The following is a 48,641-nucleotide window of genomic DNA, read 5'->3' as shown; positions in this document are numbered from 1 at the left end:
GTGCTGACTCGCGGCCGCCGACGGCGGCCGCTCGCAGGCACGCGCCACCGCAACTATCTCCGTATCTCCGGGGTGCGGTCACTGCTTGTCAGCACACTCGGTCGCTGCGTCGCGATTTATTCGGAGAGTCCGTCACCACGGTCGACATCGCTTGCCGGAGTCCGCGGGGCCTTTTTGTCGCGACCGCCTCCGTTCGGGTAATGGACGACGACATCCTGTCGACGCTCGGCTCGCCGCTGGTGCGGGTCGACGCGCCCGCGGGGACGACGGTCGCGGCGAAGGTCGAGTCCCGCAACCCGGGCGGCTCGGCGAAGGACCGCCCCGCGCTGTACATGATCGAGGCCGCCGAGGCGGCGGGCGAGATCGGGCCGGGCGACCGCATCGTCGAGCCCACGTCGGGCAACACCGGCATCGGGCTCGCGATGGCCGGCGCGGCGCGCGGCTACGACGTCACCCTCGTCATCCCCGAGGGGAAGTCGATCGAGCGCCGCCGGCTGATGAGGGCGTACGGCGCGACCGTCGAGCTCGTCGACGGCGACATCTCGGACGCGAAGGACCGCGCGGACGAGCTCGAAGGCGAGCCCAACACCGTCCAGCTCCGCCAGTTCGAGAACCCGGCGAACCCCCGCGCCCACTACGAGACGACGGGGCCGGAGATACTCGACCAGGTGGGCGACCGCACCGTCGACGCGCTGGTCGCCGGGGTCGGCACCGGCGGGACGATCACCGGGATCGGCCGCCGGCTGCGCGAGGCCTTCCCGGACGTGCGGATCGACGCCGTCGAGCCAGCTGACAACGCCGTGCTCTCCGGCGAGGAGCCGAGCGTCGACGGCTTCCAGGGGATGGGCCCGGGGTTCGTCTCGCCGAACCTCGACGTTGACCTGATCGACGAGGTCCACACGGTCGAGCTGGCCGACGCCGAGGCCGAGTGTCGGCGGCTCGCCCGCGAGGAGGGCATCCTGGTCGGCCAGTCGTCGGGCGCGTCGAACCTCGCGGCGAAGGACGTCGCGGCCGAGCTGCGCGAGAGCGGCGCGTTCGACGGCGAGGAGCCGCTCGTCGTCACGGTCTACTGGGACAGCGGCGAGCGGTACCTGACCGCGGGCACCTTCGACGACGAGTGACCGCGCCGCCGGCGGGCTCACCCGGGAGTTGATTAGCGTCCGGCGCGCAGATCCGTCGTGAACACGCGCGCTGAACCGACGGAGCGGTCCGACGGCGACCCGGCGGGCTCGCCCGACGCCCCGGACCGGCGCTTCGACGGGCCGTGGCTCGCCGCGCTGGCCGCCACCGTCGCGGTCTGGACGCTCCTGTACGCGCTCGACTGGGCGCTCTTGACCCCCGAGACGCCGGTCGGCGCGGCGGTCTCGTTCGCGCACGGGTACCTGCTCGCGCCGCTGGCGACCGCGACCATCCTGCTCGACGCGCTCTCGCTCGCTGAGCGGGGGGTCGCCGACCTCGGCGTCTTCAAGTGGGTGTACGCGCTCGCCGCGCTCCCCGCGCCCCCGGTCGCCGCGCTCTACTACGCGCACCGCGAGTGGCTGAAGCCGGACGACGAGACCCTCCTCGGAGGGCCCTGATGCCGGCGGACCGGCCACCCGAATCGACCAGCGCGGACGCGACCCCCGGCGCGGTCGCCGGCCTCGTGACGGCCCCCGAGGGCGGTGCCCCGCCCGTCGGTCGCGAGGCGGTCGAGATCCGGCCGGACGGCGTCGAGGGGGATCGCTATCGGCGCGGCGACGGCCACTTTCAGCTCGACGGCTGCGCGGTCACCCTCGTCGCCGCGGAGGCGCTCGCCGCGGTCCACGCGGAGACCGGCGTCGACGTGCGCGACGGCCGTCACCGCCGGAACGTGGTCGTCGAGGGGTTCGGCGCGGGGATGGACTCGCTCCTGGGCGCGACCGTCGCCGTCGGCGACGCCCTCCTGCGACCGACCCGACGGAGACCGCCGTGTGCGCACCTCGAGGAGCTCGCCGGCGAGGACGGCCTCGCGTCGGCGCTCCGGAACCGCGGCGGCCTCTGCTGTGACGTGGTCGAACCCGGCCGGGTCGCGGTCGGCGACGCGGTGACGGTCCGCGAGGCCGACCCGCGGACCGCCGGCGCGGTCATCGCGGAGCGCCTCGCGGAGCGGTCGTCGAGCGGTCACGAGTAGCGAACGCGCTCCGTCGAGCTCCGATCCGCCCCCCGACAGCGGGTGTGCGTGTCACTTACACCCGCGCTTCGGACTTTATACGCTCGAAGCCGGAGAGAGCGGCATGAACAGTACCCGCCGCGCGGCGCTGGCCGGAATCGCGGCGGTCGGCGGTGCGTCCCTCGCCGGCTGCCTCGGGGGCCGAGCGACGGACTCCGCCGGCCGAAGCACCGAGGAGTCGGGCGGCGGGTCTCCCCCGCCGACGGTCGACGACGGGTATCACATCGCGTACGAGGCCGACGGGCTCGTCTCCGAGTCGCTCGACGGCGGCGTCGGGAAAGACGGGATCCCCTCGGTCGACGAGCCCGCCTTCCGCCCCATCGAAGAGGCGGACTCGCCGAGCAACGAGCCGGTGTTCGGCGTCGTCCGCGGCGGCGAGGCGAAGGCGTACCCCCGTCGCATCCTCTCGCACCACGAGATCGTCAACGACGAGGTCGGCGGCGAGCCGGTCGCGGTCACGTACTGTCCGCTCACCGGGACGGCGCAGGGGTTCCATCGCGGCGACACGACGTTCGGGGTGTCGGGCCGACTCGTCAACTCGAACCTGATCATGTACGACCGCGCCACCGACAGCTGGTGGCCGCAGATGCTCGCCACCGGGATCGACGGGCCGATGACCGGCGAGACCCTCGACGAGTTCAGCGTCGCGTGGACGACCGCCGGCGAGTGGGCAGCGCGACATCCCGACTCGCTCCTCATGACCGAAGAGACCGGCTACGTCCGCCGCTACGACAGCGATCCCTACGGGAGCTACGCGCCGCTGAGCGGCTACTACTCCCGGGACGGAACCCGGTTTCCGCCGCTCGCGTCCCCGGAGGAGGGCCACGCCAAGTCGGTCGTCGTCGGGGCGCGGACCGCGGCTGGCGCAGTCGCGTTCGACGGGGCGACGCTGCGCTCGGAGCGCGTCCTGACCGGGACCGTCGGCGAGGGCGGCGCTGCCGTCGTCGCCGTCGCGGATCCGGCCCTCTCGACCGGCCACGTCTACCGGAACCCCGACGGCGTCGCGGTGGATCCGGACGGCGACGGCTACCGAGTCGGCGACGAGGGCGGGTTCGCGGCCGCGGATCTGCCGCTCGAACGCCTCCTCGCGTTCGACGCGATGTGGTTCGCCTGGTACGGCTTCTACCCGGACACCGCGTTCGTCGGCGAGCACACGGGGGCGGGCGATGGCCGCTGAGACCGCCGCCCCGGCGGAATCGGCGCGCGCGTGGCTCGTCGGGTTGGTTCGTCGGACGGCGTTCGCCGTCCGCGCCGCCCTCGGTCGGCGCGACGGCCGGGCGACCGCGGCCGCCGTCGCCGCAGCCTATCTCGTGGCGTACCACCTCGGGCTCGGCCACCTCGGGGTGCGCGCCGGCGCGGTCGCCTCGGCCCCCCGGTTCGACCTCGTCGTCGTCGAGGGTCCGGTCGCGCTGGCGACGCGTCGCGTCGCGCCGTTCCAGTACGAGCCCGTGGCGCTGCTCTCCGCGGGGCCGGTCGAGTACCTCTTCGCCCCGGTCAACGCCGTCGTCGGGCTCGCGCTCGCGGCGCTCGTCGGCGTCACGCTCGCCGTCTCCGTCGTCGCGTGGCGCGGGCCCGCCGCCTGCCGGATCGGTGCCGGCGCGGGCGCCGCCGCGGGGCTCCCGGGGGTCCTCTCGGGGGTCGCCTGCTGCGGCCCCGCCTTCCTCGCGGTGATCGGCGTTCAGGCGTCGGCGGGGCTGCTCGCCGCGTTCCGATGGTTCCTGCCCGCGTCCGTCGCCGGGCTCCTCCTCACGCTCCTGTGGGTCGGGAGTCGAGTGGACCCGGCGGCCGCGCGCTGACCGCCCCCGGACGGCGCGCGGCCCGCCGAAACCGAAAGGGTTGACGCCCGACCGCCCCGAGGGGTCGCCAGTGACCGTCGGATGAACTGGCGGTACCGCCACACGGTGTTGACGCTGTGTATGCTGGCGTTCTTCGTCACCTACTTCGCCCGGCTGGCGATCAGCCCGGTCGTCCCACTCATCATCGACGACTTCGGCGTCTCGAACACGGCCGTCGGGGTCGCGCTCTCGGGGATGTGGTTCGCCTACGGGCTCTCGCAGTTCCCGAGCGGGATCCTCGCCGACCGGTACGGCGAGCGTCGGGTGATCCTCGTCGCGGTCGGCGGGACGACGGCGATGAGCCTGCTGCTGGCGGCGGTTCCGATATTCCCCGCGTTCGTGGTGGCGGCGGTGCTCTTGGGGCTCGCGGCGGGACTCCACTACGCCGTGGCGACCACGCTGCTCTCGCGGACGTTCGACGACCTCGGCACCGCGGTGGGGATCCACTCGCTCGGCGGTCCGCTCGCCGGCCTGATCGCGCCCGTCGCCGCGACGTGGGTCGGCGTGCGCTACGGCTGGCGGCCCGGCGTCGCGCTGGCCGCGCTCGTCGGCGTCCCCATCTTCGTCCTCTTCGCGCGGCGCGTCCGCCCCACCGAGCCGCGTCGCCCGGAGCAGCCGATGGCCGAGCGGCTCCGGCTCGGCCCGCTGTTCGAGTTGATCGGCCGGCGCGAGATACTCGTCCCGCTCGCGGTGGCCACGCTCGGGACGTACGTCGCGCAGGGCGTCATCTCCTTTTTGCCGACGTTCCTCGTCGAGTTCCGCGGCTACTCGCCGGCGTTCGCCGGCGGCGTCTTCTCGGCGTTCTTCGTCGTCCGGGCGGGGGCGCAGGTCGGGCTCGGCCGCCTCTCCGACCGGTTGGGACGCGACGCGAGCATCGCCGCGTCCCTCCTCGGCGGGGCGCTCGGGCTGGGCTCGCTGGTCGCGCTCCCCGACCTCGTCCGGCTCCCCGTCGCGGTCGGCCTGCCGGCGCTCCCGACGACCGTCGGGCTCGGCGTCGCCGTGTTCCTCGCCGGCCTCGGCTCCTCGTTCTTCTCCGCCATCGACCCCCGGTTCATGGACGCGCTCGGGGACGCCGAGCGGGGGGCCGGCTTCGGACTGATCCGGACCGTCTACACCGTGATCGGCTCGGCCGGCTCCGTCGGCGTCGGACTCGTCGCCGACGTCCTCGGCTGGGGCGCGTCGTTCGCACTCATCGCCGGCCTCTCGGGCGTCTCGTTCCTCGTCATCTCGACGAACGCGCTCGTCGGCGAAGGGCGGTGAGGCGTCGCCGACGCCGTCACCCGCTTTCGTCGAACTACCCTGTCCCCCGCCCCGTCACCCGACGTATCGCCGCCTCGTCGTGCGCTCGCCGTCCGGATCGAACACGGTCACGACCTCTCCATCGTCGTCGAGGGCGGGGGCGTTACGGCCGAGGTAGTGGTCGGCGGCCGAGTCCGTGCCGCTCCCGACGTGGACGGTCAGCGTCTCGTCGGGGTCGAGCGTCGCGCTCGGGAGGTCGTCGCGCTGCCCGTCGAGGTCGATGACGTAGCCCGTCAGATCGATCGGGTCGTCGGCGATGTTCCGGAGCGTCACCGACTCGTCGAGCGCGTCGCCCGCGCCGTCGCCGACCCCGCTGCCCGGTCCCGCGTCGACGGCGTCGATGACGAGCCCGTCCGGCCTCGCCTCCGCGGCGAAGGCCGTGATGTCGGCCAGCGTGTACCCGTCGGTCGGCGTCGGCTGCGGGAGGCTCGGCTCCCAGCCGTCGGGCGCGGCGTTGGGGTAGGCGGTCTCGTCGGCCTCGATGAGTCCGATGAGCGTCTCCGCGACGATGCGACTGCCGACCGCGCCGAGCCGCTCGCCGTCCTGCTGGTAGTCGGCCTCGGCGAGCACGTAGTACCACAGCGGCGCGTCGGGGTCGGCGCCGCGGCCGTGCGCCCGGAGCGTCCGCATGATCGGCGACTCGTCGCCGAACGCCTCGTTCCGGATCGGGTCGCACCCCATCCGGGCGGCGACGTCCTGTCCGGAGGCCAGCCCGAGCGCCTTCCCGCGGCGGAGGTTCCGGACGGCGAGCGACCTGTCGCCGGACACCGGGAGCTCGAACAGCGCCGGCGCGAGGAGGGGCTCGATCTTCCGCGAGGGCTGGTAGTCGCCGTCGCCGGTGTCGAGCAGCCGGGACCAGTCGACGACGAGGTCGCTCGACACGGGTCCCCCGCCGCGGAGGTGGCGGTCCTCCTCCCCGGAGTCGGTCGGGAACAGCGGCACCTCCCCGACCTCGTCGTTGACGTCGAACGCGTGCGGGATCATGCTGTGGCCGAACCGGTACGCGGCCCCGCCGAACTCAACCGGGATCGCCGGCGGGCGCCCCGGCGGGAGGAAGAACTGCCGGCCGCGCTCCTCGATGTCGGCCAGGACGTAGCGGTCGCAGATCCGCGGGAGGAGGTCGTGTCGCACCACCCACTGGTAGTGCCACATGACGAGCCGCTGCGCGGCTTCGAGGACGGACTCGTCCTCCTCGACGAGCGACGAGCCGGGACCGAGCAGGTGGTCCACGATCCGATTGTGGAAGTTCGCGAACGCGAGCTGGAGCTGCGAGACGACGACGTTCTCGTCGTTCCGCGGGTCGCCGATCACCGCCGTGCCCTGCTCGTTCCGTTGGAGGTCCGTCCCCGGCGGGCCGAAGACGCCGCCGTCGCCGTCGCCCTCCGGCGGGGCCGCCTCGCCGGTGAGCAGCTTGCGCTCGTCCGCGTCGTGGTCGTAGAGGAACGGGGCCGTCTCGGCGTTCGTCCGGTACAGCGAGTCGAGGTCGAGCGCGGGCGTCCGGAAGTTCCGGAGCGCGGCCGGGTCGTTGCGCCGGTCGATGTCGGAGGTCGGGTCGAACGTGATGTCGTGGTCGACGTACTGGCCGAAGATGCCGTAGCCGGCCGGGGTCTCGGCGTCGCCGACCGGGTCGTCGGGCGTCTCCATCATCGGCGCCCCGACCTCCCCGTCGGTTCCCCCCAGCGTCCGGAGCAGGTCCTCGTCGCGGTCGTATGGGTCCAGCTCCGGGAACTGCGTGTAGAACCGGTGGCTCCGGACCGGGCCCGCGGCCGTACACGCCGCGTCGTTCATCCCGCGGTGTTCGCTGCCTCCGTGGAGCATGATGTCGCGCGCGTTCACCGTCAGGCGGAGCGTCGCCTCGCTCCCGTCCGGTCGCTTTCGCCGTCGGACCGGCTCCTCGGTCCCGCCCTGCGCGGGGTTCCGCACGGTGAAGGAGACCTCGTCGAGAGCGGTGCCGCCGTCCGCCTCGAGGACGAAGTCCCCGTCGGCTCCGGTCATCCAGTGGCCGATTCGGTCGCCGTCCCGCCGCTCGCCGATGACGATCCGCCCCGCCAGCGGCCGGGAGTCGTCGTCGACGACGCGACAGTTTATCTTGTCAGTAACACCCATGGGATCAGCTATCACACATAAGTATCAAAAGATTTCCTAAATGAACTTTCAACGCGTTCCCCGGATTATATTGCTGGCTTCGTACCCGCCGACCGGTCGACGCGGTCGCGGCGGACCGCCGCGCGCCGGTCGTTCCCGCACGACCCGAACCTTCGAGTTCGCCCGGGGCCAACGCCCGCCGTGTACGACTACCACGCCCACACGAACTACTCGGACGGGGCGTTCCTCCGGTGGATGGTCGAGGCCGCCGCGGACGCGGGGCTCGACGGGATCGGGTTCGCCGACCACTGTAACGTCTCGCCGGAGCCGAACGCGAGAGAGCACAAGCGCGCGTTCGGGTTCAACCTCGACCTGACCTACGAGCGCCGCCGCGACGCGATCGAGTCGGTCCGCGACGCCGTCGACGTCGACGTGTTCGACGCGGCGGAGGTGGACTACGACCCGGCGCACGAGGGCGCGATCGACGAGTTCCTCGAAGAGGCGGCGTTCGACTACGCCGTCGGCAGCGTCCACGACCTCGACGGCGCGAACGTCCACACCCGCTCGCACTTCGCCGACAAGCCGGCGTCCGAGCGCCGGGCGCTCGTCGACCGCTACTTCGAGAAGCTGGTCGCCCTGATCGAGTCGGAACTGTTCGCGATCGCCGCGCACCCGGACCTGATCGAGCGCAACCCGCACCTCCGCGGCTTCGCGACCGAGGACCACTACGCGGCGGTCGCCGAGGCGTTCCGCGACTCCCGGACTGTCCCGGAGATCAACGCCGGGCGGCTGCTCGACGACTACGGCGAGTTCCACCCGGCCCCCGCCTTCCTCGACCGCCTCGTCGACGCCGGCGTCGACGTGACGGTCGGGACCGACAGCCACGAACCGGACGCGATCGCACCCCGTGTGCGGGAGATAGAAGCGGAACTGGACCGGCGTGGACTCGACGCAGTCGCTCGCGACGAAATCGTCGAGAACGCGTGAGTCCGGCCCGAACAAGAGGAAGTCTTCTCACTTGAGTTCGGCCTATGCTTCGTCGAACTGCGGAAATCAGTGATTCCCGCGCTCGACGAATCGTTTCACTCCTCGTCGAACAACGTCTCGCCCTCGACCATGTGCTCCTCGACGGCGTCCATGTCGAGCGTGACGCCCAGGCCCGGCTCCTCGGGCACCTCGATGTAGCCGTCCTCGATGACGTCCTCCTCGACGAGGTCCTCCCACCAGCCCAGCTCGTAGGAGTGGTACTCGATGGCGAGCGAGTTCGGGATCGCCGCGCCGACGTGCGTCGCGGCCATCGTCGCGATCGGCGAGGCGACGTTGTGCATCGCGACCGGCACGTAGTACTGGTTCGCGACGTCGGCGATCTTGCGCGTCTCCCGCATCCCGCCGACCTTCGGCAGGTCGGGAGCGACGATGTCGACCGCCTGGTTCTCGATGAGCCGCCGGAGCTCCGTGACGCGGTAGCGGTTCTCGCCGACCGCGATCGGCGTGACCGTGTTCTTCGTGACCTCCTCCTGGACCTCGAGGTTCTCCGGCGGTACGGGGTCTTCGAGCCACCAGACGTCGTACTCCTCGATGGCGTCCGCGAGGCGCTTGGCGGAGCCGCCCGAGAACGTCCAGTGGCAGTCGAAGGAGACGTCCGCCTTGTCCTTCACGCGCTCCGTGACCGCCTCGACGATCTCCGTCTTGTGGCGGATCTCGCCGGGCCGGAGGTGGCGGTTCGCGCGGTCCTTCTCGAAGCCGCTCGGCACGTCGAGGTCGAACTTCAGCGCGTCGTAGCCGAGTTCGTCGACGACGCGCTCGGCCTCGTCCGCGCACGCCTCGGGGTCCGCCTCCTCCTCGGTGTGGCAGTCGCAGTAGACGCGCATCTCGTCGCGGTACTTCCCGCCGAGCAGCTGGTAGGCCGGCACGTCGAGGATCTTGCCGGCGAGGTCGTGGAGCGCGACCTCGATGCCGGAGATCGCGGTGACCGTGACGCCCTCGACGGAGCCCTCGCCCGACATCTTCTGGATGAGGTGCTCGTAGAGGCGGTCGATGTCGAGCGGGTTCTCGCCGATCACGAACGGCTTCATGCGCTCGATCAGCTCCGGAACGCCCGCGCCCCAGTACGCCTCGCCGGTCCCGACGACGCCCGCGTCGGTGTACACGCGGACGAGCGTCCACGGGAAGTTCCCGTCGACCATCGTCGTCTGAACGTCCGTGATCTCGACGTCGCGGTCGCCGCCGCGCGACCCCGTGGTCCCCATCGTCTCTGCGGAGAGCTCCCGCATCGTGTACTCCGCGTTCGGGTCGTGGAGCGACTCGTAGTTCCGGCTCATACCCTCCGATTTATTCGGAACAGGGTAAACGTTTACCATCGGGCGTGGAACGCCTGAACAGGTGGCTTTTCATCCCCGTGCGCGCAACGAGAGGGCATGGTCGAAATCACTGATTCTCTCGCGTGTCTGTACACCGGCCGGGTGGAGTCTCGCGGCGACGACTACGTGGTCACCGTTCCGGCATCGGAGATCGAACACGGCAGCGTCAGCGTCGGGGAGACGTATCGGATCGCCGTCCTCGACCGAGCCGAAGTGGCTGACGACGCCTCGGGCGCGGGATCCGACGGCGGCGCCTCGTCCGGACACGACACCGGGGGCACCGGGGGCGGATCGCCCTCCGACGACGGGCAGCGCCCCACCTCGCGCGGGGCCGCCGGCGCCGTCCAGCCCGACCCGCCCGTCTCCGAGGGCGAGGTCCGCGACGTGACCATCGAGACGCTGGGCGACAAGGGCGACGGGATCGCCAAGATCGAGCGCGGCTACGTCGTCATCGTCCCCGACGCCGAGCCCGGCGAGGAGCCGACCGTCGAGATCACGAGCGTCCGCGAGAACGTCTCGTTCGCGAACGTCGTCGAAGAGTAGCCCTTCCGCTGACGGTTCCGGTACCGCCCACTCACCGCCTCGCCTCACTCCGGCGGACTGCCCCGCGAGAACAGCGCCCGCAGGTTCGACGGGGAGAAGAACGAGGACGGCTCGTCCATGTGGACGCCGATCTCTCCCGAGAGCGCTCGGAGGCCGATCCGCTGGACCGGCTCCGGCAGCGAGTAACACCGGCGGATCGCCCTCCCGAGCCGGATCTCTGTGGCGAGCTCCTCGCGCCACCCCGACTCGTAGTCGGCGAGCGTCGCCGGGTCGCGCGGGTCGATCGCCGCCGCGGCGACGTCGGCCGCGCGCATCCCGTATAAGATTCCGCCCCCGGTGAACGGCTTCGTCTGCGCGGCGGCGTCGCCGATCAGGAACCCGCGGTCGCTCGTCGTCCGCGCCGGCGGGCCGACGGGGATCGCGCCCGAGCAGCGGCGGTCGGTCGTCGCGCCGTACGCGTCGGTGAGGCGGTCGAACCGCGCGGAGACGTCCGCGCTCGGCGGCGCGGCGAGCCCGTACTCGACGCCCGCCTCGCCGCGGGGGATCCGCCACGCGAAGAACGTCGGGGCGGTGAGGTGGACGTCGACGTAGTCGCCTCCGTCCGCCTCGTCGTCGAAGCCGAGGACACCGTGGAGCAGTTCGTCCGGCTCCGGGAGGTCGAGCGCGCGGCGCACCCGCGAGGTCGGCCCGTCGCAGCCGGCGACCATCCGCGACTCGAACCGTTCCGTGCCGCCGTCGCCCAGGCTGGCCTCGACGACGACGCGGTCGTCGCGCTCGTCGACCGAGACGACCGTGTGGTCCTCGCGGAGGTCCGCGCCCGCCGCCTCGGCGAGGTCGGCCAGCGTCCGGTCGAGGCCGACGCGGTCGATCACGTTCGAGACGGGCTCCCGCTTGTAGAAGGGGTAGGCGGTCGACTCCGGGCCACCGACGTGGAAGCGCGCGCCGAACACCCGGTTCTGCCGGAGCCGCTCCGCAGCCCCGTCGTCGACGTACTCCCAGAGGTCCGTGGAGACGTGGCCGGAGCAGGCCAGCGGCTCGCCGACGGTCCCCGACTCCAGGAGGAGGACCTCGCGTCCCGCCCCGGCGGCCCGGCGGGCGAACCGCGATCCGGCCGGCCCCGCTCCGACGACGACGAAGTCGTACACTGGCGAAAGTACCGGCCCCGGACGGCTAAACGGTTCCGGCTCCCGACGGAGCCGCGGTCACTCGCCGTCGCCGAGCCACCCGAGCGCGGCGTCGAGGTCCGTCCGCGGCGGCGAGCAGGTGAACCCCTCGCAGACGTAGGCGGTCGGCTCGCCGTCGGTCGCGTCGCGGTCCGCCCAGATCGGTGGAGTCTCGGCCATGCCGAGGCGGTCGAGCCACTCGTCGAGCCCGTCTTCTCCGGCCGGCCGAGGCGCCACGAGGGCCCCCGGCAGGTACCGCTGCCCGAGCGTCTCGCGCCACTCGCGCGGGACCTCGTCGGCGGCGACCGTCACCTCGATCCCGCCGGTCTCGACGAGGTCCGCGGCCCGCACGAGCGAGGCGTGTTCGAGGGGGCTCCCGCGGATCCGGTCGCCGTGGGTCGTCACGACGCGCTCGGCGATCTCCCGGAACTCCCCGTCGGTCCGGAAGCCGTCGAGGAGCGCCAGCGTCTCGGCCGCGACCCCGAGGCTCGACGGCGTCGAGCGGTCGGTGAACTCCTGCGGGCGGGCGATGAGCGGGCCGGAATCGTCCGTTCCCGCGCTCTCGCCGTCGAGGTCCCGCGTGAAGTAGATCGTGCCGTCGTCGTCGTCGTAGAACTCGGCGACGAGCGCGTCGGCCAGGTCCAGGGCGAACCCGAGCGGCTCCGGGTCGCCGGTCGCGGCGTAGGTGTCGAGCGCGCCGCGCGCGAGGAACGCGTAGTCGTCGAGGTAGCCCGGCCCCCGCACGTCGCCGTCGAGCCAGCGGCGCGCGAGTTCGCCCGCGTCGGCGTCGGCGTCGTAGAGCCGCTCGCGACAGAAGTCGAGCGCCTCGCGGGCGATCTCGGCGTACGGTTCCCCCAAGACGTCCCCCGCCCTCGCGAACGCGGAGATCGCTCGCCCGTTCCACGACGCCAGCACCTTCTCGTCGCGGGCGGGGCGCGGCCGCGACTCCCGGGCGTCGAACAGCGCCGTGCGCGCCTCGACGAGCGTCTCGCGGACCTCATCGCGCGACAGGTCGCGGTCCGCTGCCAGCTCCTCGACCGACGCGGCCACCGTCGGGACGGTCGTGCCGCGCTCGAAGTTGCCGCCGGGTCGGATCCCGTACCGCTCCTTCGCCAGCGACGCCGCCGGCTCGTCGAGGACCGCGTCGACCTCCTCGGGCGTCCAGACGTAGAACGCCCCCTCGACGTTTTCGCCGTCCTCTCCCTCGTCCGGCTCCGAGTCGTCTCGGCGGCTCGCGGGTTGGCGGCTCCGCGCGTCGAGCGTGCTGAAGAACCCGCCGCCGTCGTGGCGGAGCTCGCGGTCGAGGAACGCCAGCGACTCGCTCGCGACGCGGGCGTACCGCGGCTCGCCGGTGAGCCGGTAGCCGTCGAGGTAGGCCATCGGCAGTTCGGCGTTGTCGTACAGCATCTTCTCGAAGTGCGGAACGGTCCACTGCCGGTCGACCGCGTAGCGGTGGAACCCGCCGCCGACCTGGTCGTACATCCCGCCGTCGGCCATCCCGTCGAGGGTCCCCGTCGCGGCCGACAGGAGCGCGTCGCGGCCGCGGGCGGCGTACGCGCGCATCAGGAGGTCGATCCGGCCCGGCATCGGGAACTTCGCGCCGCCGCTCCCGAAGCCGCCGTACTCCTCGTCGTAGCCGCGCAGCGCCGCGGCGGCGGCCGTGTCGAGCAGGTCCGACCCGGGCGGCGACGCGTCGCCCTCGGCGGGCGTCGGCACCGACTCCAGCTCGTCGCGCGCGCTCTGGGTCCACTGGTCGGCGCGCCGCTTCATCTCCTCGCGCTGCTCGGGGTCGCTCCAGGAGTCGGCGATCCGTTCACAGAGGCCGCGGAACCCGGGCTGATTCCGCCGCGGCTCGGGCGGGAAGTAGGTCCCGACGTAGAACGGCTCCCCCTCGGGCGTACACCACGCCGAGAGCGGCCAGCCGCCGCCCCCCGTGACGAGCTGGCAGACGGTCATGAACGTGCTGTCGACGTCCGGACGCTCCTCGCGGTCGACCTTCACCGGGACGAACGAGTCGTTGATCACGCCCGCGACCGACTCGTCCTCGAAGCTCTCCTCGGCCATGACGTGACACCAGTGACACGAGGAGTAGCCGATGGAGACGAACACGGGCACGTCGTGCTCGCGAGCGCGCTCGAACGCCTCGTCGCCCCACGGCTGCCAGTTGACGGGGTTGTCGGCGTGCTGTCGGAGGTAGGGACTCGCCTCCCCGTCGAGGCGGTTCCGCTCGGTCGGCTGTGACATGGGCCTGATTCGGCCCGGCGAGGCAAAAGGCGTCCGGGGCGCGCCGAGCGCCGCCGCCAGCGACGAGAATATCCACGAACGCGCATATCTCGGGCCGCGGAGAGAGTAAGGTTTACACTACCGTGCGGTCACCCGTCGGGCATGACGGAGACCGTGCTGTTGGTGGGGGGCGGCGGCCGCGAACACGCGATCGCCCGGGCGGTGGCCGACGACTGCGCGCTGTACGCCTGCGCGAGCGTCCGGAACCCGGGGATCCGCCGGCTCGCGGACAGGTTCGAGTCGATCGACGAGACCGACGCCGCGGCCGTCGCCGAGTACGCGACCGCGGTCGGCGCCGACCTGGCCGTCATCGGCCCGGAGTCCGCGCTGGAGGCCGGGGTCGCGGACGCATTAGACGACGCCGGCGTCTACGCCTTCGGCCCGCGGGCGGCGGAGGCCCGTCTGGAGACGGACAAGGCGTACCAGCGTGAGTTCATGGAGCGGAACGCGATCCCCGGCTGCCCGGACTACGCGGTGTTCGACGACATGGACGCGGCCTGCGAGCACATCGAGGGCTACGACGGCGACCTCGCTGTCAAGCCCGCCGGGCTAACCGGCGGCAAGGGCGTGAAGGTGATCGGCGACCAGGTGACCCCGGAAGAGGCCGAGGCGTACCTCCGGGACTCCGACTACGACCGCGTCGTCTTGGAGGAGCGGCTCGTCGGCGAGGAGTTCACTATCCAGGCCTTCGTCGCGAACGGCGACGTCCGGACGACCCCCGCGGTCCAAGACCACAAGCGCGCCTACGAGGGCGACGAGGGACCGAACACGGGCGGGATGGGGTCGTACACCGACACCGGCTTCTCGCTCCCATTCATGACCGAGGGCGACTACGACGCCGCGGTCGACGTGCTGGAGGCCGTCGTCGACGCGCTCCCCGACTACAAGGGCGTCCTCTACGGGCAGTTCATGCTCACCGACGAGGGGCCGAAGGTGGTCGAGTTCAACGCGCGCTTCGGCGACCCGGAGGCGATGAACACGCTGCCCGTCCTCGACACGCCGTTCGTCGACGTGCTCGCCGCCGCGCGCGACGGCGAGCCGCTCCCCGAACTCTCCTTCTCGGGCGAGGCCACCGTCTGTAAGTACGCGGTTCCGGACGGCTACCCGACCGACCCCGACGCGGGCGCCGAGATCGCGGTCGACGAGGAAAGCGCGGGCGACGCGCTCCTCTACTACGCGAGCGTCGACGAGCGCGACGGCCGCCTGTACACGACCACGTCGCGGGCGTTCGCCGTCGTCGGCCGCGGCGACTCGATCGCGGCCGCGGAGGCGCAGGCCGAGGACGCGCTGGCCGCCGCGGGCGACCGCGTCCGCATCCGCCACGACATCGGCACGGCCGACCTCGTCCGGCGCCGGATCGACCACATGGACGAACTGCGGCACTGATCCGGTCCCGTCGCTCGATCGCCGGCCCGGAGCGACCCTTTTATTCTCCCCGTCCGAACGGCGTGACGTGACAGACGACGACGCGGCCGCGACCCGCGAGGAGCCGTCCCGAAGCGACCGCCTCGACCGGTTCCCGACCCCGGGCGCCCGCAACTCGCTGTGGTCGTGGCCGGACGCGAAGTCGCCGCTCGCGGTCGTCCGCAACTACGTCGCGATCGTCCTCGCGCGGATCTGCCCGAGCCTCCGGCTGAAGAACTGGCTGCTTCGGCGGATCGGCGTCACGGTCGGGGAGGGCGTCTCGTGGGGGCTGGAGTCGACGCCGGACGTGTTCTGGCCCGAGCGGATCCGCGTCGACGACGACGCGATAATCGGGTACGACGCCACGCTGCTGTGCCACGAGTTCCTCCATGAGGAGTACCGGCTCGGCGACGTGGTCGTCGAGGAGCAGGCGATGATCGGCGCGGGGGCGGTCGTCCTGCCCGGCGTCACGGTCGGCGAGGGCGCGCGCGTCGCCGCGAACTCGCTCGTCGCGGAAGACGTGCCGCCGGGCGCGACCGTCGCGGGAGTCCCGGCGGAGGTCGTCTCGCGGACCGACGCGGCGGCGAGCGACGACTGACCGCGGCGACTACGCGGCGTCCTCTCCGGCGTCGCCGTCCGCGTCGCCGCCGTCGCTCGCGGCCGCTCCCTCCTCCGCGTCGGTGATGTGCGCCTCGGTGCTCACCCGTTCGAGGTCGACGCCGACCTCCTCGGCGACGGCGTCGAGGACGGCGCGCTGCTCGGCCATCTCGTTTTCGAGCGCCTTCACGCGCTCGGAGGTGTCGACGACGGTCTCCTGCGTCTCGTCGACCTCGTCGCGCAGTTCGCTGATCTTCTTGTAGGTCCGCTCGGCGCGGTCCGCGAGCGTCTGGATCTTCTTGGCGGTGTCCCCGAATCCCATACCGACCGGTCGGTCCGGCGATACGTGTGCTTTTCCGTTCGATCCGAGTCCACTCGGCGGCTCCCGCCGATCGACGGTGGACTTTTGCCCGACTCGCCCCTGATACGGGTATGAGCGTCGACCGGATCCTCTTGACCAACGACGACGGCGTCGACGCGGCGGGGCTGCGCGCGCTCTACGACGCGCTCGCGACTGAGTACGCGGTGACCGTCGTCGCGCCGGCGGACGACCAGTCGTCGGTGGGGCGCCTGCTCTCCGACGACGTCGCCGTCGACGACCACGAGCTGGGGTACGTCGTCGACGGCACGCCGGTCGACTGCGTCGTCGCGGGGCTCGACGAGCTCGTCCCCGAGGCGGACGCGGTCGTCGCGGGCTGTAACGAGGGCGCGAACCTCGGCGCGTACACGCTCGGTCGGTCGGGGACCGTCTCCGCGGCGGTCGAGGCGTCGTTCTTCGACGTGCCCGCGGTGGCGACGTCGATGTACGTTCCCGGCGGCGACGACTGGTGGAAACGCGAGTTCGAGGGACAAGACTTCGCGCACGCGGCCCGCGCGACCCGGTTCCTCGTCGACGAGGCGGTCGAGGCGGGCGTGTTCGACCGCGCGGACTACCTCAACGTCAACGCGCCGATCGCGGACGCCGACCGCGCGCCGCTGCGCGTCACGACGCCGTCGACGTGGTACGGACTGCGGGCGGAGCGGAACGGCGACGGTCGGGTCGGGTTCTCCGACCCGATCTGGGGCCGGATGAACGAGGACGACGTCCCCGACCCCGTGGGGACCGACCGGCGCGCCGTCGTGGACGGCGAGGTGTCGGTCTCGCCGCTCTCCGTGCCGCACACGGCGGAGCCGGACGCCGGGGTCGACGACCTGATCGACGCCTACGAGGCGGCGGTCCGGTCGTGAAAAGCCGGTCGCGTCACTCGCCGTCGCCGGTGCTGACGGTCACCTTCGCCTCGCTCAGCACGCGGTCGCCCATCTCGTAGCCGGGCTCGTACACCTCGTGGATCGTTCCCTCCGCGCGGTCGCTGTCGACGCGGAGCATCACCTGGTGGCGTGCGGGGTCGACCTCCTCGCCCGGCTCCGGGTCGATCGCCGCGACGCCCTCCTCGGCGAGCACGTCGTCGAACTTCTCCAGCGTCGACTCGACGCCGGGCCGGAGGTCGCTCCCCTCGTCCTGGTCGAGCGCGCGCAGGAGGTCGTTTCGAACGGGGGTGAGCCGCTCGACGAGCGCCTCGGAGGCGCGCTCGCGGATGTCCTCCTGCTTCCGTTTCGCGCGCTCCTTGTAGTTGCTGAAGTCCGCCTTGACGCGGGCGAGCTTGCTCGTCAGCTCCTCGACCTCCTCGTCGCGCTCGCGGAGCGCCTCGCGGGTCTCGGCGAGGTCCGCCTCCAGCGCCGCCACCTCGCGGGCGAGCGCCTCGTCGTGCTCGGCGACGGCCGCGGCCAGCGCCTCGCTCTCGGCGCGGGCGCCGCCGTCGTCGCCGGCGGCCGACTCCCCGCTCGCTCCGTCGGCGGTCGCCTCCGCCGTGCCGTTCGCGCTCGCCGCGTCGCCCTCGTCGTCGGCGGACTCGACATCGACGGCGTCGTCGTCGCTCATACCCGATCGAAGTCGGTCGGCGGGGATAAGCGTTCAGAACCGCGACGGCCGGATTTAAGATCGCGGCGACCGACGGTGCCTCTCGCATGCCACCTCGACCCTCGACCTTCTCGATCGCCGCCCGCGACCCGGAGACGGGCGCGGTCGGCGTGGCGGTCCAGTCGAAGTTCGTCAGCGTCGGCTCCGTGGTCCCGTTCGTCAGCGCCGACGCGGGCGCGGTCGCCACGCAGAGCTTCGCGAACGTCGCGTACGGCCCCGACGGGCTCGACCTGCTGCGCGAGGGCCACGCGCCCGCCGACGCGATCGAGCGGCTCACGGCGGCGGACGACGAGGCCCCGTCGCGACAGGTGGGCGTCGTCGCCGTCGACCCCGACGAGCCGCCCGCGGCGTTCACCGGCGAGGAGTGTCACGACCACGCCGGCGACCGCCAGGGCGACCACTACACGGTCCAGGGGAACATCTTGGAGAACGCCGACACCCTCGACGCGATGGCCGCGGCGTTCGAGGAGACCGACGGCGGGCTCCCGGAGCGGCTGATCGCCGCGCTCCACGCGGGCAACGAGGCCGGCGGCGACAAGCGCGGCGAGCAGGCCGCGGCGCTGTACGTCGCCAAGCCCGAGGGCGGGTACGACGGGCGGAACGACCGCTGGGTCGACGTGCGCGTCGACGACCACGAGCGCCCGATCGACGAACTGGAGCGCGTGTTCAAGATCTACGACGTGACGCTCTTAGAGCGCGAAGCGCCCGCCGAGACCCGGGAGCTGACCGGCGACGCGGCCCGTGCCGTCGAGTCGGCGCTCGCCGACCTCGGCTTCTACGACGGCGAGCCGACCGCCGAGTTCGGCGACGACGCCCGCGACGCCTTGGAGTCGTTCCGCGGGATGAATAACTTCGAGAACCACTCGCTCCCGGTGCTGGAGGACGCGGTCGCGAGGGGCTGGGACGGGACGGACCCGGACGACGACCCCGAACCGCGGCTTGTCGACGCGATCTGGCGCGGCCTCTCGCGGCTCGACCGCGTCTGACGAGCCGGGGGGAGGGGGGACGCCGATTCGACGGGCGGTCGACGCCGCCGCACTCGCAACGTATAACCGTCGGCTGGCGACTACGAGTCGCATGGGACGATTCCGGAACACGGGACAGCCGGACTGGGACTGGTGGGGTCGCGTGTGGCCGACGCCGGGCGAGACGCTCCGCGAACTCGGCCTCGAAGCCGGGGACGCAGTCGCCGAGATCGGCAGCGGGAACGGCTACTTCGCGCTCCCCGCCGCCCGCGTCGCCGATCCCGGGACCGTCTACGCGGTCGACGTCGACGAAGCCCTCCTCGCGGAGCTTGACCGTCTCACGGACGCGCAGGGGATCGCGAACGTCGCGACCGTCGAGGGCGACGCGCGCGACCTCGCCGACCTCCTTCCGGAGCCGGTCGACGCCGCGCTCCTCTTGAACGCCTTTCACGGGATACCGGACCCGGAGTCGTTCGTGTCGGGCGCCTCCGAGGCGCTCGCGCCCGACGGTCGATTCGTCGTCGTCAACTGGCACGACCGACCGCGCGCGGAGACGCGGATCGACGGGGAGCCGCGGGGACCGCCCACCGACCTCCGGCTGACGCCCGCGTCGACCCGCGAGACCGTCGAGGGCGCCCCCGGCGGCCTGACGCTCGCGAAGGAGGTCGACCTCCCGCCGTTCCACTACGGGCTCGTCTTCGAGCGGTAGGCGGCGTCGACGCCGCGAGCCAGCCGGGCGTTCGCCGCGCGCTCGGCGCACCGGGCCGGTCGACTTTTGCCCGTCGGCGACCGAGCGGGCCCATGTCCATCGAACCCGAGGCGGTCGCGGACCTCATCGAGGAGCAGCTCCCCGACGCGGTCGCGGACGTGACCGCGCCCCGGATCCACAACGACGAGGACGAGGACGCCCACTTCGCGGCGGTCGTCGTCTCCCCGGCCTTCGAGGGCGAGTCGCTCGTCGACCAGCACGAGCGCGTGTACGACGCGGTCGGCGACCACATGACCCGCTCCGTCCACGCGCTGGAGATCAAGACGTACACGCCCGAAGCGTACGTGGAACACGGCGACGGCGCGCTCGCCGGCGACCTCCGCGAGGCCGGACTGCTGCCGATCGACGACGCCTGACGCGGGCGACTCGGCTATTGCGCTCTCGGTTCTCCCAGAGAACGACTGGCGCGAGTTCCGACGTCAGCCGTCGTCTCGGTCGTCCGCCGCGGTCGGCTCGCGGGCGTCCTCCTCGGTCTCCTCGCCGGCGACGCGGTCGGCGACCAGTTCGGCCAGCGGGTCCACCGTGACGGTCAGTCGGGCGACGAGGAAGACGACGGGGACGAGCGCGACGAACAGGAACGCGGCGTCGTACGCCCACGCGGCGTCGTTCAACAGGGGAATCGCCGCGCCGGCGAGCCCGCGGTACGCGACGAGGACCGCCCCGAAGACCACGAGCCAGTAGGCCATCCCGCCGGCGTTCTCGGCGATCCGGTCCGGTCGCGCGTCCCCCTCGGCGTCGGTCCCGTCGAGCGCCAGCCGCGTCAGCTGCGCGAATTTGGGCGCGGCGTACAGGAGGATACCGGCAACCGCGAGCGCGACGACGCCCGTCGCGACCGCGGCGAACGTCACCGGCGCGAACGGGACGAGCCGGTCGATCCCCGGGAGCAGCGTCACGACCGAGAGGACGCCGACGACGGCCAGCGCCCCGATCAGTAGCTTGCTCGCCGACCGAACCGTGTCGCGGTCGAGTGCGCTTCCGATCGCTGAGTCGTTCGAGCTCATAGGCGCTCGGCCGTTGCCGGCGGAGCGACATATAACGGGAACGCCGTTGCGCCGAGTTGACGCGGTTTCAGTCGAATTAAATTCGCGGGCGAGAGCGCCCGGAGCAGCTAAAACGCGGCGAGAGAGGCGATTTAGCGACGACCGCCGGACAGCCGAGCGAGCCGCCGGAGCACCCGCGGGAGTCGCACGCACCGGCAGTCACAGCATTGCTACCGAATCGCACGATTACACGCGGATGACGCCTTCCAGTACCTTTTACAGCGTCTCGCGGGAAGGCCGAGACATGGGAGACGACTACCGCACGGAAGAGGACAGCCTCGGCGAGATGCAGGTGCCGGCGGACGCCTACTGGGGCGCGCAGACCCAGCGCGCCGTCGAGAACTTCCCGATCTCGGGGATCCCGATGAGCCGGCGGTTCATCCGCGCGCTCGGCGTCGTGAAGAAGGCGGCCGCGCAGGCGAACCGCGACCTCGGCCTCGTCGAGGACGACACCGCGGAGGCGATCGTCGCGGCCGCGGACGAGGTCATCGCGGGCGAGCACGACGACCAGTTCCCGGTCGACGTGTTCCAGACCGGCTCCGGCACCTCCTCGAACATGAACGCCAACGAGGTCATCGCCAACCGCGCCGCCGAGATCGCGGGCGCGGAGATCGGCGACCGGGTCGTCCACCCCAACGACCACGTCAACTACGGGCAGTCGTCGAACGACGTGATCCCCACGGCGATGCACGTCGCCGCGCTGGAGGCCGTCGAGAAGGACCTCGTGCCCGCGCTGGAGACGCTCCACGCCGAACTCGAGGCCAAGGAGACGGAGTTCGACGGCGTCGTCAAGACGGGGCGGACGCACCTCCAAGACGCGACGCCGATCCGGCTCGGCCAGGAGTTCGGCGGCTACCGGACGCAGGTCTCGAAGGGCATCGAGCGCGCCGAGGCCGTCCAGCCGAGCCTCCGCGAGCTCGCCCTCGGCGGCACCGCGGTCGGGACCGGGCTCAACACCCACCCCGAGTTCCCGGAGCTGGCCGCGGAGTACATCTCCGACGAGACCGGGACGGAGTTCCGCGAGGCGGAGAACCACTTCGAGGCGCAGGCCGCCCACGACGCGATGGCGGAGGGGCACGGCGCGCTCAAGACGATCGCCGGCAGCCTCAACAAGATGGCCAACGACCTGCGGCTGCTCGCCTCGGGCCCGCGCAACGGGCTCGGCGAGGTCGAACAGCCCGAGAACCAACCCGGCTCGTCGATCATGCCCGGCAAGATCAACCCGGTCGTCGCGGAGTCGGTCAACCAGGTCCACAAGCAGGTCGTCGGCAACGACGCCGCCGTCTCCGCGGGCGCGGCCCGCGGCGAGATCGACCTGAACCTCTACAAGCCGGTGATCGCGCACAACTTCCTCGAGTCGGCGGCGCTGCTCTCGAACGTCGCCGAGACGTTCGGCGAGCGCTTCGTCGGGAAGCTGGAAGCGAACGAGGAGTTCGCGCGCGAGCGCGTCGAGCAGTCGATGGCGCTGGCGACCGCGCTGAACCCCGCGATCGGCTACGACAAGGCCAGCAAGGTCGCGAAGACCGCGCTGAACGAGGGGAAGAGCGTCCGCGAGGCCGCGGTCGAGGCCGGCTACCTCACCGAGGACGAGGCCGACGAGGTGCTCGACCCCGAGGCGATGACCCGCCGCGTCATCCTCGGCGACGAGGACTGAACCGGCCGCCCGTCGCCGTCAGTCCGCGACCTCGCAGCCCAGCCCTTCGAGTTTCCGGACGGCGGCGGCGAGGTCGTCCCGCTTGACGAGCACGTGGTCGGTCGCGTACGACGAGAGGGCGAACACCGAGACGTCGGCCTCGGCGAGCGCCGTCGCGACGGCCGCGAGGAACCCCACGAGCTCGAAGGGGAGCTCCATCTCGAAGGTGAGCCGCTTCCACCCCGGCTCGACCGCGTCGGCCTCGACCGCGTCTATCCGTCCCTGCTCGATCACGACCGTCGTCTCGTTCGCCTCCCGGACCGTCGCGAACGCGTCCGGGTGGTCGCCGTCGGTCCGGCAGACCGCGTACGTCTCGTCCGAGACGCCGACCGCTCCGCCCTCGAGGAACTCGGCGGGATCCATGCGGTCCGCAGAGGCCGGACGAGCAAAAAGGCGCGCCAGGCGGCATCATTGCCGCCGTTATCTCCCGATCTGCGGCTCTCATCGGTTGCGGCTCGGACGCCGCCTCGGTCGCGGTCCGCGCCGAATCGGAACCATTTAAGCCGGTGTCGGTACCGATCCCACACGGATGAAACTTCACGAATATCAAGCGAAGTCTCTCTTCGCGGACGCCGGGATCCCGGTACCGGACTCCCGGCTCGCGACGAGCGTCGACGAAGCGCTCGGCGCCGTCGACGAGATCGGCTACCCGGCCGCGATCAAGGCGCAGGTCCACGTGGGGGGCCGCGGCAAGGCCGGCGGGATCAAGATCGCGACAGACCGCGAGGAGGCCGAGCAGTACGCCGACGAGATCCTCGGGATGGACCTGAAGGGGTACACCGTCGATCAGGTCCTCGTCGAGGCGGGCGTGGACTTCGTCGACGAGCTGTACGTCGGCGTCACGATGGACCGCGGCGAGGGGAAGCCGGTCCTGATGGTGTCGACCGAGGGCGGCGTGAACATCGAGGAGGTCGCCGAGTCGAACCCCGACGCGATCGCGCGCGAACACGTCGACCCCGCGTTCGGCCTCCACCCGTACCAGGCCCGCAAGGTCGTCTACGAGGCCGGCGTCGACGCGGACGTGGCGCTCGACGTGGCGTCGATCCTCTCGACGCTGTACGACCTCTACGAGGAGAACGACGCCTCCGAGATCGAGGTCAACCCCGTGATGATCACGGGCGACCGCGACGTGGTCGCCGCGGACGCCGTGATGAACATCGACGAGGACGCGCTGTTCCGCCAGTCCGACCTGGCCGATATGGCCGAGGCCTCCTACGAGGACGACCTCGAACGCAAGGCCGGCGAGTACGGCTTCGACTACGTCCGGCTCTCCGGGAACGTCGGCATCATCGGTAACGGCGCCGGCCTCGTGATGACGACGCTCGACTTGGTCGACTACTACGGCGGCGCGCCCGCGAACTTCCTCGACATCGGCGGCGGGGCGAAGGCCGAGCGCGTCACGCAGGCGCTCGACATGGTGTTCTCCGACGATAACGTCGACGCCGTCGTCTTCAACATCTTCGGCGGGATCACCCGCGGCGACGAGGTCGCCAAGGGGATCAACGAGGCGCTCGAGCAGTTCGACGAGATCCCGAAGAAGGTGGTCGTCCGGCTCGCCGGCACGAACGCCGAGGAGGGGATGGAGATCCTGAACACCGACCTCGTCGAGGTCGAGAAGACGCTGGAGGACGCGGTCCAGCGCGCTGTCGCGAACGCCGAGGAGGTGACCCAATGAGCATTTTCGTCGATGACGACACCAGAGTGGTGGTCCAGGGGATCACCGGCGGGGAGGGGAAGTTCCACGCCGGCCAGATGATCGAGTACGGCACGAACGTCGTCGCCGGCGCGGTGCCCGGCAAGGGCGGGCAGGAGGTCCACGGCGTCCCCGTCTACGACACCGTCGACGAGGCCGTCGAGGCCGAGGACGCGGACGCCTCCGTCATCTTCGTCCCGCCGGCGTTCGCGGCTGACGCGATCTTCGAGTCGCTCGACACCGACCTCGACCTCGCGGTCGCGATCACGGAGGGCATTCCGACCCAGGACATGGCGAAGGTGAACAAGCGGCTGGACGAGACCGACACCCGCCTCATCGGCCCGAACTGCCCCGGGATCATCACGCCCGGCGAGGCGAAGCTCGGCATCCTCCCCGGCAACATCTTCTCCGAGGGGAACGTCGGGCTCGTCTCCCGCTCCGGCACGCTCACCTACCAGGTCGTCGACAACCTCACCGAGCGCGGGCTCGGCCAGTCGACCGCCATCGGCATCGGCGGCGACCCGATCATCGGCACGTCCTTCGTCGACGCCCTCGAGGCGTTCGAGGCCGACACCGACACCGACGCGGTCGTGATGTGCGGCGAGATCGGCGGCGAGGACGAGGAGCAGGCCGCGAAGTTCATCGGCGAGCACATGGACACGCCGGTCGCCGGCTTCATCGCCGGGCGCACGGCCCCGCCGGGCAAGCGCATGGGCCACGCGGGCGCCATCGTCTCGGGCTCCGGGACGGGCACGGCGCAGTCGAAGATCGACGCGCTCAACGATGCGGGCGTCCCCGTCGGCGACACCCCCGAGGAGGTCGCCGACCACGTCGAGGACTTCCTGTAGACGCCCGCCCCCGCGTCCGGGCGCGCCGTCGGCGGCTCTAGTTTTCAATCCCGGTAGTTAGAGCGAAAGGTAAAGTTACCGCTGGCGTAACCGTCGATCATGAACTCAGGTCCCGACGACCCGCCGCCTCGCTCCGGCGCGGAGGCTCCCGAGCGGCCGGGACCGGCCGACGACACCGCGACGCGAATCCTGTTCGTCGACGACGAACCGGGGGCGGCCGACCTCGCCGCGACCCACGTCGAGCGGCTGCTCGACGGCGTCGAACCGATCACGCGGCTCTCCCCCGACGAGGCGCTCGACGTCGTCCGCGAGGGGTCGATCGACTGTATCGTCAGCGACTTCGACATGCCGGGGCACAACGGGCTGGAGTTCCTCGAGTCGGTCCGCGAGGTCGACCCCGACGTCCCCTTCGTCCTATTCACCGGCAAGGGGAGCGAGGAGATCGCGAGCGAGGCCATCTCGGCCGGCGTCACCGACTACCTCCAGAAGGGGTCGGGACGCGACCGCTACGAGATGCTCGCCAACAGCGTCGCGAACGCGCTCGGCCGACGGCGGGCGGAGCGCGACCTCCGGGAGGTGAACGACCAGATCACCGGGATCCACCGGTTTGCGACCGGACTCGCGGACGTCGAGGACGTCCCGACCGTGTTCGACCGCGTCATCGACGTCGCCGAGGAGATCCTCGAGTTCGACCGCTGCGTCGTCGCCCGCCGGCGCGGCGACCGGCTCGTCCCGGTGGTCCGGTCGGAGAGCGTCTCGCCCGACGAGATCCGCACGTTCGACGTCGACGAGGGCGTGGTCGGCTACACCGCGCGGGAACAGCGGACCGTCGTGGTGGACAACCTCAGCGTCGACCCGGCCGACCCGGACGAGCTGGAGAGTCCGGCGGACTCGGCCGACTCGGGGCCGCAGGCGCCCGACCACGACCGGGTCGGCGGCCCGGAGCCCCTCGACACGGCGGAGGTCGCGGACCCGGTCTCGGACGACGTCCGGTCCGCGATCAGCGTACCGATCGGGCCGTACGGGGTGTTCCAGGCCGTCTCGGACGGCTACGCCGCCTTCGGCGACAGCGACGTCGAGTTCGCCGAGCTCATCGCGTCGCACGCCGCGAACGCGATCGACCGGATCCGGACGGAGACCGAACTCCGCACCGAGCGGGACCGCCTCGCGGCGCTGTACGACAACCTCCCGCTGCCGATGGCGTCGACGGTCATCGACGCGGACGGGACGAAGCGCCTGACGAACACCAACGACGCCTTCGTGGAGACGTTCGGCTTCGACGCCGCCGACTCGACGTACGAAGAGGTCTCAGACGCGGTCATTCCGCCGGACACCGACAAGTTCGAACACGAGAGCCTCGTCCGGGACGACGAGCCGATCAGGCTCGAAGTGCGCCGCCGGACCACCGACGGGCTGCGCAACTTCATCCTCCACGCGATCCCCGTCGTCCAGCCGGAGGAGTCGGTGGTGTACTCCATCTACGCCGACATCGACGAGCAGAAGCGGGTCCAACAGACCCTCAGGAAGCTCCACGCGACGACGCGGGAGATGTTCGGCGGCGAGACCCGCGAGGACGTCGCCGCGGTGGCCGCCCGCGCCGCGATAGACACCCTCGAGTTCCCGAACAGCGGCGTCCGACTGTACGACCCGTCGGCCAACCGTCTCCGCCCGACGGCGATCAGCCGGGAGGCGACGGAGGCGTTCGGAGAGCGGCCGGCGTTCGGTCCGGGCGACGGGTTCGTCTGGGACGCCTTCGACTCCGACGAGCCGATCGTCGTCGACGACCTCGAGGCGGTCGACACCACGGTCGGGTACGGCGACCTCCGGAGCCTCCTTGTCGTGCCGCTCGGCGACCACGGCGTGATGCCGCTCGGCTCGCAGGAGCCGGCGTTCTTCGACGAGACCGACCTCCAACTGGCCCGCGTCCTCGCGGCGAACGTCACCGTCGCGCTCGATCACGCCGAGCGGACCGAGCAGTTACGCGACCGCGACGCCGCGCTCCAGCGCGAGATCGAGCGGTTGGAGAAGTTCGCCGGCTTCGTCTCCCACGACCTCCAGAACCCGCTCAACGTCGCTGCCGGTCGCACGGACCTCGCGCGCGCCGTGACGGACGACGAGGCCGTGATCCAGGAGCTCCGGCAGGTCGAGGCCGCCCACGACCGGATGAAACAGCTGATCGACGACCTCCTCGCGCTCGCGCGCCAGGGGCAGACGGTCGACGAGATCGAGTCCGTCTCGCTCGACGCGGCCGCCGAGCGGGCGTGGCGCACCGTCGACACCGAGGACGCGACGCTCGATCTCTCCCGGGCCGACTTCACGGTCGAGGCCGACCCGGAACGGCTCCGGACGCTCCTCGAGAACCTGTTCACGAACAGCGTGGAACACGGTTCCACGAGCGGTCGGGCGGAGCCCGATAATAGCGTGGAACACGGAACCGCTGACGGTTCGGCGGATTCGGACGCGACGGGCGGCCTGACGGTCTCCGTCGGCCCGCTTCCGGACGGCTTCTACGTCGCGGACGACGGGGACGGCTTCGACATCGACCCCGAGGAGGCGGCGGAGTACGGGCGGTCGAGCAGCTCGGACGGGACCGGCTTCGGCCTCGCGATCGTCCGCGAGATCGCGGCCGCACACGGGTGGGAACTCGCAATCGACGACGCGGACGGCGCTCGGTTCGAGTTCCGCCAGCAGAACTAATATATAAAAGACGGGTTGGCGTGCGCCGCGCGCGCACAGGCGGGCCACGGTTATGCGCGATTCGCCCCTGTAAATGAGGTATGGACGAAGGCACCCGCGAGCTGCTCGAACCGCTCCCGCCGAGCGCCAAGCTGGTCTACTACGTGCTCGACGCGGAGGGTCGGTTCGACCAGACCGGCCTCGCCGAGGAGACCCGACTCTCGACCCGCACCGTCCGGTTCGCGGTCGAGAAGCTCACCGAGGTCGGCCTCGTCGAGGAGGGGCTCTGCCCCCGTGACGCCCGCCGCTCCGTCTACCAGGCCGTGCCGCCCGCCGAGCGCGACGGCGTCGACGAGCCGGAGGCGACCGCCGAGTCCGCCTCGGAGGCCGACCCGGCCACCGCTGCCGTCGCCGAGGACTGACTCCCGGCGGGTCGGCCCGCCGCCCTCCACGCCCCGATCCGTCGCGTTTTTGCCCGCGGGGTCGTTAACGTAATCACTCCGATGGCGACGTACCACATCGAAACGTACGGCTGTAGCTCGAACCGGGGCGAGAGCCGGGAGATCGAGCGCGCCCTCCGCGACGGGGGCCACCGACCGGCCGACGGCCCGGAAGACGCGGACGTCGCCATCCTCAACACCTGTACCGTCGTCGAGAAGACGGAGCGGAATATGCTCCGCCGCGCCGAGGAGCTGTCGGAGACGACCGCCGAGCTCGTCGTCACCGGCTGTATGGCGCTCGCGCAGGGCGAGATGTTCGCCGAGGCCGACGTCGACGCCGAGGTCCTCCACTGGGACGAGGTCCCGACCTACGTGCTCAACGGCGAGTGCCCGACGGTCACCCCGGACGCCGAGCCGGTCTTGGACGGCGTCGTCGGCATCCTCCCCATCGCGCGCGGCTGTATGAGCAACTGCTCGTACTGTATCACCAAGTTCGCGACCGGCCGGGTCGACTCCCCGTCGGTCGCGGAGAACGTCGAGAAGGCGCGGGCCCTGATCCACGCCGGCGCGAAGGAGATACGCGTCACCGGCCAGGACACGGGCGTCTACGGCTGGGACAACGGCGACCGGAAGCTCCCCGAGCTCCTCGACCGGATCTGCGACATCGACGGCGACTTCCGGGTCAGGCTGGGGATGGCGAACCCCGGCGGAATCCACGGCATCCACGAGGAGCTGGCCGACGTGTTCGCCGAGAACGAGGAGCTGTACGACTTCATCCACGCGCCGGTCCAGTCGGGCTCCGACGACGTGCTCGAAGACATGCGCCGGCAGCACCGCGTCGAGAAGTTCCGCGAGGTCGTCGACACCTTCGACGAGCGGCTCGACCACTGGACGCTGTCGACCGACTTCATCGTCGGCTTCCCCACCGAGGACGAGGCCGACCACGAGCGCTCGATGGACCTGCTCGCCGAGGTCCGCCCCGAGAAGATCAACGTCACCCGCTTCTCGAAGCGGCCCGGGACCGACGCCGCCGACATGAAGGGCCTCGGCGGGACGATCAAGAAGGAGCGCTCGAAGGCGATGTCCGAGCTGAAGATGGAGGTCGTCGCCGAGGCGTACGAGTCGATGGTCGGCGAGACGTTCGAGGTGCTCGTCGTCGAGGAGGGGACCGGCGACTCGGTCAAGTGCCGCGACGGCGCGTACCGGCAGATCATCGTCCAAGGGGCGTCCGACCGCGGCGTCGAGGTCGGCGACTTCCTCACCGTCGAGGTGACCGGCCACAACACGGTGTACGCGTTCGGCGACCCCGTGACGGAGTCGGAGCCGGCCGACGGCGACTCGGTCGAGCGCGACGACCGGCCGGAGTCCGCGCCGTCGACGGCCTAGCGCTCCGAGACCGACTCGCCTTCTCCGCCGGGCTTCGACCCGGAACCCTCCGACCCGCGCTCCCAGAGTCGATCGCCGTCCGGGTCGAAATCGTCCGGCTCGAAGTCCCCCGGATCGGCGTCGTCCGCCGCGTCTGAACCGGGTCTGTCGGGGAGTTGGATCCGGACCGCCGTTCCCCGCGGCTCGTTCGCCGCGAACTCCACCGTTCCGCCCGCCCGAGTCGTGGCCCAGTATATCAGCCACAGCCCGATCCCCTCGGTGTGTTCGAGCGGCGTCTCCTCCGTGTTCCGGAGCGTCCGCCGCTCGATCCGTGGGATGCCTCGCCCGTCGTCCGCCACGACGAGGTGGACGCTGTCCTCGCACCACACGCGCACCGTCACGGTCACGTCGTCGTTGTGTTCGACGGCGTTCCGCAGCGCCTCCTCGATCGCGACCGGAACGGACGGGTGCGTCCGGACCACGCAGCGCTCTGGGAGCTCCGTGCGGATCGTCGCGTCGGGCGCGTCCGCGGTCAGCTGCGCCACCTCCTCCTCGACGACGGCGACGAGGTCCACCGAGCACCGCGCGTCGGTCCGCCAGATCGACGCGAGCCGTCGCGTCCGGTCGCTCGTCTCGAGGAGCGACTCCAAGTGCTCTCGGATCGTCGCCACCTGCGCTCGGGTCTCGGGGCTCCCGTCCGCGTCCCGGATCTCGGTGAGGTAGCCGAGCGCCACGGAGAGCTCGTTCCGGATGTTGTGGCGCAACACCCGGTCGTTGATCGAGAGGAGCGTCGCGAGCTCCTGCGCCTCGGTGAGCTGTTCGTCGGCCTTCACCGCGTAGAGACCCCCGCGCGACCCGACCGCCGCGCCGAGGCTGGCGGCGAGCGAGAGCAGGAAAGAGAGCTTGAACGCGTGGTGGCCGATCAACCAGATGACCCAGACGACGCCGGCGAGCGCGGCGAACCCGAGCGCGGTCCCCGCGCCGATCCGCACCGCGCGCCACTGGCCCGAGCGGGAGATCCCCCAGCGCGGGAGGTCGCGGACGGTGTAGAAGGCGACGCTGGAGAGGCCGAGTATCAGCAGCGTTTCGAGAACGATCCCCACGCTTTGCCCCTGGTGCGCCAGATGACGGGCGCCGAGGCCGAAACAACACCCCCCGAGCGCGGCGAACCCGTATCGAGGGGCGATGCGGGGGGCCATTGCCGCTACTACTCCCTTCCGACGGATATCGGTTTCTAGTCCCGACGAGGCCCGGCCGCGCTACTCCTCGTAGATCATCTCGACCTCGTCGGCGAACCGGTCTAGGATGTTCCGCCGCTTCTTCTTCATCGTCGGCGTGAGCAGGTCGTTCGCCTCGGTGAACTCCTCTTCGACGAGCCGGAACTGCTTGATCTGCTCGTACGACTCGAACTCGTCGTTCACCCGGTCGACCTCCTGCTGGATGCGGTCGCGGACGCGGTCATCGCGGCAGACCGCGGCGCGGTCCTCGGGGAGGTCGACGCCGCCGGCCTCTGCCCACGCGGTCAGCTGCTCGAAGTTCGGGACGATGAGCGCCGAGACGAACTTCCGACCGTCGCCGAGGACGACGCACTGCTCCACGAACTCGTTCGCGGCGAACCGGTCTTCGATCGGTCCGGGGGCGACGTTCTTGCCGGTCGAGAGCACGAGCAGCTGCTTGGCCCGCTCGCGGAACGCGACGTACCCGTCCGGACGGAGCTGGACGATGTCGCCGGTGCGGAACCACGGCTCCGCGGCCGCGGCCTCCGGGTCGGTCTCGCCCTCGCCGACCCGCTCGTCCGGCGGGGTGCCGGCGGTCACGGCGTCCTCCGGAAGGTCGTCGGCGTCGACGAAGGCGTCAGCGGTCGCGTCCGGGCGGTTCCAGTACCCCTCCGTCACCTGCGGGCCGCGGACGAGCAGCTCGCCCACGTCGCCCGCCAGGTCGGCGACTTCCTCGCCGACGACGCCGTCGTCGATCGCGATCTCGGTGTCGACGACCGGCGGTCCGATGGTCCCCACCTGCGGCCGCTCGGGCGGGTTGACGCAGATCACCGGCGACGTCTCCGTCAGCCCGTACCCCTCCAGGATCGGGAGGTCCATCGCGTGGTACAGCGCGCACAGCTCCGCCGACAGCGACCCGCCGCCCGAGATGAAGAAGTCGATGTTCCCGCCGATCGCCTCCCTGACCGACGAGAAGACGAGCCGGTCGGCGACCGCGCGCTTGGCGTCGAGCAGCGCGCCGGGGTCGTCGGCCTCGTGGTGGTCGCGGCCGACGTCGACCGCCCACTCGAAGATCCGTTCCTTCACCGGCGACTCGCTCGCCTGCTCGCGGATCGCGTCGTACAGCTTCTCGTAGACCCGCGGGACGCTCGTCGTCGTCGTCGGCCGGACGAGCCCGAAGTCCTCGCGGAGCGTGTCGGGACTCTCCGCGTACGCGACGGTCGCCCCCGCCGCGAACATCATGTAGTGGCCCGCCATCCGCTCGAAGACGTGCGCGAGCGGGAGGAAGGATAGCGTCGTCGACTCGGCGGAGATCCCGGGGGCGTCCGAGTCGCGGTCGGGCCGGTCGGCGAACCGGCGGTAACACTGCGAGACGTTGTCTCGGAAGTTGCCGTGCGTGAGGCGGACGCCCTTCGGCTTCCCGGTGGTCCCGGAGGTGTAGATGAGGCTGGCGAGGTCGTCGACGCCGACCGCGTCGATCCACCCCTCGTAGGCGGCCTCGTCGAACGCGTCCTCCCCGAGCGCGTGGACCTCGCCGAGTCCGTACACGTCGTCCGCGTCGCCGTCGAGGTCGTCCGCGTCGACGTCGTCGACGGTGACGATCGCGTCGAGCTCGTGGCCGAGGTCGTCGCGCACCGCCAGCACGTCCGCGAGCATCTCGCGGTTCTCGGCGACGACCACGGTCGCCTCGGGGTCCGCCAACAGGTACCGCAGCTGGCTCGGCGAGGAGGAGGCGTACACGGTGGTCACGACCGCCCCCGCGGACAGCGCCGCGAAGTCGGTCTGCGCCCACTCCATGCGGGTCTGCGAGTACATCGCCACCCGGGTGTCGTCGTCGACGCCCAGCTCGCGGAACCCCGCCGCGAGGTTGCGGACGATCCCGCGCATCTCGGCGTACGTCAGGTCGGCGTACCCGCCCGCGGGGGCCGGCTCGATCACGCCCTCGGCGACGAGCGAGCGGTCGTAGATCCCCCCCTTGTACCGCTGCGCGGTCCGCGGCGCGTGCCGCTCCGCGGTCCGCTCGAACATCTGCGGAAGCGTCTCCCGGGCGATCGCGTCGTCCGTGAACGCTCGTTCCGCCGCTTGCCAACTCATACACCCCCCGTCCCGCCCTACGTTCATAAACAATCCGGTAGTTTTGAGTTTCCCGGCGGGCGGCGGGATCGGCCTCCGATCGCATCCGCGCGCTAGTGGCCGGGGCCCGGCCATCGGACCCTCTATCGGGTCAGTGGTCGCCGGCGATCCGCGCGCCGATTCGGTCCCTGTCCGCGCGGATCCCGTCGGCGACCTCGGCGATCTGCGCCAACACCGGGTAACGCGGACCGTCGGTGGGACCGTAGAGGTAGTGGTAGAAGGGTCGCTCTCTGTCCGTGTCGACCGCCGTCTCTGGCGTCAGCGGGGGGTCGTCGAGGGAGACCTGCCGCTCGGCGGCGAGTTCGTCGCACTGGCGTTCGAGCTCCGTCAGTCGGTTCCACACGTCGATCGCCGCGTCCGCCTCGCTCTCGGACCGGATCCCGTCCATGTGCCCGACCAGCCGACGGCGGCGGCGGTCGATCGTCGACAGCGCGGCCTCGCGGTCGTCGAGCTCGGCGATTTCCTCGTCGATGGCGTCGACGAGTCGGTTTCGGGCGTCGACGGCGTGGCGGCTCCGGTCGACGAGCGCCGACTGGGCCCCGCTCGACAGGCCGCCGTCGGACGCCAGCGCCGTCGCGGTGTCCGGACCCAGCTCGGCGGCCAGGCTCTGGGCGGTCGTCTCGTCGTACTCGGCGCGGTAGTGGGGCAGGGACATGACAGTGTCCTCGTACGCGGCCAGCACCCGCCTGAGGGTGACGTTGTCGCCGGCCGGGCCGCCGCCCGGCCGCCGCCCGCCGCCGCCGATCCAGCGCAGGGCGGCGGCCGGCACGCCGGACGGGGTCGCGTCCGTCGCGACCGAGACCGTGTCGATCCGGCCGACCCGTTCGGCGAACGTCTCGAACGCGTCCCGCTCGTCGAGGACGCGCCGGCGCTCGTCGCGGCAGGCGGCCTCGGCCTCGCGGACGTACGCGAAGGTAAGCAGCGCGAGGACGCCGACGAGCGCGACCGCCGTGACGACGCCCGGCTGCGTCGCGATCGCCCCGAGGTCGCACCAGACGCTCGTACAGCCCACCCCCGTCAGCCCCTGGTCGGGGATCTGGAACACCGCCGTCGAACTCGGGTGTACGCTCATACGAACCGTTAACACACTACACGCACAAAGCGCTTTGGGCCGTTCGGCGTCGCTCGCGCGGGTCTCGCCGCTTCAACGGCGATAGCGGGATCAGTTCCGGACGCCGTCGTCGGTGATCACGGTGTCGATCATCCCGATGGGCGTGGCGTCGTAGCTGGGGTTCTCGATCTCGACGTCCTCGACCGGCTCGCGCATCACCTCGACGGCGTCGCGGAACTCGTTTTCGAACCGGAACTCCTCGATGGTCTTCGCGCCCGAGCCGACCGCGGTGACGGGGACGCCCAGCTCGCGGGCGGTCACCACGAGCGGGAACGTGCCGATCCGGTTGTAGTACGTCCCGCCGGTGATACACGTGATCCCGAGCAGGACGCGGTCGCAGTCGCGGAGCGCGTACCCCATCGCGCTGTCGACGACCATGTGGACGTCGACCCGAGAGATCCCGGCGAGCACGCGGGCGGTCTTGCGGCCGAGGGTCCGCGGGCGCGCCTCGGTGACGTAGACGGTCAGGTGCGCCCCGTCGCGCGCGGCGTTCTCGACGGCCTCTAACACCGTCGTCGAGTAGTCGTGGACGAGCAGCGTGTCCCCGTCCTCGATGTGCTCGGCCGCGTTCGCCGCCGCCTCGCCCTTCGCCGTCTCGATGTCTTCCGTGACGCGGGCGATCACGTCCTCCAAGAGCTGCTTCGCGCCCTCGACGCTCGTCGCCTCGCCGACGATGGAGCGCTCGACCTCGCGCATCGCGTTGTGGAGCGCGGCGTGGGACGGGTTCGACCGGCGGAGCACGCCCGCGTTGTGTTCGAGGTCGCGCTCGAACTCGTCGACGGTCACGTACTCCCGGTCCAACAGGTCCGCGAGCGACCGCGTCGCCTTCACGGCCACCGCCGACGTGCTGTGGGTCCGCATCGCCCGGATCTCGGCGACGGTCTCGTCGATCATGCCCGAAAGGTCGACCGCGCCGGTAAAAGGGGTTCCGGGGACGCGTCGCCCGCGAGGCGTCCCGGGACGCGCCGACGGACTACTCGAACCCGATCCGGTCGACCGCCCGGGGCAGACAGCCGGCGTCCGGTTCGAGGTACGAGTAGTGGTCCGCGACCAGGTCGGTGACGCCGACGTCGGTGTAGTCGTCCGGCGCGGTCGCCGACTCGGCCGCTCCGCCGTGCCCGACCGCTCGGGTCCGGTCGGAGGCGCGGTACACCCAGCCGAGGACGCGGTCGTTCCGGCTGTGGAAGTTGTAGACCGGGGCGTCGAGCGCCGCGATCGCGGCCCCGTACCTCCCGCCGGTCCCGACGCTGTCGTGCGGGATCGCGCCGCCGAACAGCGACGCCGAGGCGAGGACCTCCGTCCGGCCCCTGTCCGCGAGTTCGCGGAGCGCCGCCCCGGTCACGCGAGCGCCGAGCGAGTGCGCGAAGAGGTGGACCGACCGCCCGTCCTCCTCCGCCCACGCCGTCAGCCAGTCGGCGAGCGGAGCGGCGTTGTCGTCGGCGGTGCGCTTCGCCGGTCCCCAGTCGGCGTTCGACGACCACGAGTAGCCGACGACGGGGAGCGCGCTCGCGGCGTCGGGCGCTTCCGAGGCCGCCTCTAACCCCAGCCGGGCGGCGTACGCCTGATCGCGGGCCGACGCGGCGTCCGCGCCGAGCCCGTGGACGTACAGGGCCACCGCGTCGGCCCCGCCGAACTCCCACGAGCCCGAGCGCGCAGTCGGATCGGCGTCGTCGAGCCGGCCCCGAGTCGACACCATCGGCTGCGCCTCGGGGGCCTCGTACCCGCCGAAGTCGCCGGAGAGCGCGTTCGCGACGTAGAGCCCGCCGCCCCCGAGGAGGCCGACGCCGCCCGCGACGCCGTACAGGAGCCGGCGACGCGTGACGAGAGCGCCCGCGTCGTCCGCGGATTCAGGTTCGCCGGGGTCGTCCGAAGTGGAGTCCGATGAGATACCGACACGTCGGTCCGAACGATCAAATAGCTGACGCGGCGGCGACGGCTGTTTATCGGTCGGTCCCGTACGAGGGGTATGAGCTACCCGGTCACGTACTACTGCCCGCACTGCGGGACGCTCGTCGCGCTCGAACGCGAGGGGTACCTCGCGGACAAGTCGGTGACGCCGTACCCGCTGGAGGGGTGGACGTACGCCGACCCGACCGAGCCGTTCGACGCCGACGGGAGCGACGAGGCTGAAGCCGAGAGCGAGAACGGGGCGGCCAGAGACGACGGAGCCGGCGACGCCGCCGACGTCGACGGCGTCCGGTTCGTCTGCGGCGAGAGCGGGGGCGTCGAGTGGGATCCGCACGACGGCGTGCGTGGAACCGACGTCGGCGGCGACGAGCCGTACCGGGAGCCGGACGCCGACGGGGTCGGTTGCGGCGAGGCGTTCTACCTCTCGTTCGTCCGCTACGACCAGGGCCGGGAGGTCGACCCGAGCGCGGAGACGGAACTCGTCGAGATCGACCCCGACCCGCGGCCGAGCGGCCCGCGCGGCCCGACCGGTCCCGGCGAGGCCGGCGGTCCGAGCGACTCCGACGGCGGCTTCTGGTGACTACTTGACTGGTCGTTTACACCCGGGTCATAGCGTGTCTCGGTCGAACAGCTGTAAGCCCCACCCGCACAGTACCGCCCAGCACCTCACGCCTCCCCAGCCTCGCGGTTCGCGCTCTCCGAGCGCTCACCGCGTCCCTCGCGCGTGCTCCTCGCGGCCGCCTGCGGCGGCCACTCAGAGGCACGCGCCACCGCCTCGTCCGTTTATGTTCATCTCTCTGCGAATCGCCCGCGAGTTCCCGAGTCTAACAGCCAAACCCCTTAAACGGGGAGCGAGTACCCTCGATCATGGAAAGCATCAATCGGACCGCGATCGAGCTGGTCGACGAGGCCCTCGACTTCGCCGGCGAGCTCGACGTCGTCGGCTACGAGCTGGACAACGGCGCCACCGTCGTCGACTTCGGGATCGACGCGGCCGGCGGGGTCGAGGCGGGACTGCTGCTCGCGGAGATCCAGACGGCGGGGCTCGCGAACCTCCGGACGCGGATGGGCGACCTGGCCGGCGCCCCGCGCCAGTACGTCGAGCTGTCGACGGACCACCCGGCGGTCGCGCTGCTCTGCTCGCAGAAGGCCGGCTGGGAAGTGACGACCGAGAGCGGCTTCGAGGGGCTCGGCTCCGGCCCCGCCCGCGCGCTCGTCGGCCGCGAGACGGAGTTCGAGCGCGTCGGCTACTACGACTCCGCTGAGTTCGCCACGCTCGCGATCGAGTCGACGACGCTCCCCGATGAGGAGGTCGCCGAGCAGGTCGCTGAGATGGCCGAGGTCGACGCCGAGGGCGTCTTCCTCCCGACGTTCGCCACCGGCTCGACCGCCGGCTCGGTCACGACCGCGGCCCGCGCCGCCGAGCTCGCCGTCTTCCGCCTGTTGGAGATCGGCTACGAGCCGACGGACGTGCTCCACGCCTCCGGCTCCGCGCCGCTCGCGCCGCCGACCCGCGACGAGACCGAGGCGATGGGCCGGACCAACGACGCGCTCGCGTACGGCGGCGAGGTCCACCTCCAGGTCGCGCGCGACGACGACCGGTTCGGCGAGATCGTCTCCACCGCGAGCGAGGAGTACGGCACCCCCTTCGTCGACGTGTTCGAGGACGCCGACTGGGACTTCTACGACGTCCCCGAGAGCGTGTTCGCCCCGGCGCAGGTCACCGTCGACGTCGTCGACGGCCCCGTCTACACCGTCGGCGAGACGGACGAGGAGCTGCTCGCGGAGTCGTTCGGCTACCGCTGACCCCGCGAGCCACCCCGCCCCACCGATGCGCCTCAAACCCGTCCCCGACCCGCCGGCCGACCTCGACGCGCTCCGCGAGTTCCAGCGAGCGATCCCGCTCGTCCCCGGCGACACCGACGACTGCTGCGCCCGCCTCCGCCGGCGACGCGACCTCTCCGACCGGCAGACCGCGAACGACTGGCTCGCGTTCCTGCGCGCGCTCGACCTCGTCGAAGAGACTTCCCGCGGGTTCTCCCGCGCCGACGCCGAGCCGACGCCGGACCGCGTCCGCGAGGGGCTCTGCGAGGAGGTGTTGCTCGTCCCCGAGGCGCTCGCGACGCTCGACGCCGCCTCGCCCGACGACCCCGTGACCGCCGCCGACCTCTTCGCGGCGACCCGCGATCGGGTCCCGCGACACGACCGGGCCCGCGACCCCGACTGGGAGGCGAGGTGGCGCGACCGCGCGGCCCGGCTGCTCGGCTGGCTCGCGCTCGTCGACCTCGCCGCGCCCGTCGGCGACGGTTCGGATTCCCCCGAGGCGGAGACGGGCTACGTCGCCGGCGACGCGCGCTGACGTCGGTCGGCCGACCGCTCCGTCGGCCGGATCGCTCCCGCAACAAGCCTTTTACTCGCAGCCGGAGAGGGAGTCGCATGGGACGCTTCGACGAGCGCACGGTCCGCTACGAGCCGACGAGCGTCAAGGACCTGCTCGTCGAGATGAAGGACACGGCGGAGCTGCTGATCGACCTGTCGTACTCCGCGGTCCTCCACGGGAGCCCGACGGTCGCGCACGAGGTCGTCGAACTGGAGCACCGGATGGACGTGCTCCAGATGCGCGCCCGGATGAGCCTCATGCTCGCCGCGCGGAACCCGAACGAGGCGGAGACGCTCGCGCCCGTGCTCGGCGTCATCGCCGCCGCCGACAAGATCGCCGACGCCGCGGGCGACATCGCGAAGATCGTCACCGAGGAGATCGGGCTCCCCGAGGCGATGCGGGGCGCGCTCTCGGCGGGCGTGGAGACGCTCGTCCGCGGGACGGTGAGCGACGGCTCCGCGTACGCCGGCCGGAGGTTGGACGACGTCGACCTCGAGTCCGAGACCGGCGTCCGGGTCATCGCCGTCCGCCGCGACGAGGACTGGATCCTCAACCCCGGCGCGACCACCCGGCTGGAGGCCGGCGACGTGACGCTGTTGCGCGGCCCCGAGGCCGGCGTCGCGGCGGTCTACCCCGAGCTGAGCGGGGAGCCGTACGAGCCGGAGCCCGAGGCCGAGCCCGCGATCGACGACTTGGAGCGCGCGGTCGACTCGATCGTGTTGATGAAGAATCTCTCCGAGCTCGCCGTCGACCTGGCGTACGGGTCGGTCCTCTTCGACAACGAGGAGCTCGCGGAGGAGGTGAGCAACCTGGAGATCGAGGTGGACGCGCTCCAGTCGCGGTTCGAGGCGTGGACGCTCCGCGCCGCCGCGGCGGCGGACGACCCGGTGGCGCTGCGCGGGCTCATCCACCTCGGCGTCGCGACCGAGGAGATCTCCGACGCCGCGCTGACGATCACCGAGGGGGTCCTCCGCGACCTCGACGTCCACCCGGTCGTCGAGATGGCCGTTCAGGAGTCCGACGAGATCATCACCCGCACCGTCGTCGGCGGGGGGAGTCGGTTGGAGGAGACGGACGTCGTCGACGGCGTGCCCGCGACCGACATCTCGACGAGCGTGCTGGCGATCCGCCGGCCGGACGAGGGGTGGCTGGTCGGCCCCGACATCGACACCACGCTGCGGGGCGGCGACGTGATCATCTCGAAGGGAACCCGCACCTCGGCCGAGGAGTTCGATGCCCTCGCGGCGTGACGCGGACGACCCCGAAGGCGGACCCGACGCGGACGAACCGAGGGAAGACCCGGCGGGCGAGGACCCACCGAGCGGAGACGCCGACCCCGCCGCCCTCGCCCGCGCGTACTACGACGCGATCGACGCCGGCGAGTACGACCGGCTCGCGTCGCTGCTCCACCCGGAGTTCGTCCAGCGACGCGCCGACAGGACCTTCGAGGGGCGCGAGCGGTTCGTCGCGTTCATGCGCGACGAGCGGCCGAACACCGACACGACGCACGCGGTCGACGGCGTCTACCCGTCGGGTCCCGGCGTGGCGGTCCGCGGGCGCCTCCTCGACGCCGACGGCAGGGAGCTGTTCGCCTTCGTCGACGTGTTCGAAGTCGACGCAGGGCGGTTGAGCGCGCTGGAGACGTACGGGGCCGAGTCGTAGTCGGCCGCGATTCGGCGGGCTCGCGTGCTCACCACGCGGCGCGCAACACGCCGAGGACTCCCTCCGCGGTCGCGTCGAGGCCGGCCGGCGCGCGCTCCATCGGCGGGTCGTCCGCGACGAACTCGGCGATCGCCGGCAGGTCGTCCTCGTCGGTCTCGGGGAGGTCCCGCAGCCGGGTGGGAACGTCGAGCGCGTCGCGGACCGCGGCGACCGCCGCGACGACGTCCTCCGCGATCGCGGCGTCGCCGCGGCCGTCGGTCCGGACCCCGAGCCCCGCGGCCAGCGCCCGTCGGCTCGCGTCGACCTCGTCGAAGAGGTACGCCAGGGCGTGCGGCGCGACGACGGCGTGGATCGCGCCCTGCTGGACGTCGTAGCGCCGGGCGAACCCGTGGCCGAACGCGTGGATCACGCTTATCTTCCGGTCGAGTTGGACGAGCAGCGACCCCGCGACCGCGCGGTCGGTCGCGCGCTCGCCGCCCGGCTCGTCGCCGGCCACGCGGGGGAGCGCGTCGGCGAGAAGGCGGAGCCCGTGGACCGCGGCCGCGTCGCTCACCGGGTCGGCGTCCCGGGCGTAGGTGGTCTCGATCCCCTTGTCGAAGCCGTTCATCGCCGACCCGGCCAGCACCGAGGTCGGCGTCGTCTCGAACAGCGCCGGGTCGGCGACGTCCGCGATCGGCCACGCGCCGCTCCCGCTGACGGTCACCGGCTGCCCGGTCGGAGACTCGTCGGCCGCGAACACCTCCAGCGACCCGCCGGTCGAGACGTCCGCGCCGGCGAAGGTCGTCGGGACGACGACGAACGGGAGGGCCGGGCCGCGCTCGGGCGCGAGGTCGCCGAGCGCGTCGTCGCCCGCCTCCGCGTCGGCGCGCAGCTCGTCGAGGTCCCGGCCGTCGGCCGCGAGGAGCGTCGCCTGCCTGGCGACGTCGAGACTCGCACCCCCGCCGACGGCGACGAGGACGTCCGCCCCCGCCTCCGCCCGCGCGTCGAGGAGGTCGTAGGCGGTCTCGACCCGCTTGTCCGGGGTCGTCCCGTCGAAGACGCCGGCGAAGCGGTCCCCGAGCCCGTCGCGGATCGGGTCCATCAGCGCGTCGTTCGCGCCCGTGTTCGACCCGCAGACGATCAGGGCGTCGTCGCGGTCGCGCTCGCCGAGCCAGTCGCCGAGGCCGGCGATTCGACCCCGTCCGTACCGGACCTCGCAGCCGCGGTGAACGTGTTCGAAGGAGTCCGCGATCGGTAGCATCGACGGTCGGTACGCACGTTGCGGGCTTGTAGCTGTGGGAGGTGTACACACACGTCTGTCCCGCCCGCGCGTCGCGTCTGTCCGCCCCGGCTTCGGTTCGCCGACTCTCACGCCCGCGCGCGTGCGTCGGCTTTATAACCCGACAGCGACTAGCGAGGGTAAGTTCCTATGTCAGAGCAGAGCGAATACGGAGCCGGCCAAATTCAGGTCCTCGAGGGCCTGCAGGCCGTCCGTAAGCGACCGGCGATGTACATCGGGTCCACGGACGGTCGAGGGCTCCACCATCTCGTCTACGAGGTCGTCGACAACTCCATCGACGAGGCCCTCGCGGGCTACTGCGAGGAGATCGAAGTACGGATCCACGACGACGGCTCCGTCTCCGTCAGCGACGACGGGCGCGGCATCCCCGTCGACACCCACGAGGAGTACGACCGCCCCGCGCTCGAGGTCATCCTGACGGTCCTCCACGCCGGCGGCAAGTTCGACTCCAAGTCCTACCAGGTCTCGGGCGGGCTCCACGGCGTCGGCGTCAGCGTCGTCAACGCCCTCTCCGAGCGGCTCGAGGTCGAGGTCAAACGCGACGGCGGCGTCTTCCGGCACCGGTTCGCGCGGGGCGAGCCCGCCGAGGACGGCTTCGACCGCGTCCGCGACATGGACGCCGGCGAGTCGACCGGGACGGAGATCCGGTTCTGGCCCGACGAGGAGATCTTCGAGACGACCGACTTCCAGACCTCCACGCTCGCGAACCGACTCCGCGAACTGGCCTTCCTCAACTCCGGCGTCGAGATCCGGCTCGTCGACGACCGCGACGACACCGTCGAGACGTTCCGCTACGACGGCGGCATCCGCGAGTTCGTCGAGTACCTCAACGAGACGCGCTCGCCGATCCACGAGGAGGTCATCTACTTCGAGGGCGAGTCCGAGGGCGTCCACGTCGAGGTCGCGATGCAGGCGACCGAGGAGCTTCAGGGTTCCGTCCACGCGTTCGCGAACAACATCAACACCCGCGAGGGCGGCACCCACCTGACCGGCTTCAAGACCGCCCTCACGCGGACCGTCAACGACTACGCCAACGAGCAGGGGCTCGTCAACGACCTCGACGCCAACCTCAAGGGCGAGGATGTCCGCGAGGGCCTCACGGCGGTCGTCTCGGTGAAGCACCCGGACCCGCAGTTCGAGGGGCAGACGAAGACGAAGCTCGGCAACAGCGAGGTCCGCGGCGTCGTCGAGTCCGCGACCCACGAGAAGCTCGGCACCTTCTTCGAGGAGAACCCCGACACCGCCGAGAAGGTCGTCCACAAGGCCGCCGAGGCGGCGCGCGCCCGGAAGGCCGCCAAGAAGGCCGAGGAGCTCACCCGGCGCAAGTCCGCGCTGGAGTCGACAGCGCTCCCCGGCAAGCTGGCGGACTGTCAGACCCGCGACCCGACCGAGGCGGAGCTGTTCGTGGTCGAGGGCGACTCCGCGGGCGGCTCTGCCAAGCAGGGCCGAAACCGCGAGAACCAGGCGATCCTCCCGCTCAAAGGGAAGATCCTCAACGTCGAGAAACACCGGCTCGACCGCATCCTGGAGAACGACGAGATCCGCGCGCTGATCACCGCGATCGGCGCGGGCATCGGCGAGGAGTTCGACATCGACGACGTCCGGTACAACAAGATCATCCTGATGACTGACGCCGACGTCGACGGCGCACACATCCGGACGCTACTCCTGACGCTGCTGTACCGCCACATGAAGCCCCTGCTCGAGGCGGGCTACGTGTACGCGGCCCAGCCCCCGCTGTACCGCGTCCGCTACCGCGGCGAGACGTACGACGCCATGACCGAGGCCGAACGCGACCGCATCGTGGAAGAGGAGTGCGACGGCAACCCCACGCAGGTCCAGCGCTTCAAGGGGCTCGGCGAGATGAACCCGGACCAGCTGTGGGACACCACGATGGACCCGGAGAATCGCCGTCTCAAACGGATCAACGTCGACGACGCGGCCGCCGCGGACCGCATGTTCAACGTGCTGATGGGTGACGCGGTCGAGCCGCGCAAGCAGTTCATCAAGGAGCACGCGACCGAAGCGGAGTGGGTGGACATATGAGCTCCGAAAGTCCGGACGCCGACCCCGGCGACGTCCGCGCCGCACAGGTGACGAACGCCCGCATCGAGGACGAGATGGAGCAGTCGTACATCGACTACGCGATGTCCGTCATCGCGGGTCGCGCGCTCCCCGACGTGCGGGACGGCCTCAAGCCCGTCCACCGCCGGATCCTCTTCGCGATGAACGAGGCGGGCGTGACGAGCAACTCCGCGCACCGCAAGTCCTCCTCCGTCGTCGGCGAGACGATGGGGGACTACCACCCGCACGGCGACAGCGCCATCTACGACACGCTCGCCCGGATGGCCCAGGACTTCTCGATGCGCTACCCGCTCGTCGACGGCCAGGGGAACTTCGGCTCCGTCGACGGCGACCCGCCGGCCGCCATGCGGTACACGGAGGCCCGGATGGCCCCCATCGCCGAGGAGCTCATGGCGGACATCGAGCGCGACACCGTCGACTTCCAGGCGAACTACGACGACCGCCTCGAGGAGCCCGAGGTGCTGCCCGCGGCGTTCCCGAACCTGCTCGTCAACGGTTCCTCGGGCATCGCGGTCGGGATGTCGACGAACATCCCGCCGCACAACCTCGGCGAGGTGGTCGACGCCACCGTCGAGCTGATCGAGACCCCCGACGCGACCGTCGAGGACCTGATGGAACACGTCAAGGGCCCCGACTTCCCGACCGGCGCGAACATCGTCGGGCGGAACGCGGTCCACAAGGCGTACAAGACGGGCCGCGGTCGGATCCGCGTCCGCGCGGAGTTCGAGGTCCACGAGGAGGAGGGCCGGATCGTCATCAGCGAGCTCCCCTTCCAGCAGAACAAGTCGCGGCTCGTCGAGCGCATCGCCGAGGACGTCAACGAGGGCGCGATCGAGGGGATCCGCGACCTCCGCGACGAGTCCGACCGGGACGGGATCCGGATCGTCGTCGAGCTCAAGCGCGACGCGATGGCCGAGGTCGTCAAGAACCAGCTGCTCGAGAGCCACCTCGAGCGCACGTTCGGCGTCATCAACCTCGCCTTGGTCGACGGCTCGCCGCAGGTGCTGGACCTCAAGCAGACGCTCGAACACTACGTCGACCATCGCCGCGAGGTCGTGCGTCGGCGCTCCGAACACGAGCTCGCCGAGCGCGAGGAGCGCGCGCACATCCTCGAAGGCCGCCTGAAGGCGCTCGACAACGTCGACAGCGTCGTCGAGACGATCCAGGACTCCGACGACCGCGACGCCGCGAAGGCCGCGCTGGAGTCGACGTTCGACTTCACCGAGGCGCAGGCGGCACACATCGTCCGGATGCAGCTCGGCTCGCTCACCTCGATGGAGACCGCCGAGATCGAAGACGAGTACGAGGACGTGAAAGCCCGGATCGAGCGGCTGGAGACGATCCTCGCCGACCCGGGCGAGCTCGACCAGGTGATCGTCGACGAGCTGCGGGAGATCAAAGACGAGTACGACGACGAGCGGCGGACGAGCTTCATCGAGGACGCGGGCGACGTGACCCACGAGGACCTCATCCCCGAGGAGGAGTGCGTCGTCGTGATGAGCGAGGACGACTACATCAAGCGGATGTCGCTCGACACGTTCCGCGCGCAGAACCGCGGCGGCAAGGGGATCATCGGCACGGGGCTCAAGCAGGGCGACCGCGTCTCCTCGGTGTTCGCGGCCAACTCCCACGACTACCTCCTCGTGTTCACGAACCAGGGCCAGATCTACGAGCTGAAGACCTACGAGATCCCGGAGATGTCCCGCACGGCGCGCGGGAAGTCCGCGGTCAACCTCCTCGACCTCGACGACGGCGAGGAGATCGAGTCGGTCGTCAACACCGAGGACTTGGACGACGACGAGTACCTCACGATGGTCACCCGCGACGGCTACATCAAGCGGACCGCCGTCGACGAGTTCGGCAACATCCGGTCGACGGGGATCCGGGCGATCCGGCTGGAGGACGGCGACGAGCTCGTCGACGTCGAGGTGACCGACGGCGACACGGACATCGTCATCGGCAGCCGGAACGGGATGGCGATCCGGTTCGCGGAGTCCGAGGCGCGCGCCATGGGCCGCACGGCCCGCGGCGTCATCGGTATCGACCTCCGCGAGGGCGACGCCGTCGCCGGCGTCGCCGCCATCGACGACGAGTACCACAACTGGGTGCTCACCGTCACTGAGAACGGCTACGGGAAGCGCTCCGACCTCGACGAGTACCGCCCGCAGTCGCGGAACGGCAAGGGGCTCGTCGACATCAAGACCGGCGACCGGAACGGGCAGGTCGTCGCCATCGAGGCGGTCACGAACGGCGACCACTTGGTCGCGATGAGCGCCGACGGTCAGATCATGCGGACCCGCGTCGAGGAGATCTCGACGGTGAGCCGCAACACGAAGGGAGTGATCGTGATGAACCTCGAACCCGACGACGAGGTCGCCTCCGTCGACATCGTCCCCGAGTCGGTCCACGCCGCCGCGGACGAGGGCGCGGAGACGGGCGACGAGTAAGGACCGCGCCGACCCGCGGCGGGTCCTTCAGGAAAGTTACTTACTGTCGCCGCGAAAATTCCCGGCCGAGATGGACGAGTACGAGGGGATAGACGAGGTCGTACACGAGCCGAGCGAGGCGTTCGCCGAGTCGACGAACGTCGCCGCGTTCATGCGCGAGTACGGGATCGACGGCTACGACGAACTGATCGAACGCACCACGTCGGACGTCCCGGGCGAGCCCGAGTCGGGGGTCGACTGGTTCTGGGACGAGATCGTCGACTACCTGGACGTCGAGTTCTACAGCGACTACGACGCCGTCCGCGACGACGCCGACGGGCCGCAGTTCTCGGACTGGTATCCCGGCGGCGAGGTCAACGTCGCGCACAACGTCGTCGACCGCCACGCGGCCGTCGACTCGCCGAACCGCAACCGCGTCGCGCTGATCTGGGAGGGCGAGCCCGGCGACGTCCGGGAGATCACCTTCCACGAGCTCCGCCGACAGAGCGATCGCGTCGCGAACTACCTGACGGCGGCGGGGATCGAGACGGGAGACACCGTCGGGCTGTACATGCCGATGGTGCCCGAGGTCGTCTCGATCCTCTACGGCTGCCTGAAGGTCGGCGCGATCGCCGTGCCGATCTTCTCCGGGTTCGGCCGGGAGGCGACCGCGACGCGGATCGAGGACGCGGAGCCGACCGTGCTGTTCACCGGCGACGGCTTCTACCGGCGGGGCGACGAGGTCCGGCTGAAGGCGACCGCGGACGAGGCGATCGCGGACGCCGGCCACGTCGAGGAGGTCGTCGTCTACGACCGGCTGGGAGCGACCCCGGCCGGCGATTCCGCGGATCCCGTTCCGTGGACCGACGGGCGCGACCGGACGTGGGAGGCGGCGGTCGGCTCCCAGCCCGCCGCGTACGAGACGAAACACCTCCCGAGCGACCAGGAGTCGATGCTCCTCTACTCCTCGGGGACGACCGGCACGCCGAAGGGGATCGTCCACACCCACGCCGGCGTCCTCACGCAGTGCGCGAAGGAGATCCACTTCGGCTTCGACCAGCGGCCCGCGGACCGGTTCTTCTGGGTCTCGGACATCGGCTGGATGATGGGTCCGTGGACGCTGATCGGCAACCACGCGTTCGGCGGCACGGTGGTGATGTACGAGGGCGCGCCCGACCACCCCGAGCCCGACCGCTTCTGGGAGCTGATCGATCGACACGGCGTCACGCAGTTCGGCATCTCGCCGACCGCGATCCGCGCGCTCCGCAAGCACGGGGACGAGTGGGTCGAGGGCCACGACCTCTCCTCGCTCCGGATCTTGGGCTCCACCGGCGAGCCGTGGGACCCGGAGTCGTGGCGCTGGTTCCACGACGCGGTCGGCGGCGGCGACTGCCCCGTCGTCAACATCTCCGGCGGGACGGAGATCTGCGGCTGCTTCCTGATGCCGATGCCGAACCAGCCGCTGAAGCCCTGTACGCTCGGCGGGCCCGGGCTCGGGATGGACATCGACATCGTCGACGAGTCCGGCGAGTCGGTGAAGGAGTCGGGCGAGCGCGGCTACCTCGTCGCGCGCGACTCCTGCCCGTCGATGACAAAGTCGCTGTGGTCGGGCGACGAGCGCTACCTCGAGGAGTACTGGTCGACGTGGCCCGACCTGTGGGACCACGGCGACTTCGCACAGAAGGACGCGGACGGGTTCTGGTTCCTCCACGGGCGCGCCGACGACGCCCTGAACGTCGCGGGCCGGAAGGTGGGGCCGGCTGAGATCGAGGGCGTGCTCATCGATCACGACGCCGTCAACCAGGCCGCGGCCGTCGGCGTCCCCGACGACACCACCGGCACGGCGGTCGTCGCGTACGTCGTCCTCGAACCGGACGTGGACCCGAGCGACGACCTCCGCGAGGAGCTCCGGGCGCTGGTCGGCGACGAACACGGCAAGCCGTTCCGGCCGCGCGAACTGCTGTTCGTCGACGCCTTCCCGAAGACGCAGTCGGGGAAGATCATCCGGCGCGCGATCGAGTCGGTGTACAACGACGAGGACCCCGGCGACCTCTCCTCGATGGAGAACCCCGAGGCGCTGGAGTCGCTCCGCGATCCGGCCTGAGTCGGGGGCGCCGCTCAGGCCGCCGCGTCCGCCACCGCCTCGGCGAGCGCGTCGTAGTCCGGCTCCTGTCCGGCGTTGTCCGCGAGCCAGCGGTACGTGACGGTGCCGTCCGTGTCGATCACGAAGACCGCGCGCTGCGCCACCGTCCCGACGCCGTAGTGCTCGAAGTCCTCGACGACGTCGTACGCCTCGATCGCGCGGTGGTCGGGGTCGGCGACGAGCGCGAACGGGAGGTCGTACTGGGCGCGGTACGCGGTGAGCGCGTGCGGGAGGTCCGTGCTCACGCCGAACAGCGTACAGTCGTCGCGGTCGAACCCGTCGCGGAGCGCCTCCATCTCGTCGGTACAGGTGTTCGAGAAGGCGGCGGGGAAGAAGGCGAGCACGACCGGCTCGTCGCCGAGATGCTCCGAGAGCTCGAACGGCGCGATGTCGCCGTCCACGATCGATCCGCCGAAGTCGGGTGCGTCGTCACCGATACCGGGCATAGTGGAGCCTTGGCTGCCGGGCGTATCACCGTTTCGGGGACGGACCCACCCTCCGAGGCAAAAAGACTATAGTCGGCACAGGGTTACAGCGGAGTAGAGATGGTAAGTTCGATACCACTGATCGGCGGTATTCCGGCGGGGCCGGAACTCCTCATCATCCTGCTCGTCCTGGTCCTGCTGTTCGGGGCGAACAAGATCCCGAAGCTCGCCCGGTCGACCGGGCAGGCGATGGGCGAGTTCAGGAAGGGCCGCGAACAGGTCGAAGAGGAACTGAAAGACATGCAAGACGGCGAGAAGGCGGACTCGACGCTCGACGACGAGGACGACGACCTCGACGAGCTCGAGACCGAGACCGACAAGGAAACCAGCGCGTAATCCGGCCCCGACGCCGACCGATCACCGCTGTACCGTTTTTTCGCTCGTTCTGGGCGCGTGGCCTAGCGGATAGGGCGAGAGGTTCCTAACCTCTCGATCGCGGGTTCAAATCCCGCCGCGCCCGCTATCTGCGAACGAAGTGAGCAGTAGCGGCGCAAGCGGGGTTTGAACCCTATCGGTCGCGCGCAGCGAGCGGAGCGAGCACGTCCGATTCCGGTTCGAATCCCGTCGCGCCCTCGCAAACTGGTTTAACATCTCTTCCCGGCCGCTCGA

At 71.2% G+C, this 48,641-nt stretch carries 44 protein-coding genes and 1 tRNA gene; 30 read left to right on the top strand and 15 right to left on the bottom strand.

The window, feature by feature from the left end; translation table 11 throughout:
• Positions 1–200: 200 nt before the first annotated feature.
• The 6 genes from Q0116_RS00495 to Q0116_RS00470 all read left to right on the top strand — a co-directional run bounded on the left by Q0116_RS00495 (position 201) and on the right by Q0116_RS00470 (position 5,283).
• Complete coding sequence (locus tag Q0116_RS00495) at positions 201–1,121, top strand: PLP-dependent cysteine synthase family protein (protein WP_297884497.1); 921 nt, start codon at positions 201–203, stop codon at positions 1,119–1,121.
• A gap of 57 nt (positions 1,122–1,178) precedes the next feature.
• Complete coding sequence (locus Q0116_RS00490; protein WP_297884495.1) at positions 1,179–1,577, top strand: hypothetical protein; 399 nt, start codon at positions 1,179–1,181, stop codon at positions 1,575–1,577.
• Positions 1,577–2,149, top strand: coding sequence for an MOSC domain-containing protein (locus tag Q0116_RS00485; RefSeq protein WP_297884493.1), 573 nt, complete (start codon positions 1,577–1,579; stop codon positions 2,147–2,149). Before Q0116_RS00490 ends, Q0116_RS00485 begins: the two co-directional genes overlap by 1 nt.
• 103 nt (positions 2,150–2,252) lie before the next feature.
• Positions 2,253–3,365, top strand: a complete 1,113-nt coding sequence (locus Q0116_RS00480) for a DUF3179 domain-containing protein (protein ID WP_297884491.1) — start codon at positions 2,253–2,255, stop codon at positions 3,363–3,365.
• Positions 3,355–3,984: a hypothetical protein gene (locus Q0116_RS00475; RefSeq protein WP_297884490.1), complete on the top strand. Its 630-nt coding sequence runs from the start codon at positions 3,355–3,357 to the stop codon at positions 3,982–3,984. Before Q0116_RS00480 ends, Q0116_RS00475 begins: the two co-directional genes overlap by 11 nt.
• Before the next feature lie 81 nt (positions 3,985–4,065).
• Positions 4,066–5,283, top strand: coding sequence for an MFS transporter (locus Q0116_RS00470; RefSeq protein WP_297884488.1), 1,218 nt, complete (start codon positions 4,066–4,068; stop codon positions 5,281–5,283).
• 54 nt (positions 5,284–5,337) lie between these two features.
• Here Q0116_RS00470 and Q0116_RS00465 read toward each other — a convergent pair whose 3' ends face one another.
• Positions 5,338–7,428, bottom strand: a complete 2,091-nt coding sequence (locus Q0116_RS00465) for a peroxidase family protein (protein WP_297884486.1) — start codon at positions 7,426–7,428, stop codon at positions 5,338–5,340.
• Positions 7,429–7,608: 180 nt separating this feature from the next.
• On the opposite strand from Q0116_RS00465, the gene Q0116_RS00460 reads away from it, so the two are divergent.
• Positions 7,609–8,394, top strand: coding sequence for a PHP domain-containing protein (locus Q0116_RS00460; protein WP_297884484.1), 786 nt, complete (start codon positions 7,609–7,611; stop codon positions 8,392–8,394).
• Between the two features lie 95 nt (positions 8,395–8,489).
• Here Q0116_RS00460 and Q0116_RS00455 read toward each other — a convergent pair whose 3' ends face one another.
• The gene (locus tag Q0116_RS00455; protein ID WP_297884482.1) at positions 8,490–9,728 is read right to left on the bottom strand and encodes a mandelate racemase/muconate lactonizing enzyme family protein; all 1,239 of its coding nucleotides are present in this window, start codon (positions 9,726–9,728) and stop codon (positions 8,490–8,492) included.
• Between the two features lie 96 nt (positions 9,729–9,824).
• Here Q0116_RS00455 and Q0116_RS00450 point away from each other — a divergent pair, with 96 nt between their 5' ends.
• Entirely contained in the window at positions 9,825–10,310 is a 486-nt protein-coding gene (locus tag Q0116_RS00450) for a TRAM domain-containing protein (RefSeq protein ID WP_297884480.1), read from the top strand.
• A 44-nt stretch (positions 10,311–10,354) separates the two neighbouring features.
• Here Q0116_RS00450 and Q0116_RS00445 read toward each other — a convergent pair whose 3' ends face one another.
• Together Q0116_RS00445 and Q0116_RS00440 are read right to left on the bottom strand one after the other, a co-directional pair.
• Positions 10,355–11,455 (bottom strand): geranylgeranyl reductase family protein, encoded by a 1,101-nt coding sequence (locus Q0116_RS00445; protein WP_297884478.1) that lies wholly within the window; start codon positions 11,453–11,455, stop codon positions 10,355–10,357.
• A gap of 57 nt (positions 11,456–11,512) precedes the next feature.
• A complete protein-coding gene (locus tag Q0116_RS00440; protein WP_297884476.1) occupies positions 11,513–13,717 on the bottom strand; it encodes a thioredoxin domain-containing protein in 2,205 nt (734 codons plus the stop codon).
• A 141-nt stretch (positions 13,718–13,858) separates the two neighbouring features.
• Here Q0116_RS00440 and purD point away from each other — a divergent pair, with 141 nt between their 5' ends.
• Complete coding sequence (purD, locus tag Q0116_RS00435; RefSeq protein ID WP_297884474.1) at positions 13,859–15,142, top strand: phosphoribosylamine--glycine ligase; 1,284 nt, start codon at positions 13,859–13,861, stop codon at positions 15,140–15,142.
• A gap of 67 nt (positions 15,143–15,209) precedes the next feature.
• A complete protein-coding gene (locus Q0116_RS00430) occupies positions 15,210–15,758 on the top strand; it encodes an acyltransferase (protein WP_297884473.1) in 549 nt (182 codons plus the stop codon).
• Positions 15,759–15,767: 9 nt separating this feature from the next.
• Here the strand turns inward: Q0116_RS00430 and Q0116_RS00425 are convergent, their stop codons facing one another.
• The gene (locus tag Q0116_RS00425) at positions 15,768–16,079 is read right to left on the bottom strand and encodes a DUF5798 family protein (protein WP_297884472.1); all 312 of its coding nucleotides are present in this window, start codon (positions 16,077–16,079) and stop codon (positions 15,768–15,770) included.
• Positions 16,080–16,189: 110 nt separating this feature from the next.
• Between Q0116_RS00425 and Q0116_RS00420 the strand changes: the two genes are divergently transcribed.
• Complete coding sequence (locus Q0116_RS00420; RefSeq protein ID WP_297884471.1) at positions 16,190–16,984, top strand: 5'/3'-nucleotidase SurE; 795 nt, start codon at positions 16,190–16,192, stop codon at positions 16,982–16,984.
• 13 nt (positions 16,985–16,997) lie between these two features.
• Here the strand turns inward: Q0116_RS00420 and grpE are convergent, their stop codons facing one another.
• Positions 16,998–17,675 carry a nucleotide exchange factor GrpE gene (grpE, locus tag Q0116_RS00415; protein ID WP_297884469.1) on the bottom strand — a complete coding sequence of 226 codons (678 nt, stop codon included), beginning with the start codon at positions 17,673–17,675 and terminating at the stop codon, positions 16,998–17,000.
• Positions 17,676–17,761: 86 nt separating this feature from the next.
• Here grpE and Q0116_RS00410 point away from each other — a divergent pair, with 86 nt between their 5' ends.
• From Q0116_RS00410 to Q0116_RS00400, 3 genes are all read left to right on the top strand, one after another.
• Positions 17,762–18,700, top strand: coding sequence for a DUF1028 domain-containing protein (locus Q0116_RS00410; RefSeq protein ID WP_297884468.1), 939 nt, complete (start codon positions 17,762–17,764; stop codon positions 18,698–18,700).
• Between the two features lie 91 nt (positions 18,701–18,791).
• Positions 18,792–19,388, top strand: a complete 597-nt coding sequence (locus tag Q0116_RS00405; RefSeq protein WP_297884467.1) for a class I SAM-dependent methyltransferase — start codon at positions 18,792–18,794, stop codon at positions 19,386–19,388.
• Between the two features lie 92 nt (positions 19,389–19,480).
• Positions 19,481–19,804, top strand: a complete 324-nt coding sequence (locus Q0116_RS00400) for a BolA family protein (protein ID WP_297884465.1) — start codon at positions 19,481–19,483, stop codon at positions 19,802–19,804.
• A 63-nt stretch (positions 19,805–19,867) separates the two neighbouring features.
• On the opposite strand, the gene Q0116_RS00395 is transcribed toward Q0116_RS00400, so the two are convergent.
• Entirely contained in the window at positions 19,868–20,449 is a 582-nt protein-coding gene (locus tag Q0116_RS00395) for a hypothetical protein (RefSeq protein WP_297884463.1), read from the bottom strand.
• Between the two features lie 283 nt (positions 20,450–20,732).
• Between Q0116_RS00395 and Q0116_RS00390 the strand changes: the two genes are divergently transcribed.
• Positions 20,733–22,142 carry an aspartate ammonia-lyase gene (locus tag Q0116_RS00390; protein ID WP_297884461.1) on the top strand — a complete coding sequence of 470 codons (1,410 nt, stop codon included), beginning with the start codon at positions 20,733–20,735 and terminating at the stop codon, positions 22,140–22,142.
• 18 nt (positions 22,143–22,160) lie between these two features.
• Here the strand turns inward: Q0116_RS00390 and Q0116_RS00385 are convergent, their stop codons facing one another.
• Positions 22,161–22,544, bottom strand: coding sequence for an ACT domain-containing protein (locus Q0116_RS00385; protein WP_297884459.1), 384 nt, complete (start codon positions 22,542–22,544; stop codon positions 22,161–22,163).
• A gap of 166 nt (positions 22,545–22,710) precedes the next feature.
• On the opposite strand from Q0116_RS00385, the gene sucC reads away from it, so the two are divergent.
• The 5 genes from sucC to Q0116_RS00360 all read left to right on the top strand — a co-directional run bounded on the left by sucC (position 22,711) and on the right by Q0116_RS00360 (position 29,224).
• Positions 22,711–23,856 (top strand): ADP-forming succinate--CoA ligase subunit beta, encoded by a 1,146-nt coding sequence (gene sucC, locus Q0116_RS00380; protein ID WP_297884457.1) that lies wholly within the window; start codon positions 22,711–22,713, stop codon positions 23,854–23,856.
• On the top strand, positions 23,853–24,722 hold the full coding sequence (gene sucD, locus Q0116_RS00375) for a succinate--CoA ligase subunit alpha (RefSeq protein WP_297884455.1): 870 nt from the start codon (positions 23,853–23,855) through the stop codon (positions 24,720–24,722). Before sucC ends, sucD begins: the two co-directional genes overlap by 4 nt.
• 99 nt (positions 24,723–24,821) lie before the next feature.
• The gene (locus Q0116_RS00370) at positions 24,822–27,419 is read left to right on the top strand and encodes a GAF domain-containing protein (protein ID WP_297884454.1); all 2,598 of its coding nucleotides are present in this window, start codon (positions 24,822–24,824) and stop codon (positions 27,417–27,419) included.
• An 80-nt stretch (positions 27,420–27,499) separates the two neighbouring features.
• Positions 27,500–27,820 (top strand): ArsR family transcriptional regulator, encoded by a 321-nt coding sequence (locus Q0116_RS00365; RefSeq protein ID WP_297884453.1) that lies wholly within the window; start codon positions 27,500–27,502, stop codon positions 27,818–27,820.
• Between the two features lie 81 nt (positions 27,821–27,901).
• Positions 27,902–29,224, top strand: a complete 1,323-nt coding sequence (locus tag Q0116_RS00360) for a tRNA (N(6)-L-threonylcarbamoyladenosine(37)-C(2))-methylthiotransferase (protein ID WP_297884452.1) — start codon at positions 27,902–27,904, stop codon at positions 29,222–29,224.
• Here Q0116_RS00360 and Q0116_RS00355 read toward each other — a convergent pair.
• The 5 genes from Q0116_RS00355 to Q0116_RS00335 all read right to left on the bottom strand — a co-directional run bounded on the left by Q0116_RS00355 (position 29,221) and on the right by Q0116_RS00335 (position 35,360).
• The gene (locus Q0116_RS00355; RefSeq protein WP_297884451.1) at positions 29,221–30,402 is read right to left on the bottom strand and encodes a sensor histidine kinase KdpD; all 1,182 of its coding nucleotides are present in this window, start codon (positions 30,400–30,402) and stop codon (positions 29,221–29,223) included. The genes Q0116_RS00360 and Q0116_RS00355 overlap by 4 nt on opposite strands.
• Positions 30,403–30,462: 60 nt before the next feature.
• Positions 30,463–32,514, bottom strand: a complete 2,052-nt coding sequence (locus tag Q0116_RS00350; protein ID WP_297884450.1) for a long-chain fatty acid--CoA ligase — start codon at positions 32,512–32,514, stop codon at positions 30,463–30,465.
• 130 nt (positions 32,515–32,644) lie between these two features.
• Entirely contained in the window at positions 32,645–33,625 is a 981-nt protein-coding gene (locus Q0116_RS00345) for a hypothetical protein (protein WP_297884448.1), read from the bottom strand.
• Positions 33,626–33,715: 90 nt separating this feature from the next.
• Entirely contained in the window at positions 33,716–34,558 is an 843-nt protein-coding gene (locus Q0116_RS00340) for a translation initiation factor eIF-2B (RefSeq protein WP_297884446.1), read from the bottom strand.
• 79 nt (positions 34,559–34,637) lie between these two features.
• Entirely contained in the window at positions 34,638–35,360 is a 723-nt protein-coding gene (locus Q0116_RS00335) for a DUF726 domain-containing protein (protein WP_297884444.1), read from the bottom strand.
• A gap of 270 nt (positions 35,361–35,630) precedes the next feature.
• Between Q0116_RS00335 and Q0116_RS00330 the strand changes: the two genes are divergently transcribed.
• From Q0116_RS00330 to Q0116_RS00310, 5 genes are all read left to right on the top strand, one after another.
• The gene (locus Q0116_RS00330; RefSeq protein ID WP_297884442.1) at positions 35,631–36,152 is read left to right on the top strand and encodes a hypothetical protein; all 522 of its coding nucleotides are present in this window, start codon (positions 35,631–35,633) and stop codon (positions 36,150–36,152) included.
• 287 nt (positions 36,153–36,439) lie between these two features.
• Positions 36,440–37,378 carry a methenyltetrahydromethanopterin cyclohydrolase gene (gene mch, locus Q0116_RS00325; protein ID WP_297884441.1) on the top strand — a complete coding sequence of 313 codons (939 nt, stop codon included), beginning with the start codon at positions 36,440–36,442 and terminating at the stop codon, positions 37,376–37,378.
• A 25-nt stretch (positions 37,379–37,403) separates the two neighbouring features.
• Positions 37,404–37,931, top strand: coding sequence for a hypothetical protein (locus Q0116_RS00320; RefSeq protein WP_297884440.1), 528 nt, complete (start codon positions 37,404–37,406; stop codon positions 37,929–37,931).
• A gap of 77 nt (positions 37,932–38,008) precedes the next feature.
• On the top strand, positions 38,009–39,202 hold the full coding sequence (locus tag Q0116_RS00315) for a potassium channel family protein (RefSeq protein ID WP_297884438.1): 1,194 nt from the start codon (positions 38,009–38,011) through the stop codon (positions 39,200–39,202).
• On the top strand, positions 39,186–39,614 hold the full coding sequence (locus Q0116_RS00310) for a nuclear transport factor 2 family protein (protein WP_297884437.1): 429 nt from the start codon (positions 39,186–39,188) through the stop codon (positions 39,612–39,614). Before Q0116_RS00315 ends, Q0116_RS00310 begins: the two co-directional genes overlap by 17 nt.
• Positions 39,615–39,642: 28 nt before the next feature.
• Here the strand turns inward: Q0116_RS00310 and Q0116_RS00305 are convergent, their stop codons facing one another.
• Positions 39,643–40,854, bottom strand: coding sequence for an iron-containing alcohol dehydrogenase family protein (locus Q0116_RS00305; RefSeq protein WP_297884436.1), 1,212 nt, complete (start codon positions 40,852–40,854; stop codon positions 39,643–39,645).
• A 168-nt stretch (positions 40,855–41,022) separates the two neighbouring features.
• Here Q0116_RS00305 and gyrB point away from each other — a divergent pair, with 168 nt between their 5' ends.
• The 3 genes from gyrB (at position 41,023) to Q0116_RS00290 (ending at position 47,508) form a co-directional block, all read left to right on the top strand.
• A complete protein-coding gene (gene gyrB / locus Q0116_RS00300) occupies positions 41,023–42,939 on the top strand; it encodes a DNA topoisomerase (ATP-hydrolyzing) subunit B (RefSeq protein ID WP_297884434.1) in 1,917 nt (638 codons plus the stop codon).
• The gene (gyrA, locus tag Q0116_RS00295) at positions 42,936–45,425 is read left to right on the top strand and encodes a DNA gyrase subunit A (protein WP_297884433.1); all 2,490 of its coding nucleotides are present in this window, start codon (positions 42,936–42,938) and stop codon (positions 45,423–45,425) included. The genes gyrB and gyrA overlap by 4 nt, the downstream gene beginning before the upstream one ends.
• Before the next feature lie 70 nt (positions 45,426–45,495).
• Positions 45,496–47,508 carry an AMP-binding protein gene (locus Q0116_RS00290; protein ID WP_297884430.1) on the top strand — a complete coding sequence of 671 codons (2,013 nt, stop codon included), beginning with the start codon at positions 45,496–45,498 and terminating at the stop codon, positions 47,506–47,508.
• Positions 47,509–47,522: 14 nt separating this feature from the next.
• Here the strand turns inward: Q0116_RS00290 and Q0116_RS00285 are convergent, their stop codons facing one another.
• Complete coding sequence (locus Q0116_RS00285; RefSeq protein ID WP_297884429.1) at positions 47,523–47,993, bottom strand: redoxin domain-containing protein; 471 nt, start codon at positions 47,991–47,993, stop codon at positions 47,523–47,525.
• Between the two features lie 99 nt (positions 47,994–48,092).
• Here Q0116_RS00285 and tatA point away from each other — a divergent pair, with 99 nt between their 5' ends.
• Complete coding sequence (gene tatA / locus Q0116_RS00280; RefSeq protein ID WP_297884427.1) at positions 48,093–48,368, top strand: twin-arginine translocase TatA/TatE family subunit; 276 nt, start codon at positions 48,093–48,095, stop codon at positions 48,366–48,368.
• A gap of 51 nt (positions 48,369–48,419) precedes the next feature.
• Positions 48,420–48,492: transfer RNA gene (locus Q0116_RS00275), tRNA-Arg, on the top strand.
• Positions 48,493–48,641: the final 149 nt, after the last annotated feature.

This window comes from uncultured Halorubrum sp., assembly GCF_937146585.1.
GTDB classification, from domain to species: Archaea; Halobacteriota; Halobacteria; order Halobacteriales; family Haloferacaceae; genus Halorubrum; species Halorubrum miltondacostae.
This window is presented reverse-complemented; position numbering and strand designations above follow the sequence as displayed.

Excerpts from the sequence above, each read along its gene's own strand:
- Q0116_RS00495 (WP_297884497.1), top strand. The coding sequence starts at position 201 with ATGGACGACGACATCCTGTCGACGCTCGGCTCGCCGCTGGTGCGGGTC.
- Q0116_RS00485 (WP_297884493.1), top strand. The coding sequence starts at position 1,577 with ATGCCGGCGGACCGGCCACCCGAATCGACCAGCGCGGACGCGACCCCC.
- Q0116_RS00480 (WP_297884491.1), top strand. The coding sequence starts at position 2,253 with ATGAACAGTACCCGCCGCGCGGCGCTGGCCGGAATCGCGGCGGTCGGC.
- Q0116_RS00475 (WP_297884490.1), top strand. The coding sequence starts at position 3,355 with ATGGCCGCTGAGACCGCCGCCCCGGCGGAATCGGCGCGCGCGTGGCTC.
- Q0116_RS00470 (WP_297884488.1), top strand. The coding sequence starts at position 4,066 with ATGAACTGGCGGTACCGCCACACGGTGTTGACGCTGTGTATGCTGGCG.
- Q0116_RS00465 (WP_297884486.1), bottom strand. The coding sequence starts at position 7,428 with ATGGGTGTTACTGACAAGATAAACTGTCGCGTCGTCGACGACGACTCC.
- Q0116_RS00455 (WP_297884482.1), bottom strand. The coding sequence starts at position 9,728 with ATGAGCCGGAACTACGAGTCGCTCCACGACCCGAACGCGGAGTACACG.
- Q0116_RS00450 (WP_297884480.1), top strand. The coding sequence starts at position 9,825 with ATGGTCGAAATCACTGATTCTCTCGCGTGTCTGTACACCGGCCGGGTG.
- Q0116_RS00440 (WP_297884476.1), bottom strand. The coding sequence starts at position 13,717 with ATGTCACAGCCGACCGAGCGGAACCGCCTCGACGGGGAGGCGAGTCCC.
- purD (WP_297884474.1), top strand. The coding sequence starts at position 13,859 with ATGACGGAGACCGTGCTGTTGGTGGGGGGCGGCGGCCGCGAACACGCG.
- Q0116_RS00425 (WP_297884472.1), bottom strand. The coding sequence starts at position 16,079 with ATGGGATTCGGGGACACCGCCAAGAAGATCCAGACGCTCGCGGACCGC.
- Q0116_RS00420 (WP_297884471.1), top strand. The coding sequence starts at position 16,190 with ATGAGCGTCGACCGGATCCTCTTGACCAACGACGACGGCGTCGACGCG.
- grpE (WP_297884469.1), bottom strand. The coding sequence starts at position 17,675 with ATGAGCGACGACGACGCCGTCGATGTCGAGTCCGCCGACGACGAGGGC.
- Q0116_RS00410 (WP_297884468.1), top strand. The coding sequence starts at position 17,762 with ATGCCACCTCGACCCTCGACCTTCTCGATCGCCGCCCGCGACCCGGAG.
- Q0116_RS00405 (WP_297884467.1), top strand. The coding sequence starts at position 18,792 with ATGGGACGATTCCGGAACACGGGACAGCCGGACTGGGACTGGTGGGGT.
- Q0116_RS00400 (WP_297884465.1), top strand. The coding sequence starts at position 19,481 with ATGTCCATCGAACCCGAGGCGGTCGCGGACCTCATCGAGGAGCAGCTC.
- Q0116_RS00395 (WP_297884463.1), bottom strand. The coding sequence starts at position 20,449 with ATGAGCTCGAACGACTCAGCGATCGGAAGCGCACTCGACCGCGACACG.
- Q0116_RS00390 (WP_297884461.1), top strand. The coding sequence starts at position 20,733 with ATGGGAGACGACTACCGCACGGAAGAGGACAGCCTCGGCGAGATGCAG.
- Q0116_RS00385 (WP_297884459.1), bottom strand. The coding sequence starts at position 22,544 with ATGGATCCCGCCGAGTTCCTCGAGGGCGGAGCGGTCGGCGTCTCGGAC.
- sucC (WP_297884457.1), top strand. The coding sequence starts at position 22,711 with ATGAAACTTCACGAATATCAAGCGAAGTCTCTCTTCGCGGACGCCGGG.
- sucD (WP_297884455.1), top strand. The coding sequence starts at position 23,853 with ATGAGCATTTTCGTCGATGACGACACCAGAGTGGTGGTCCAGGGGATC.
- Q0116_RS00370 (WP_297884454.1), top strand. The coding sequence starts at position 24,822 with ATGAACTCAGGTCCCGACGACCCGCCGCCTCGCTCCGGCGCGGAGGCT.
- Q0116_RS00365 (WP_297884453.1), top strand. The coding sequence starts at position 27,500 with ATGGACGAAGGCACCCGCGAGCTGCTCGAACCGCTCCCGCCGAGCGCC.
- Q0116_RS00360 (WP_297884452.1), top strand. The coding sequence starts at position 27,902 with ATGGCGACGTACCACATCGAAACGTACGGCTGTAGCTCGAACCGGGGC.
- Q0116_RS00355 (WP_297884451.1), bottom strand. The coding sequence starts at position 30,402 with ATGGCCCCCCGCATCGCCCCTCGATACGGGTTCGCCGCGCTCGGGGGG.
- Q0116_RS00350 (WP_297884450.1), bottom strand. The coding sequence starts at position 32,514 with ATGAGTTGGCAAGCGGCGGAACGAGCGTTCACGGACGACGCGATCGCC.
- Q0116_RS00345 (WP_297884448.1), bottom strand. The coding sequence starts at position 33,625 with ATGAGCGTACACCCGAGTTCGACGGCGGTGTTCCAGATCCCCGACCAG.
- Q0116_RS00340 (WP_297884446.1), bottom strand. The coding sequence starts at position 34,558 with ATGATCGACGAGACCGTCGCCGAGATCCGGGCGATGCGGACCCACAGC.
- Q0116_RS00335 (WP_297884444.1), bottom strand. The coding sequence starts at position 35,360 with ATGGTGTCGACTCGGGGCCGGCTCGACGACGCCGATCCGACTGCGCGC.
- Q0116_RS00330 (WP_297884442.1), top strand. The coding sequence starts at position 35,631 with ATGAGCTACCCGGTCACGTACTACTGCCCGCACTGCGGGACGCTCGTC.
- mch (WP_297884441.1), top strand. The coding sequence starts at position 36,440 with ATGGAAAGCATCAATCGGACCGCGATCGAGCTGGTCGACGAGGCCCTC.
- Q0116_RS00320 (WP_297884440.1), top strand. The coding sequence starts at position 37,404 with ATGCGCCTCAAACCCGTCCCCGACCCGCCGGCCGACCTCGACGCGCTC.
- Q0116_RS00315 (WP_297884438.1), top strand. The coding sequence starts at position 38,009 with ATGGGACGCTTCGACGAGCGCACGGTCCGCTACGAGCCGACGAGCGTC.
- Q0116_RS00310 (WP_297884437.1), top strand. The coding sequence starts at position 39,186 with ATGCCCTCGCGGCGTGACGCGGACGACCCCGAAGGCGGACCCGACGCG.
- Q0116_RS00305 (WP_297884436.1), bottom strand. The coding sequence starts at position 40,854 with ATGCTACCGATCGCGGACTCCTTCGAACACGTTCACCGCGGCTGCGAG.
- gyrB (WP_297884434.1), top strand. The coding sequence starts at position 41,023 with ATGTCAGAGCAGAGCGAATACGGAGCCGGCCAAATTCAGGTCCTCGAG.
- gyrA (WP_297884433.1), top strand. The coding sequence starts at position 42,936 with ATGAGCTCCGAAAGTCCGGACGCCGACCCCGGCGACGTCCGCGCCGCA.
- Q0116_RS00290 (WP_297884430.1), top strand. The coding sequence starts at position 45,496 with ATGGACGAGTACGAGGGGATAGACGAGGTCGTACACGAGCCGAGCGAG.
- Q0116_RS00285 (WP_297884429.1), bottom strand. The coding sequence starts at position 47,993 with ATGCCCGGTATCGGTGACGACGCACCCGACTTCGGCGGATCGATCGTG.
- tatA (WP_297884427.1), top strand. The coding sequence starts at position 48,093 with ATGGTAAGTTCGATACCACTGATCGGCGGTATTCCGGCGGGGCCGGAA.